At 41.5% G+C, this 48,215-nt stretch carries 59 protein-coding genes, 1 rRNA gene and 2 other annotated features; all 60 genes read right to left on the bottom strand.

Features of this window, described 5'->3' with window-relative positions:
• A partial coding sequence (locus ACFVS1_RS25860; RefSeq protein ID WP_387551953.1) for a DNA-directed RNA polymerase subunit alpha occupies positions 1-727 on the bottom strand: 727 nt, incomplete at its 3' end.
• Between the two features lie 177 nt (positions 728-904).
• Positions 905-1,294: a 30S ribosomal protein S11 gene (gene rpsK / locus ACFVS1_RS25855; protein WP_028390438.1), complete on the bottom strand. Its 390-nt coding sequence runs from the start codon at positions 1,292-1,294 to the stop codon at positions 905-907.
• A 22-nt stretch (positions 1,295-1,316) separates the two neighbouring features.
• Positions 1,317-1,682 carry a 30S ribosomal protein S13 gene (rpsM, locus tag ACFVS1_RS25850; RefSeq protein WP_034304978.1) on the bottom strand — a complete coding sequence of 122 codons (366 nt, stop codon included), beginning with the start codon at positions 1,680-1,682 and terminating at the stop codon, positions 1,317-1,319.
• 22 nt (positions 1,683-1,704) lie between these two features.
• Positions 1,705-1,818 carry a 50S ribosomal protein L36 gene (gene rpmJ, locus ACFVS1_RS25845; RefSeq protein ID WP_003156543.1) on the bottom strand — a complete coding sequence of 38 codons (114 nt, stop codon included), beginning with the start codon at positions 1,816-1,818 and terminating at the stop codon, positions 1,705-1,707.
• Positions 1,819-1,858: 40 nt separating this feature from the next.
• Positions 1,859-2,077 carry a translation initiation factor IF-1 gene (gene infA / locus ACFVS1_RS25840; RefSeq protein WP_028390440.1) on the bottom strand — a complete coding sequence of 73 codons (219 nt, stop codon included), beginning with the start codon at positions 2,075-2,077 and terminating at the stop codon, positions 1,859-1,861.
• Between the two features lie 565 nt (positions 2,078-2,642).
• Positions 2,643-3,296, bottom strand: a complete 654-nt coding sequence (locus ACFVS1_RS25835) for an adenylate kinase (protein ID WP_137016891.1) — start codon at positions 3,294-3,296, stop codon at positions 2,643-2,645.
• A 58-nt stretch (positions 3,297-3,354) separates the two neighbouring features.
• The gene (gene secY / locus ACFVS1_RS25830) at positions 3,355-4,650 is read right to left on the bottom strand and encodes a preprotein translocase subunit SecY (protein ID WP_352926891.1); all 1,296 of its coding nucleotides are present in this window, start codon (positions 4,648-4,650) and stop codon (positions 3,355-3,357) included.
• Positions 4,650-5,090, bottom strand: coding sequence for a 50S ribosomal protein L15 (gene rplO / locus ACFVS1_RS25825; protein WP_034304982.1), 441 nt, complete (start codon positions 5,088-5,090; stop codon positions 4,650-4,652). The genes secY and rplO overlap by 1 nt, the downstream gene beginning before the upstream one ends.
• Positions 5,091-5,122: 32 nt before the next feature.
• Entirely contained in the window at positions 5,123-5,305 is a 183-nt protein-coding gene (gene rpmD / locus ACFVS1_RS25820) for a 50S ribosomal protein L30 (protein ID WP_034304984.1), read from the bottom strand.
• A gap of 16 nt (positions 5,306-5,321) precedes the next feature.
• Positions 5,322-5,822, bottom strand: coding sequence for a 30S ribosomal protein S5 (gene rpsE / locus ACFVS1_RS25815; RefSeq protein ID WP_034304987.1), 501 nt, complete (start codon positions 5,820-5,822; stop codon positions 5,322-5,324).
• A gap of 22 nt (positions 5,823-5,844) precedes the next feature.
• Positions 5,845-6,207: a 50S ribosomal protein L18 gene (rplR, locus tag ACFVS1_RS25810; protein WP_101225873.1), complete on the bottom strand. Its 363-nt coding sequence runs from the start codon at positions 6,205-6,207 to the stop codon at positions 5,845-5,847.
• Positions 6,208-6,239: 32 nt separating this feature from the next.
• Positions 6,240-6,776: a 50S ribosomal protein L6 gene (rplF, locus tag ACFVS1_RS25805; RefSeq protein ID WP_192207445.1), complete on the bottom strand. Its 537-nt coding sequence runs from the start codon at positions 6,774-6,776 to the stop codon at positions 6,240-6,242.
• A gap of 30 nt (positions 6,777-6,806) precedes the next feature.
• Complete coding sequence (gene rpsH, locus ACFVS1_RS25800; protein WP_034304995.1) at positions 6,807-7,205, bottom strand: 30S ribosomal protein S8; 399 nt, start codon at positions 7,203-7,205, stop codon at positions 6,807-6,809.
• Positions 7,206-7,235: 30 nt separating this feature from the next.
• Entirely contained in the window at positions 7,236-7,421 is a 186-nt protein-coding gene (locus ACFVS1_RS25795; protein ID WP_034304998.1) for a type Z 30S ribosomal protein S14, read from the bottom strand.
• 25 nt (positions 7,422-7,446) lie between these two features.
• Positions 7,447-7,986 carry a 50S ribosomal protein L5 gene (gene rplE / locus ACFVS1_RS25790; RefSeq protein WP_063235797.1) on the bottom strand — a complete coding sequence of 180 codons (540 nt, stop codon included), beginning with the start codon at positions 7,984-7,986 and terminating at the stop codon, positions 7,447-7,449.
• Positions 7,987-8,015: 29 nt separating this feature from the next.
• Positions 8,016-8,327, bottom strand: a complete 312-nt coding sequence (gene rplX, locus ACFVS1_RS25785) for a 50S ribosomal protein L24 (protein WP_034305002.1) — start codon at positions 8,325-8,327, stop codon at positions 8,016-8,018.
• Positions 8,328-8,370: 43 nt separating this feature from the next.
• Positions 8,371-8,739 (bottom strand): 50S ribosomal protein L14, encoded by a 369-nt coding sequence (gene rplN / locus ACFVS1_RS25780; RefSeq protein ID WP_034305005.1) that lies wholly within the window; start codon positions 8,737-8,739, stop codon positions 8,371-8,373.
• A 41-nt stretch (positions 8,740-8,780) separates the two neighbouring features.
• Positions 8,781-9,044, bottom strand: a complete 264-nt coding sequence (gene rpsQ / locus ACFVS1_RS25775) for a 30S ribosomal protein S17 (protein WP_034305007.1) — start codon at positions 9,042-9,044, stop codon at positions 8,781-8,783.
• Positions 9,045-9,062: 18 nt separating this feature from the next.
• Positions 9,063-9,266 carry a 50S ribosomal protein L29 gene (gene rpmC / locus ACFVS1_RS25770; protein WP_034305010.1) on the bottom strand — a complete coding sequence of 68 codons (204 nt, stop codon included), beginning with the start codon at positions 9,264-9,266 and terminating at the stop codon, positions 9,063-9,065.
• Positions 9,256-9,690 carry a 50S ribosomal protein L16 gene (gene rplP, locus ACFVS1_RS25765; RefSeq protein WP_034305012.1) on the bottom strand — a complete coding sequence of 145 codons (435 nt, stop codon included), beginning with the start codon at positions 9,688-9,690 and terminating at the stop codon, positions 9,256-9,258. The genes rpmC and rplP overlap by 11 nt, the downstream gene beginning before the upstream one ends.
• Position 9,691: 1 nt before the next feature.
• Positions 9,692-10,348, bottom strand: a complete 657-nt coding sequence (gene rpsC, locus ACFVS1_RS25760) for a 30S ribosomal protein S3 (RefSeq protein ID WP_034305014.1) — start codon at positions 10,346-10,348, stop codon at positions 9,692-9,694.
• A 3-nt stretch (positions 10,349-10,351) separates the two neighbouring features.
• Positions 10,352-10,693 carry a 50S ribosomal protein L22 gene (rplV, locus tag ACFVS1_RS25755; protein WP_034305017.1) on the bottom strand — a complete coding sequence of 114 codons (342 nt, stop codon included), beginning with the start codon at positions 10,691-10,693 and terminating at the stop codon, positions 10,352-10,354.
• 17 nt (positions 10,694-10,710) lie between these two features.
• Complete coding sequence (rpsS, locus tag ACFVS1_RS25750) at positions 10,711-10,989, bottom strand: 30S ribosomal protein S19 (protein ID WP_034305018.1); 279 nt, start codon at positions 10,987-10,989, stop codon at positions 10,711-10,713.
• 60 nt (positions 10,990-11,049) lie between these two features.
• Complete coding sequence (gene rplB / locus ACFVS1_RS25745; RefSeq protein WP_034305021.1) at positions 11,050-11,880, bottom strand: 50S ribosomal protein L2; 831 nt, start codon at positions 11,878-11,880, stop codon at positions 11,050-11,052.
• 26 nt (positions 11,881-11,906) lie between these two features.
• Entirely contained in the window at positions 11,907-12,191 is a 285-nt protein-coding gene (gene rplW, locus ACFVS1_RS25740) for a 50S ribosomal protein L23 (RefSeq protein WP_034305023.1), read from the bottom strand.
• Positions 12,191-12,814 (bottom strand): 50S ribosomal protein L4, encoded by a 624-nt coding sequence (rplD, locus tag ACFVS1_RS25735; protein ID WP_034305025.1) that lies wholly within the window; start codon positions 12,812-12,814, stop codon positions 12,191-12,193. The genes rplW and rplD overlap by 1 nt, the downstream gene beginning before the upstream one ends.
• A 25-nt stretch (positions 12,815-12,839) precedes the next feature.
• Positions 12,840-13,469, bottom strand: a complete 630-nt coding sequence (gene rplC / locus ACFVS1_RS25730; protein WP_034305028.1) for a 50S ribosomal protein L3 — start codon at positions 13,467-13,469, stop codon at positions 12,840-12,842.
• Positions 13,470-13,509: 40 nt separating this feature from the next.
• Complete coding sequence (rpsJ, locus tag ACFVS1_RS25725) at positions 13,510-13,818, bottom strand: 30S ribosomal protein S10 (RefSeq protein ID WP_019244375.1); 309 nt, start codon at positions 13,816-13,818, stop codon at positions 13,510-13,512.
• Positions 13,819-14,237: 419 nt separating this feature from the next.
• Positions 14,238-15,425, bottom strand: coding sequence for an elongation factor Tu (gene tuf, locus ACFVS1_RS25720; protein WP_048677883.1), 1,188 nt, complete (start codon positions 15,423-15,425; stop codon positions 14,238-14,240).
• Positions 15,426-15,546: 121 nt separating this feature from the next.
• On the bottom strand, positions 15,547-17,625 hold the full coding sequence (fusA, locus tag ACFVS1_RS25715) for an elongation factor G (RefSeq protein WP_352926877.1): 2,079 nt from the start codon (positions 17,623-17,625) through the stop codon (positions 15,547-15,549).
• A 44-nt stretch (positions 17,626-17,669) separates the two neighbouring features.
• The gene (rpsG, locus tag ACFVS1_RS25710) at positions 17,670-18,140 is read right to left on the bottom strand and encodes a 30S ribosomal protein S7 (RefSeq protein ID WP_048677878.1); all 471 of its coding nucleotides are present in this window, start codon (positions 18,138-18,140) and stop codon (positions 17,670-17,672) included.
• A gap of 41 nt (positions 18,141-18,181) precedes the next feature.
• Positions 18,182-18,604, bottom strand: a complete 423-nt coding sequence (rpsL, locus tag ACFVS1_RS25705) for a 30S ribosomal protein S12 (protein ID WP_034305038.1) — start codon at positions 18,602-18,604, stop codon at positions 18,182-18,184.
• Between the two features lie 104 nt (positions 18,605-18,708).
• Positions 18,709-18,957 (bottom strand): 50S ribosomal protein L7ae-like protein, encoded by a 249-nt coding sequence (locus ACFVS1_RS25700; protein ID WP_034305040.1) that lies wholly within the window; start codon positions 18,955-18,957, stop codon positions 18,709-18,711.
• Positions 18,958-19,250: 293 nt separating this feature from the next.
• On the bottom strand, positions 19,251-22,850 hold the full coding sequence (gene rpoC / locus ACFVS1_RS25695; RefSeq protein ID WP_352926873.1) for a DNA-directed RNA polymerase subunit beta': 3,600 nt from the start codon (positions 22,848-22,850) through the stop codon (positions 19,251-19,253).
• A gap of 183 nt (positions 22,851-23,033) precedes the next feature.
• Complete coding sequence (gene rpoB, locus ACFVS1_RS25690) at positions 23,034-26,603, bottom strand: DNA-directed RNA polymerase subunit beta (RefSeq protein ID WP_241593943.1); 3,570 nt, start codon at positions 26,601-26,603, stop codon at positions 23,034-23,036.
• A gap of 238 nt (positions 26,604-26,841) precedes the next feature.
• Positions 26,842-27,447 carry a class I SAM-dependent methyltransferase gene (locus tag ACFVS1_RS25685; RefSeq protein ID WP_387551977.1) on the bottom strand — a complete coding sequence of 202 codons (606 nt, stop codon included), beginning with the start codon at positions 27,445-27,447 and terminating at the stop codon, positions 26,842-26,844.
• 193 nt (positions 27,448-27,640) lie between these two features.
• A complete protein-coding gene (gene rplL, locus ACFVS1_RS25680) occupies positions 27,641-28,000 on the bottom strand; it encodes a 50S ribosomal protein L7/L12 (RefSeq protein WP_053349071.1) in 360 nt (119 codons plus the stop codon).
• Between the two features lie 63 nt (positions 28,001-28,063).
• Entirely contained in the window at positions 28,064-28,564 is a 501-nt protein-coding gene (rplJ, locus tag ACFVS1_RS25675) for a 50S ribosomal protein L10 (protein ID WP_352926869.1), read from the bottom strand.
• Positions 28,565-28,603: 39 nt separating this feature from the next.
• Positions 28,604-28,754: a sequence feature (ribosomal protein L10 leader region), on the bottom strand.
• 46 nt (positions 28,755-28,800) lie between these two features.
• Positions 28,801-29,496 carry a 50S ribosomal protein L1 gene (gene rplA / locus ACFVS1_RS25670; protein WP_057276474.1) on the bottom strand — a complete coding sequence of 232 codons (696 nt, stop codon included), beginning with the start codon at positions 29,494-29,496 and terminating at the stop codon, positions 28,801-28,803.
• Positions 29,497-29,600: 104 nt separating this feature from the next.
• Positions 29,601-30,026 (bottom strand): 50S ribosomal protein L11, encoded by a 426-nt coding sequence (gene rplK, locus ACFVS1_RS25665; RefSeq protein ID WP_034305057.1) that lies wholly within the window; start codon positions 30,024-30,026, stop codon positions 29,601-29,603.
• A gap of 174 nt (positions 30,027-30,200) precedes the next feature.
• A complete protein-coding gene (nusG, locus tag ACFVS1_RS25660; RefSeq protein WP_048677866.1) occupies positions 30,201-30,734 on the bottom strand; it encodes a transcription termination/antitermination protein NusG in 534 nt (177 codons plus the stop codon).
• A gap of 255 nt (positions 30,735-30,989) precedes the next feature.
• A complete protein-coding gene (gene secE, locus ACFVS1_RS25655; protein ID WP_034305062.1) occupies positions 30,990-31,172 on the bottom strand; it encodes a preprotein translocase subunit SecE in 183 nt (60 codons plus the stop codon).
• A 50-nt stretch (positions 31,173-31,222) separates the two neighbouring features.
• The gene (gene rpmG, locus ACFVS1_RS25650; protein WP_101225867.1) at positions 31,223-31,372 is read right to left on the bottom strand and encodes a 50S ribosomal protein L33; all 150 of its coding nucleotides are present in this window, start codon (positions 31,370-31,372) and stop codon (positions 31,223-31,225) included.
• Between the two features lie 201 nt (positions 31,373-31,573).
• On the bottom strand, positions 31,574-32,206 hold the full coding sequence (sigH, locus tag ACFVS1_RS25645; protein WP_094246690.1) for an RNA polymerase sporulation sigma factor SigH: 633 nt from the start codon (positions 32,204-32,206) through the stop codon (positions 31,574-31,576).
• 85 nt (positions 32,207-32,291) lie between these two features.
• Complete coding sequence (locus ACFVS1_RS25640; RefSeq protein ID WP_034305067.1) at positions 32,292-32,801, bottom strand: NYN domain-containing protein; 510 nt, start codon at positions 32,799-32,801, stop codon at positions 32,292-32,294.
• 4 nt (positions 32,802-32,805) lie between these two features.
• Positions 32,806-33,549, bottom strand: a complete 744-nt coding sequence (gene rlmB / locus ACFVS1_RS25635) for a 23S rRNA (guanosine(2251)-2'-O)-methyltransferase RlmB (protein WP_352926862.1) — start codon at positions 33,547-33,549, stop codon at positions 32,806-32,808.
• Complete coding sequence (locus tag ACFVS1_RS25630; RefSeq protein WP_352926860.1) at positions 33,546-33,968, bottom strand: Mini-ribonuclease 3; 423 nt, start codon at positions 33,966-33,968, stop codon at positions 33,546-33,548. The genes rlmB and ACFVS1_RS25630 overlap by 4 nt, the downstream gene beginning before the upstream one ends.
• 3 nt (positions 33,969-33,971) lie before the next feature.
• On the bottom strand, positions 33,972-35,369 hold the full coding sequence (gene cysS / locus ACFVS1_RS25625; protein WP_352926857.1) for a cysteine--tRNA ligase: 1,398 nt from the start codon (positions 35,367-35,369) through the stop codon (positions 33,972-33,974).
• A 1-nt stretch (position 35,370) separates the two neighbouring features.
• Entirely contained in the window at positions 35,371-36,021 is a 651-nt protein-coding gene (gene cysE / locus ACFVS1_RS25620; RefSeq protein WP_101225864.1) for a serine O-acetyltransferase, read from the bottom strand.
• Between the two features lie 84 nt (positions 36,022-36,105).
• Positions 36,106-36,354 (bottom strand) — a binding site (T-box leader).
• 42 nt (positions 36,355-36,396) lie between these two features.
• Positions 36,397-37,854, bottom strand: coding sequence for a glutamate--tRNA ligase (gene gltX / locus ACFVS1_RS25615; RefSeq protein ID WP_387551929.1), 1,458 nt, complete (start codon positions 37,852-37,854; stop codon positions 36,397-36,399).
• Between the two features lie 90 nt (positions 37,855-37,944).
• A complete protein-coding gene (gene ispF / locus ACFVS1_RS25610) occupies positions 37,945-38,424 on the bottom strand; it encodes a 2-C-methyl-D-erythritol 2,4-cyclodiphosphate synthase (protein WP_134784433.1) in 480 nt (159 codons plus the stop codon).
• 20 nt (positions 38,425-38,444) lie between these two features.
• Positions 38,445-39,128, bottom strand: a complete 684-nt coding sequence (ispD, locus tag ACFVS1_RS25605; RefSeq protein WP_387551925.1) for a 2-C-methyl-D-erythritol 4-phosphate cytidylyltransferase — start codon at positions 39,126-39,128, stop codon at positions 38,445-38,447.
• A gap of 21 nt (positions 39,129-39,149) precedes the next feature.
• A complete protein-coding gene (locus tag ACFVS1_RS25600; RefSeq protein ID WP_352926848.1) occupies positions 39,150-40,229 on the bottom strand; it encodes a PIN/TRAM domain-containing protein in 1,080 nt (359 codons plus the stop codon).
• Positions 40,230-40,456: 227 nt separating this feature from the next.
• Positions 40,457-41,530, bottom strand: coding sequence for a DNA integrity scanning diadenylate cyclase DisA (gene disA, locus ACFVS1_RS25595; RefSeq protein ID WP_063595517.1), 1,074 nt, complete (start codon positions 41,528-41,530; stop codon positions 40,457-40,459).
• A 2-nt stretch (positions 41,531-41,532) separates the two neighbouring features.
• Positions 41,533-42,921 carry a DNA repair protein RadA gene (gene radA / locus ACFVS1_RS25590; protein WP_101225859.1) on the bottom strand — a complete coding sequence of 463 codons (1,389 nt, stop codon included), beginning with the start codon at positions 42,919-42,921 and terminating at the stop codon, positions 41,533-41,535.
• A gap of 196 nt (positions 42,922-43,117) precedes the next feature.
• Entirely contained in the window at positions 43,118-45,559 is a 2,442-nt protein-coding gene (gene clpC / locus ACFVS1_RS25585; protein ID WP_352926844.1) for an ATP-dependent protease ATP-binding subunit ClpC, read from the bottom strand.
• Positions 45,560-45,689: 130 nt separating this feature from the next.
• Entirely contained in the window at positions 45,690-46,766 is a 1,077-nt protein-coding gene (gene mcsB, locus ACFVS1_RS25580) for a protein-arginine kinase McsB (protein ID WP_352926841.1), read from the bottom strand.
• The gene (mcsA, locus tag ACFVS1_RS25575; protein WP_352926839.1) at positions 46,763-47,314 is read right to left on the bottom strand and encodes a protein-arginine kinase activator protein McsA; all 552 of its coding nucleotides are present in this window, start codon (positions 47,312-47,314) and stop codon (positions 46,763-46,765) included. Before mcsA ends, mcsB begins: the two co-directional genes overlap by 4 nt.
• Positions 47,315-47,335: 21 nt before the next feature.
• Positions 47,336-47,797, bottom strand: a complete 462-nt coding sequence (locus ACFVS1_RS25570; protein ID WP_048677843.1) for a CtsR family transcriptional regulator — start codon at positions 47,795-47,797, stop codon at positions 47,336-47,338.
• Positions 47,798-48,141: 344 nt separating this feature from the next.
• Positions 48,142-48,215, bottom strand: a 5S ribosomal RNA gene (gene rrf / locus ACFVS1_RS26930); the annotation flags it as partial.

Raw genomic sequence — 48,215 nt, 5'->3', positions numbered from 1 at the left:
CTTCTTCTTTTTCAACCATGATTTCAGCATTTTGAGCTTCATCGGTTAAACCAACAAAGATATTTAAATGCTCTGTTAAAATCTTAGCTCCAAGTGCTACCGCTTCTTGCGGACCAGTACTGCCATCAGTCCAAACATCGAACGTTAACTTGTCAAAGTTAGACAACTGTCCAACACGTGTATTTTCAACTTGGAAAGATACGCGTGAAACTGGAGTGTAAAGAGCATCAATTGGAATTACACCAATCGGCTGGTCTTCTCTCTTGTTTTGAACAGCAGGAGTGTAGCCGCGGCCGCGACGTGCAGATAAACGCATACGCATATGACCGTTTTTACCAATTGTAGCAATATATAAATCCGGATTAAGAATTTCTACATCACTATCATGAGTGATATCAGCAGCCGTGATGACTCCGTCACCTTGAACGTCAATTTCCAGCGTCTTCTCTTCATCAGAGTAAATCTTAAGAGCTAGTTTTTTCACATTAAGAATGATAGATGTTACATCTTCCACGACGCCTTCAATTGTTGAGAACTCATGTAGCACTCCATCAATTTGTATAGCTGTGACAGCAGCACCTGGGAGTGAGGATAAAAGGATACGACGTAAGGAGTTACCCAATGTAGTACCATACCCACGCTCTAGTGGCTCTACGACGAATTTACCGTATTTGGTATCGTCGTTGATTTCAACCGTTTCGATTTTTGGTTTTTCTATTTCGATCATCAATAAACCCTCCTTCAAAACGTCAAAACCCCGGCAAGTAAACGAATTCACTTAAACCGAAATTCCCCATGTATACGTTCCCGCTGTGCGCAACAACTGAAAATTAATCCTCTGTAAGAACGCAAACTCAGTATTATATCCCATTATTGACAGGAATACAAAATCTATACAGAAAAATTAAACACGGCGACGTTTTGGTGGACGGCATCCGTTATGTGGAACTGGAGTTACATCTTTAATTGCAGTTACTTCTAGGCCAGCAGCTTGAAGTGCACGAATAGCAGCCTCACGTCCAGCACCAGGTCCTTTAACTGTAACTTCAAGAGTTTTCATACCATGTTCAATTGATGTTTTAGCAGCTGTTTCAGCAGCCATTTGTGCAGCGAACGGAGTGGATTTACGAGATCCGCGGAATCCTAGAGCTCCAGCACTTGACCAAGAAATAGCATTACCATGAGAGTCAGTGATCGTAACGATAGTGTTATTGAATGTTGAACGAATATGTGCAATACCAGTTTCTATATTCTTTTTCACACGACGTTTACGTGTATTAGTTTTACGTGCCATGAAAAGTAACCTCCTTTACTAATTATTTTTTCTTGTTAGCTACAGTACGACGAGGTCCTTTACGCGTACGAGCATTGTTTTTTGTATTTTGACCGCGAACAGGAAGACCACGACGGTGACGTAAACCACGGTAAGAACCGATTTCCATTAAACGTTTGATGTTTAGGGAGATTTCACGACGAAGGTCGCCTTCTACTTTAAGCTTGTCAATGATATCACGAATTTTGTTCAATTCGTCTTCCGTTAAGTCACGAACGCGAGTTTCTTCAGAAACGCCTGCTTCTGCAAGAATCTTGATCGCTGTTTGTTTTCCAATACCATATATATATGTTAATGAGATAACAATACGTTTGTCACGGGGAATATCTACTCCAGCAATACGTGCCATGCTTGAGTGCACCTCCTTCTATTTAGCCTTGTTTTTGTTTATGTTTAGGGTTTTCGCAAATAACCATAACTTTACCTTTTCTGCGGATAACTTTACACTTTTCGCAGATTGGTTTGACTGATGGTCTGACTTTCATTGCTATCTAACCTCCTTATACAGATCGGAGCGAAACCGGATTATTTGAACCGGTATGTGATTCTGCCGCGAGTTAGATCATACGGGGAAAGCTCAACCGTAACTTTATCTCCAGGCAAAATGCGAATAAAGTGCATACGAATTTTACCGGATACATGAGCTAAAACAGTATGACCATTTTCTAATTCTACCTTAAACATTGCATTTGGCAAAGTCTCTTGTACTGTGCCTTCTACTTCAATTACATCATCTTTCGCCATTAAAGTGATTCTCCCTTCTCTATGCGTGAACCTATTAAAGGTACACATCTTTCCGTCAACATTACTACAGTCCAATCATCCTCATAAGTCTTACAATTCTGCATCAAGTATTCACCATTTTGTAGAACCAGGCTTTAACTGAGGACCTTTATCAGTTGGACCGAAATGAGGATTTTATGGGCCCTCATGTAAGTCTTGACCGATTCCGTGACCGACATACTCTCGAAATAGAGAAGCAATTAGTCTCGACATAGGTTTGAATAGCATGGGAGATGTTTGAAAGGCGCACGCCTGACATAGCTTCTTTCAACCCTCTATATCACGACTCTTTAGGAATCCCAATAGAGTCACTGCATTTCTTCATCAATTTTGCCGACCGGATATGTCCATGAAGATCACTTAAAAAGTAATCGCCCAATTCAGGGAATACCAAGTACAAGAACCTGATTAATAAATGTGCGAATGCTCTCGCGAAATCCATTATACCCTTTGTATTATAGGAATGCACCAAGTTTAACTAGTAAGTTATAAAAATGGTATGAATTTCATAAATCAATACGAATGATTAATTTTGTAAAGCACCAAGCAACACATCGATATCTTCAAATACCTTATTAATATCTTGCTGTCCGTTAATGTTGACCAAGTACCCTTTATCTCCGTAGAAATCAAGAAGTGGCTTGGTTTGTTTCAAATTCACATCTAAGCGATTTTGAACCGTTTCTGCATTGTCGTCGGCACGTTGATATAATTCTCCGCCGCAACGGTCGCATACATCATCTTTAGCAGGAGGATTGAAAACAAGATGGTATGTCGCACCACATGATTTGCAAATACGACGTCCTGTCAATCTTTCCATTAAGATGCTTTTATCAACATCGATATTAATGACAAAATTCATTTTGCGATCTAAATCAGTAAGAATGCCCTCAAGTGCTTCCGCCTGTGCCACAGTACGTGGAAATCCATCAAGCAAAAATCCTTTGAGGCAGTCTTCCTTGCTTAACCGTTCACGTACGATGCCAATGGTAACTTCATCAGGTACCAATTCGCCTTTGTCCATGAATGATTTTGCCTTTAGACCTAATTCTGTTCCATCTTTGATAGCTGTTCGGAACATATCTCCAGTAGAGATATGAGGGATATTATATTTTTCTACGATTTGTTCAGCTTGAGTGCCCTTACCAGCACCAGGCAGACCCATTAACACTAGATTCAATTTTCTTCCCCCTCAAACTCTATAATGGGTAAAGGGAACAAGCCGTTCCCAAAACTCATTACTTTATAAAGCCTTTATAGTGTCTCTTCACAAGTTGTGATTCCAGCTGCTTCATCGTATCAAGGGCAACCCCCACTATGATCAGCAAACTGGTTCCACCAATCTGTGCAGATTGAGGCAGATCAGCAAGCTTAATGAAAAATACCGGTAAAACGGCAATGATGGCTAAAAATATAGAGCCTACAAACGTCAGACGGTATAAAACACGTGTTAAATATTCTTGTGTACTCTTACCTGGACGAATCCCCGGCACATAGCCACCTTGCTTTTTCAAATTCTCAGCCATTTGTTCAGGGTTAACCTGAATGAATGCATAAAAATACGCAAAAGCAATGATAAGAGCAACATATATGATCATACCAATTGGCTTGGTGTAATCAAGATTTGTTGATATCCAACTAGTCACGCTATTCTTTCCAAAGAAAGAAGCGATTGTAGTGGGAGTAATGATAAATGCCATTGCAAAGATTACCGGAATAACCCCCGCAGCATTTACTTTCAATGGTAAATGAGTAGACTGGCCACCCATTTGTGTACGACCTACCGCAGCACGTTTCGCATACTGAATAGGAATTTTACGTAATGCCTGCTGAATGAAGATAACAGCAACCACGATTGCTAATACTGCTAAAACAATGAGGATAATCGTTATGATTCGTAAGAATAATTGATCACCGGCATTTTCAAATTGTTGGGCGTAAATCTGATTTGCCGTAGTTGGCAAACTAGCTACGATACCAGCAAAGATAATGATGGAAATCCCATTACCCACACCCTTAGCAGTGATCAGCTCCCCTAACCACAAAAGAAAAGCTGTTCCTGCCGTTAAGACAGTCGCAATAAGCAAGTATGTTGCAATCCCAGGATTTTCAATCAACTGTCCACCTGACATATTATTGAACCCATAAGACATACCAACTGCTTGGATAAATCCTAGGATAATAGTGAAGTAACGAGTGAATTGAGCTAATTTACGGCGCCCTGCTTCCCCTTGTTTAGACCATTCAGTGAACTTAGGAACAACATCCATCTGTAACAGCTGAACGATGATGGATGCCGTGATGTATGGCATGATACCCATCGCTAATATAGAGAAGTTTTGCAGTGCTCCGCCGCCAAAGGTATTTAAAAGACCGATGACGCTCAGCTGGTCCTGTTCAGCGAGAAAATCGGCATTCACATGCGGTACAGGTATAAATGTACCGATGCGATAGACGATTAACATTAGAAGGGTAAAAATAATCTTATTCCTTATTTCACCCACGCGCATAAAATTGGAGATCGTGCGAAACATTAGATCACCTCTGTATTACCGCCAGCAGCTTCGATAGCTTCTTTAGCAGTAGACGAGAATTTGTGAGCTTTAACAGTAAGCTTTTTCTCAATGCTTCCTTTGGCAAGAATTTTGATTCCTGCTTTTTCTTTACTTACAACCCCAGTCTCAAGTAAAAGAGCTGGTGTTACTTCAGTACCGTCTTCGAAAAGATTTAACGTATCAAGATTCACGATAGCATAGTCTTTACGGTTGATGTTGGTAAATCCACGTTTAGGTAAACGTCTGAATAGAGGAGTTTGACCCCCTTCAAATCCAAGACGCACACCGCCGCCGGAGCGAGCGTTTTGTCCTTTGTGTCCTTTACCTGCTGTTTTACCGTTACCAGATCCAATACCGCGACCTTTACGTTTACGTTCTTTACGAGAACCTTCTGCAGCTTTTAACTCATGAAGTTTCATGTTGGCACCTCCTTGTTAAGTTAAAAATTATTTTATTGTTCTTTTACAGTAACAAGATGAGCAACTTTGGTAATCATACCGCGAATCGCAGGGTTATCTTCTTGAACAACCGTTTGATGCATTTTGCGTAAACCCAAAGTGTTAACTGTAACACGTTGATCTTCAGGACGACCAATCAAGCTGCGAGTGAGGGTGATTTCTAATTTATTAGCCATAATTCGATTTCCCTCCTTATCCTAACAGTTCTTGTACTGATTTTCCACGTAACTTAGCTACGTCTTCAGCACGTTTCAATTGCTTCAATCCTTCAATTGTTGCGCGAACCATATTAATAGGTGTATTAGTACCTAGTGATTTAGACAAGATATCGCTAACTCCGCCTAATTCTAGTACCGCACGAACAGGACCACCAGCAATTACTCCTGTACCTTCAGAAGCTGGTTTCAATAGAATGTGACCTGCGCCATAGCGACCGTTCACAAGGTGAGGAATAGTAGTACCAACCATCGGTACAGTAATTAGATTTTTCTTAGCATCCTCAATAGCTTTACGGATAGCATCCGGAACTTCTTGAGCTTTACCAGTACCAAATCCAACATGACCATTTTTATCACCAACAACAACTAGTGCAGTGAAACGGAAACGACGTCCGCCTTTAACAACTTTAGCTACACGATTAACTGTAACTACGCGTTCTTCAAGTTCTAATTTATTAGGATCAATGCTACGCATCTGTTATGTCCCTCCTTATCCATTAAAATTCTAAGCCGTTTTCACGAGCAGCGTCAGCCAATGCTTTTACACGACCATGGAAGAGGTAACCACCGCGGTCAAAAACCACAGCTTTGAAACCTTTTTCAACAGCACGTTTCGCAATAAGTTCGCCAACTTTTTGAGCTGCTTCAGCATTGCTACCTGCTTCGATATTGATCTCTTTATCAAGAGTTGAAGCACTTGCCAATGTTACGCCTTTTGCATCGTCAATTAATTGTGCGTAAATGTGTTTGTTTGAACGAAACACATTTAAACGAGGACGAGCTTCTGTTCCAGAAAGCTTAGCACGTACACGCGCATGTCTTTTCTGACGAGTAGCATTTTTATCAAGCTTCGTAATCATTTACGTCACTCCTTTCGTTTACTTATGCGGCATTACTTACCAGTTTTACCTTCTTTACGACGAACGAATTCGCCTTCGTAACGGATTCCTTTACCTTTATACGGCTCAGGCGGGCGAACATCACGGATATTAGCTGCTAGAGCTCCTACACGTTCTTTGCTTGCACCTTTGATGATTACTTTTGTATTAGAAGGAACTTCGACTTCAACGCCAGCTTCTGGCTCTATTTCTACAGGGTGGGAATATCCTACGTTAAGGACAAGCTTGTTACCTTGCTTTTGTGCACGGTACCCAACCCCAATAAGTTCAAGTGATTTTACGAATCCTGTTGATACACCTTCAACCATGTTAGAGATAAGTGCGCGAGTAGTACCGTGTAAAGAACGGTGAGCCTTCTCGTCAGATGGACGTGTAACAGTTAACACGTTCTCTTCAACAACGATTGAAAGGTCAGGATTGAATGATCTAGTTAATTCACCTTTAGGTCCTTTAACAGTTACTTCACTTCCAGTAATAGTAACTGTCACGCCTGCAGGGATTTCAATAGGTTTTTTACCTATACGAGACATAATGTGCACCTCCATTCTTGTGAAAATGTATTACCAAACGTATGCTAAAACTTCTCCGCCAACTTGTTTAGAGCGAGCTTCCTTGTCTGTTAAAACTCCGTGAGAAGTAGAAACAATTGCGATACCTAAACCGTTAAGAACGCGTGGTACCTCTCCAGTTTTTGCATATACACGCAAACCAGGTTTGCTGATACGTTTTAGACCAGTGATAACACGTTCGTTGTTTGCACCGTATTTTAAGAAGATACGGATGATACCTTGTTTGTTGTCTTCGATTAATTCAAAGTCACGTACGAAGCCTTCACTTTTTAAGATCTCAGCAATTTCCTTTTTGATCTTTGAAGCAGGAACTTCCAGTTTTTCGTGACGAACCATATTCGCATTACGGATGCGAGTAAGCATATCTGCAATAGGATCTGTCATGACCATTATATTTTACCTCCTTCCCAAACTCGGGTTTTACCAGCTAGCTTTTTTAACGCCAGGAATTTGTCCTTTATATGCAAGTTCGCGGAAACAAATACGACAAAGTTTAAATTTACGTAATACTGAATGTGGACGTCCGCAACGTTCGCAACGTGTATATTCTTGTACTTTAAACTTCTGTTCGCGTTTTTGCTTTACGATCATAGACTTTTTAGCCACGATTTCGCCTCCCTTTATTTAGAGATTACTTTTGGAACGGCATTCCAACTTGAGTAAGTAGTTCACGAGCTTCTTCGTCAGTGTTGGCAGTCGTTACGATAACGATGTCCATACCACGAACTTTGCTCACTTTATCGTAATCAATCTCAGGGAAGATAAGTTGTTCTTTAACGCCTAATGTATAGTTCCCACGTCCGTCAAAGGATTTCTTTGAAACGCCGCGGAAATCACGTACACGCGGTAAAGATACAGATACTAGCTTATCAAGGAATTGATACATACGCTCTCCACGTAATGTAACTTTCGCTCCGATAGGCATACCTTCACGCAAACGGAAACCTGCGATTGATTTTTTTGCTTTTGTTATAACTGGTTTTTGACCAGTGATCAATGTAAGTTCTTCAACAGCTGTATCTAAAGCTTTCGAGTTAGATACTGCGTCACCCACACCCATGTTAATAACGATTTTCTCAATGTTTGGTACTTGCATTACTGATTGATAGTTGAATTTACCCATCAATGACGGTGTAATTTCACTTTTTAATTTTTCTTTAAGGCGGCTCATTGCTTAGTGTACCTCCCTTCATTTATGACTTATTTATCTAAAGATTCACCTGATATTTTAGCTACGCGTACTTTTTTACCATTTTCGATCTTATATCCAACACGAGTCGGTTTACCTGATTTAGGATCAAGTGGCATTACATTGGATACGTGAATAGCAGCTTCTTTACTTATAATTCCACCTTGTGGATTAAGTTGAGATGGCTTGGAATGCTTTTTCACGATGTTAATTCCTTCAACAAGCACACGATTTTGTTTCGGATATGCAGAAAGAATTGTTCCTTGTTTGCCTTTGTCCTTACCAGAGATGACTACGACTTTGTCACCTTTTTTAACATGCATTAGCTTGGCACCTCCTTGAAAGGCTTTATACAAATTTTACATATTATAGAACTTCTGGAGCAAGAGAAACGATCTTCATGAAACTATTGTCACGTAATTCACGAGCAACAGGTCCAAAAATACGTGTTCCACGTGGGCTCTTATCGTCACGGATAATTACACATGCGTTTTCATCAAAACGAATGTAAGAACCGTCAGGACGACGCATACCACGTTTTGTACGGACAACAACAGCCTTAACGACTTCACCTTTTTTAACAACGCCTCCTGGTGTTGCCTGTTTAACTGTACAAACGATGATATCACCGATGTTTGCAGTTTTACGGCCAGAACCACCTAGGACTTTAATTGTTAGCACTTCACGAGCACCTGAATTGTCAGCGACTTTTAAACGAGATTCTTGTTGAATCATGTACGGTACCTCCCTTCGGAATTAGCTTAATCCGAACTATATTAAATGATTACTGCTTTTTCTACTACTTCTACAAGACGGAAGCGTTTTGTAGCTGAAAGTGGACGAGTTTCCATGATACGTACTACGTCGCCTGCTTTAGCTTCGTTTAGCTCGTCATGAGCTTTTAACTTTTTAGAGTATTTCACGCGTTTACCGTATAAAGAATGCTTTTTATAGGTTTCTACAACTACTGTAACTGTTTTATCCATTTTGTCGGATACTACGCGTCCAGTGTAGATTTTGCGTTGGTTGCGTTCGCTCATTCTGCAAACCTCCATTCATTATCGATTAGTGACACCGATCTCTCTTTGACGAACAACTGTTTTCATACGAGCAATCGATTTGCGAACTTCACGGATGCGAGCTGTATTTTCAAGTTGTCCAGTAGCTAACTGGAAACGAAGATTAAATAGTTCTTCTTTAAGAGATTTTAGTTTTTGTTCAATTTCAGCAGTGGTTAGATCTTTGATTTCATTAGCTTTCATTTGTTTCACCACCAATTTCCTCTCTTTTTACAAACTTGCACTTGATTGGAAGTTTGTGTGCTGCAAGGCGCAATGCTTCTCTTGCCACCTCTTCAGATACACCAGAGATTTCAAACATAACTTTGCCCGGTTTAACTACTGCTACCCAACCTTCAGGAGCACCTTTACCGGAACCCATCCGTACTTCAAGCGGCTTAGCTGTGTAAGGTTTGCTTGGGAAGATTTTGATCCAAACTTTCCCTCCACGTTTCATATAACGAGTCATCGCAATACGAGCTGCTTCGATTTGACGGTTCGTGATCCAGGAAGCTTCTTGAGCTTGAAGTCCAAATTCTCCGAAATGAACTTCAGTGCCGCCTTTAGCCATCCCTCTCATCTTACCGCGGTGTTCACGACGGTATTTTACGCGTTTTGGCAATAACATATTATTTTCCTCCTTCCTCAGATTTCTTCTTAGTAGGAAGAACTTCTCCACGGTAGATCCAAACTTTCACGCCTAGCTTACCGTAAGTAGTATCTGCTTCAGCATGAGCATAGTCTATGTCTGCACGAAGTGTGTGAAGTGGAACTGTTCCTTCGCTGTAATGTTCAGCACGAGCAATATCAGCACCGCCAAGACGACCAGAAACTTGTGTTTTGATTCCTTTTGCTCCAGAACGCATAGTACGTTGGATAGCTTGCTTTTGAGCGCGACGGAATGAAACACGGTTTTCTAATTGACGAGCGATGTTTTCTGCAACCAATTTTGCATCAAGATCTGCTCTTTTAATTTCGATGATATTGATATGAACTCTTTTGCCAGTCAACTGGTTCAAAGCTTTACGAAGTGCTTCGACTTCAGTACCGCCTTTACCGATAACCATTCCTGGTTTAGCAGTGTGGACAGATACATTGATGCGGTTAGCTGCACGTTCGATTTCAACTTTTGAAACAGAAGCATCATTTAGACGTTTCGCGATATATTCACGAACTTTGATGTCTTCATGCAAAAGAACTGCGTAGTCTTTATCAGCGTACCATTTGGATTCCCAGTCACGGATTATCCCGATACGCATACCGATTGGATTTACCTTTTGACCCACAGATTACCCCTCCTTCTTTTCTGATACAACGATTGTAATATGACTAGTACGTTTGTTAATTGCACTCGCACGACCTTGAGCGCGAGGACGGAAACGTTTTAATGTTGGTCCTTCGTTTACGTATGCCTCTGAAACGACTAGGTTATTAATATCCATTTCGTAGTTGTGTTCTGCATTTGCGATAGCAGATTTCAGAATTTTTTCTACGACTGGAGAAGCAGATTTTGGTGTTAAGCGAAGAATCGCTACTGCTTCACCTACTTGTTTTCCTCGAATTAAATCTGCGACTAAACGCACTTTACGAGGAGCAATACGAACTGTTTTAGCGACAGCTTTAGCTTGCATGAGATGCCCTCCTCTCATTAACGTCTTGTTTTCTTGTCATCACTTGCGTGACCTTTATAAGTGCGTGTAGGCGCGAATTCGCCTAGTTTGTGACCTACCATATCTTCTGTTACATAAACCGGCACATGCTTACGACCGTCATAAACGGCGATTGTGTGTCCGATGAATTGCGGGAAGATTGTTGAGCGACGAGACCAAGTTTTTACTACCTGTTTCTTGTCAGCTTCATTTAATTTTTCAACTTTTACCAATAAATGATCATCAACAAAAGGCCCTTTTTTTAAGCTACGACCCATGCGAGTACCTCCCTTCGTGACTGTTCTACGGTTCTATATATGAACCGTAGGTCAATCCCGTTATTTTTTACGACGACGTACGATAAATTTATCGGATTTGTTTTTCTTCTTACGAGTTTTGAATCCAAGAGTAGGTTTACCCCATGGAGACATTGGTGATTTACGTCCGATTGGCGCTTTACCTTCACCACCACCGTGTGGGTGATCATTCGGGTTCATTACAGATCCACGAACTGTTGGGCGTTTACCTAACCAACGGTTACGGCCAGCTTTACCAATGTTGATTAGTTCATGTTGTTCATTACCAACTTGACCGATTGAAGCACGGCAAGTAGCAAGAATCATACGAACCTCACCTGAGTTTAAACGTACAAGTACATAACGACCTTCTTTACCAAGTACTTGAGCAGATGTTCCTGCTGAACGGACTAATTGTCCACCTTTTCCTGGTTTAAGTTCGATGTTATGAATGACTGTACCAACTGGGATGTTAATAAGAGGAAGTGCGTTACCCACTTTGATGTCAGCTTCTGGACCTGACATAACTTCCAAACCTACTTCTAGGTTTTTCGGAGCTAGGATATAACGTTTTTCTCCATCAACGTAATTAATTAATGCAATGTTTGCAGAACGATTTGGATCGTACTCAATAGTAGCAACGCGTCCTGGTATACCATCTTTATTCCGTTTGAAATCGATGATACGGTATTGACGCTTGTGGCCGCCACCTTGATGACGAACTGTTAACTTACCTTGGTTATTACGGCCGCCTTTGCTGTGTAAAGGAGCAAGTAATGATTTTTCCGGTTTGTCTGTAGTGATCTCAGCAAAATCGGAAGTTGTCATATTACGTCGACCGTTAGAGGTAGGTTTATACTTCTTAATCGCCATTTGTATTTCCCTCCTTCTCTAATGAATTAAGCCTCGAATAGCTCGATTTCTTTGCTGTCAGCAGTTAATTTAACAATAGCTTTACGGCGCTTGTTAGTATAGCCTGCATGTTTGCCCATGCGTTTGAATTTACCTTTGTAGTTCATGATGTTTACTTTCTCAACTTTAACGCCGAAAATTTCTTGAACAGCATCTTTAACTTGAGTTTTATTAGCTCTAACATCAACTTCAAAAGTATATTTCTTTTCAGCCATTATGTCTGAAGAGCGTTCAGTGATTACGGGGCGCTTAATGATATCGCGTGCATCCATTATGCAAGCACCTCCTCTACTTTTTCGACAGCTGATTTAGTCAAGATCAATTTGTTGTGTGAAACAACATCAAGAACATTAAGACCATCAGCTTCAACTACAGTAACACCAGGGATGTTACGTGCAGAAAGAGCAACTTTCTCATCTAAACCGTCAGTAACGACTAACGTTTTAGTATCAACAGAAAGGTTTTTAAGTACAGCTACAAACTCTTTTGTTTTTGGAGCTTCGAAAGACAAGCTTTCAAGTACCAAAATGTTCTCTTCCAATGCCTTTGCAGACAATGCAGATTTAATAGCTAAACGACGTACCTTTTTAGGTAGCTTGTAAGCGTAAGATCTTGGAGTTGGTCCAAAAACAACGCCACCGCCACGCCATTGTGGAGAACGGATAGAACCTTGACGCGCACGTCCAGTTCCTTTTTGTTTCCAAGGTTTACGTCCACCGCCTGCAACTTCAGAACGGTTTTTAACTTTATGAGTTCCTTGACGTAAGGAAGCTCGTTGCATGATGATTGCTTCAAATAATACGTGATTATTAGGTTCGATACCAAAGATGGATTCATTTAGTTCGATGTCGCCAACTTGTGAACCTGTTTGGTTGAACAATGTAACTTTTGGCATTCTATTGCTCCTCCTTTCTCAGAAATTACTTTGCTTTAACAGCAGTTTTAACTTTGATCAATGCTTTTCTAGCACCAGGTACATTACCTTTGATCAAAAGTAGGTTACGTTCAACATCAACTTTAACGATAGCTAAGTTTTGAACAGTGATTTGCTCTCCACCCATACGTCCTGGTAAAAGTTTACCTTTGAATACGCGGTTTGGAGCTACAGGACCCATTGAACCTGGGCGACGGTGGTAACGAGAACCATGAGACATAGGTCCGCGGGATTGTCCATGACGCTTGATAGAGCCTTGGAATCCTTTACCTTTTGAAATTCCTGATACATCTACTAAATCGCCTTCAGCGAAAATACTTACATTGACTTCTTGACCGATCTCATATTCAGTAAGATCCGTTCCGCGGAATTCGCGAATGAAGCGCTTAGGAGTAGTATTTGCTTTTTCAACATGGCCCTTTTCAGGTTTGTTAGAAAGCTTTTCACGTTTGTTTTCAAAACCAACTTGAACTGCTTCATAGCCATCAGTTTCAACAGTTTTCTTTTGAAGAACCACGTTATTAGCAGCTTCGATAACTGTTACCGGAATAAGTTCACCGTTTTCAGCAAAAACTTGAGTCATACCGATTTTTCTTCCTAAGATTCCTTTGGTCATAAGTCACACCTCCTAGAGTAATTGTTCATATTTATATGAATTATAATTTGATTTCAATGTCAACGCCTGATGGTAAATCTAAACGCATCAATGAATCAACTGTTTGTGGAGTTGGATTAACGATGTCGATTAGACGTTTATGCGTACGCATTTCGAATTGTTCACGAGAATCTTTGTATTTATGAACCGCACGTAGGATCGTATATACCGATCTTTCAGTAGGTAATGGAATTGGACCAGATACAGCCGCACCAGAACGTTTTGCAGTTTCAACAATTTTCTCAGCAGATTGATCAAGAATTCTGTGATCATATGCTTTTAAACGGATACGAATTTTTTGTTTTGCCATAATTTTCCCTCCTTTTCGCCTATTTTGAAATAGACCTTCTCAATGGAAATTTCCCACACACTCGCCATGGCAAAGCGGCCGGGTGTGTCAGCAACCTTCCATATCATCGCAGTCAAAGACCAACATTGTCTATTATACATAAAACACAATCAGAATGCAAGTTATACTTGAATTTTTCTTGTGCAGCACACTTTTATTATTATACATACTATCACAAGTATTTACAAGTACATTCTATATGGTCTTTCATATCCATTTTCTTCAATTCGGAAATCCTCATGATACCTATTAAATACACTTCATTTTTATATGTATTATAGAAGAAAGTTTCAATATTCTTTAGAAAAAGAAAAGAAGCAGATGGCGTCCCATCTGCTTCTCCCGGAAGGCGTCCCTTCCAATATTGTTTTATGAATCAATTACTCTTGGATTGTAGCAACTACGCCAGCGCCTACAGTACGTCCACCCTCACGGATAGAGAATTTAGTACCTTCTTCGATAGCGATTGGAGCGATAAGTTCTACAGTCATTTCGATGTTGTCTCCAGGCATAACCATTTCTACGCCTTCAGGAAGGTTACAAATACCAGTTACATCAGTTGTACGGAAGTAGAACTGAGGACGGTAGTTTGTAAAGAATGGAGTGTGACGTCCACCTTCTTCTTTAGAAAGAACATAAACTTCAGCTTTGAACTTTGTGTGTGGAGTGATAGTGCTTGGTTTAGCAAGAACTTGTCCACGTTGGATATCTTCACGGGATACACCACGAAGTAGTGCACCGATGTTGTCACCAGCTTCAGCATAGTCAAGAAGTTTACGGAACATTTCAACACCAGTTACTGTTGTTGGTTTAGACTCTTCGTTGAAACCGATGATGTCAACAACGTCACCGACTTTAACTTGTCCACGCTCAACACGACCAGTAGCAACTGTTCCACGACCAGTGATTGAGAAAACATCCTCAACTGGCATCATGAATGGTTTGTCAGTGTCACGAGTTGGTTCTGGGATATACTCATCAACAGCTGTCATTAATTCATGAATTTTTTCTTCCCAAGCAGCGTCTCCTTGAAGAGCTTTTAGTGCAGATCCTTTGATAACTGGAATGTCATCGCCAGGGAATTCGTATTCAGATAGAAGATCACGAATTTCCATTTCTACTAATTCAAGAAGTTCTTCGTCATCTACCATGTCGCATTTGTTCATGAATACTACTAGGTATGGTACACCTACTTGACGAGAAAGAAGGATGTGCTCACGAGTTTGTGGCATTGGGCCGTCAGCAGCAGATACTACTAAGATTCCGCCGTCCATTTGTGCAGCACCAGTGATCATGTTTTTAACATAGTCAGCATGTCCTGGGCAGTCAACGTGTGCATAGTGACGAGTAGCTGTTTCGTACTCAACGTGTGCAGTAGAGATTGTGATACCACGTTCTCTTTCTTCTGGAGCACCATCGATTTGGTCATAAGCGCGAGCTTCTGCGCCACCAGATTTAGCAAGTACAGTTGTGATTGCAGCAGTTAGAGTTGTTTTACCATGGTCAACGTGACCAATTGTTCCAACGTTAACGTGCGGTTTTGAACGATCAAATTTAGCTTTTCCCATTAGGAATTCCTCCTTAAAATTATAAATAAAAGATTAAGTATATAGGGGCTGCGAAAGAAGACTAATTCTTCCATCACAGCTTACATAAGATAGTTATACTTTAATAAGAGATGAAAATCAATTATTCACCTTTATTTTTTTTGATGATTTCTTCAGAAATGCTCTTAGGTACTTCTTCATAATGATCGAAGTGCATAGAGAATGTTCCGCGTCCTTGAGTGTTAGAACGTAAAGATGTAGCATATCCGAACATTTCAGATAGAGGAACCATCGCTTTAACCATTTGCGTGTTGCCGCGAGCTTCCATACCTTCTACACGACCACGACGAGATGTAATATCTCCCATGATGTCGCCTAGGTAATCTTCTGGAATAACTACTTCCACTTTCATGATTGGTTCAAGGATGACAGGACTACATTTAGATGCTGCATTTTTAAGTGCCATTGATGCTGCAATTTTAAATGCCATTTCATTGGAGTCAACGTCATGGTAAGATCCGTCAAATAATTTTGCTTTGATGTCGACTAGCGGGTAACCAGCAAGTACACCGCGGTCAAGTGAATCAACTAATCCAGCTTGTACAGCAGGGATGTATTCACGTGGTACTACACCACCAACGATAGCATTTTCAAATTCGAAACCTTTACCTTCTTCGTTTGGACCAAATTCGATCCATACGTGTCCGAATTGTCCACGACCACCAGATTGGCGAACGAATTTACCTTCGACTTTAGCAGAACCACGGAAAGTTTCACGGTATGCTACTTGAGGAGCACCAACGTTAGCTTCCACTTTAAATTCGCGACGCATACGGTCAACAAGGATGTCCAAGTGAAGTTCACCCATACCAGCGATAATCGTTTGACCAGTTTCTTGGTCAGTATGCGCACGGAATGTTGGATCTTCATCTTGTAGCTTTTGTAAAGCTTGACCCATTTTGTCTTGGTCTGCTTTGGATTTCGGTTCAACTGACAGTGAGATAACTGGCTCTGGGAATACCATGGATTCAAGAATTACTTGGTTCTTGTCGTCACATAGAGTATCACCAGTTGTAGTATCTTTCAAACCAACAGCAGCAGCGATATCCCCTGCGTATACAGTTGAGATTTCTTCACGGCTGTTTGCGTGCATTTGAAGGATACGTCCAATACGTTCACGTTTACCTTTTGTTGAGTTGATTACATAAGATCCTGATTCTAATGTACCTGAGTACACGCGGAAGAATGTAAGTTTACCAACGTAAGGGTCAGTCATAACTTTGAACGCTAAAGCGGAGAACGGTTCAGAATCATCTGAATGACGTTCCACTTCATCTTCTGTATCCGGTAGAGTACCTTTAATAGCCGGCACGTCTAATGGAGATGGAAGGAAGTCGATAACGTTATCAAGCATTAATTGAACACCTTTGTTTTTGAAAGCTGATCCACAGATAACTGGGAAGAATTCAACATTAACGGTTGCTGTACGAATAGCTGCTTTTAATTCAGCAATGCTGATTTCTTCGCCGCCAAGGTATTTTTCCATTAAGTCTTCATTAACTTCTGCAACTGCTTCAATTAACTTTTCTCGGTATTCTTCAGCTAATTCCCGATGTTCTTCAGGAATATCACCAACAGTGATATCAGTTCCTAGATCATTGGCATAGAAATGAGCTTTCATTTCAATAAGGTCGATGATTGCAGAGAATTGATCTTCAGCACCGATTGGTAACTGAACCGGGTGAGCGTTAGCTTGTAGACGATCGTGGATTGTTCCAACTGAATATAGGAAATCCGCACCGATTTTGTCCATTTTATTTACGAATACGACACGTGGTACACCGTAAGTTGTAGCTTGGCGCCAAACTGTTTCAGTTTGAGGCTCAACACCTGATTGGGCATCAAGTACAGCTACAGCTCCATCAAGTACACGCAATGAACGTTCAACTTCAACTGTGAAGTCTACGTGTCCTGGCGTATCGATGATGTTTACACGGTGACCTTTCCACTGTGCAGTTGTTGCAGCGGAAGTGATCGTGATTCCGCGTTCTTGTTCCTGTTCCATCCAGTCCATTTGTGATGCACCTTCGTGCGTTTCACCAATTTTGTGGATTTTACCAGTGTAATATAGAACACGTTCTGTTGTAGTCGTTTTACCGGCATCGATGTGAGCCATGATACCGATATTACGAGTGTTTGCTAAGGAGAACTCTCTTGCCATTTGTCTTTCTCCTTCCTTCTATAAGGATTTTATAGTGATTAATCTTACCAGCGATAATGAGCGAAAGCTTTGTTGGCTTCAGCCATTTTGTGTGTATCTTCACGTTTCTTAACTGCTGCTCCAGTATTGTTGGCAGCATCCATGATTTCATAAGCTAAACGCTCTTCCATCGTTTTTTCTCCACGAAGGCGAGAGTAGTTTACTAACCAACGAAGTCCTAGAGTCGATTTGCGGTCTGGACGCACCTCAACTGGTACTTGGTAGTTAGCTCCACCCACACGGCGTGCTTTTACTTCTAGTACAGGCATGATGTTTTTAAGTGCTTGATCGAAAACTTCGATCGGCTCATTGCCAGTACGTTCTTTGATTAAATCAAATGCAGAGTAAAGAATTTTTTGTGATTTACCTCTTTGTCCATCAACCATTAATTTGTTGATTAAGCGAGTCACAAGTTTTGAATTATATATTGGATCTGGTAATACGTCTCTTTTCGTTACAGGTCCTTTACGAGGCATTGTATTTCCTCCTTTCAAGAAAGTTCAATTTTTGTTTAAAATTATTTTTTTGCTGCTTTCGGACGCTTAGTACCGTATTTAGAACGGCCTTGCATACGATTGTTAACTCCAGCTGTATCAAGAGCACCACGTACGATATGGTAACGTACCCCTGGTAAATCTTTTACACGACCGCCACGGATAAGAACCACGCTGTGTTCTTGTAGGTTGTGACCGATACCTGGGATATAAGCTGTTACCTCGATACCGTTTGTTAAACGTACACGCGCATATTTACGTAACGCGGAGTTTGGTTTTTTCGGTGTCATAGTACCCACACGAGTGCAAACACCACGTTTTTGCGGAGATGATACGTTAGTTTGTGCTTTTTTAAAGCTGTTGTAGCCTTTGTTAAGTGCTGGAGATTTTGAATTAACCTCTTTAGACTCGCGTCCTTTACGCACTAATTGATTAATAGTAGGCATTACATTTTTCCTCCCTTCACGTTTTCATTTCTAGTACCACACATCCAGGTGGTTCATAAATGGGTAAAAACAAAGTCTTTGCAAATATTATTGCAAAAACATCTTTACTTTTTGATGGCAACAGTTGCTGCTCCGACATCAATACCACATGCTTTGCCAAGCATTCTCATCGAATCAACATATGTGATAGGAACATCCAATTCTTTGGCTGTCTCAACGACACGCCCAGTCAAGTATATATCTGCATCATCAGCGATGATAACTTCTTGAATTAAATTGTTTTTAAGAGCTCTAACTGCTTGCTTCGTCCCTATAATCACTGACTTTGCCTGTATTACTTTTTCATAAGACATGGTCCATATCCTCCAAAGTTACAGGGTAACATAGGAGCACCTTTGCTATAGTATCATTATAAGTCGGATACTGTCAACTTCTTTCAATAAAATAATTCAAGCAAAAGGTTTTCCTTACATAATTCTATCAAGATTATCAATGTGCCTAAACGTAATATATCAAATCCTCATAGGGCTTTTCAGCCGGCCATGAGTAATAAGAGAAACCAGCTCAATAAATTCTGATCCTTCAGCTCCAATTGGAAACAGGAGCGCGGTTTTCAGTTTAAATGATTGAGCTGGTCCTTTTTCCTTTAATCCACTGTTACTGTATCGGCACTTTCGTCACCAACGACGACAGGGTTTGCTTTTCTGTATCTAAGCATTCCCGTTCCTGCTGGGACAAGTTTACCGATGATGACATTTTCTTTAAGACCAAGCAATTCATCACGTTTTCCTTTTATTGCTGCATCAGTCAAGACTCTAGTCGTTTCTTGGAATGACGCTGCGGACAAGAAGGAATCCGTTTCTAGAGATGCTTTTGTGATACCTAGCAATACAGGGCGGCCTGTAGCTGGTAATTTGTTGGTCAGCAATGCATCAGTGTTTGCAGTAGTGAACTGGTTAACATCCAATAATGTTCCTGGAAGCACTTCAGTTTCACCTGCATCAAGCACACGGACTTTACGCATCATTTGTCTAACCATTACCTCGATATGTTTATCACCGATCTCAACACCTTGCATCCGGTATACTTTTTGAACTTCATGAAGCAGGTATTCCTGAACAGTAAGCACGTCTGTAACCTTCAGCAATTCTTTCGGATCGATGGAACCCTCTGTCAACTCTTCACCACGACGGACAGGTGTATCAACAGTTACTCTTAAACGAGCTGTGTACGGTGCAGTATACGTGCGTGATTCAACAGCACCCTGAACGACGATTTCCTGTTGTTTATCCCGAATTTCATTGATCGAAACAATCGTTCCTTCAATTTCGGAAATGACAGCTTGACCTTTAGGATTTCTCGCTTCAAATATTTCTTGGATACGAGGAAGACCTTGAGTGATATCGTCCCCGGCAACCCCACCTGTATGGAATGTACGCATCGTCAACTGTGTACCAGGTTCTCCGATTGATTGAGCGGCAATGATACCGACTGCTTCGCCCACTTCAACTTCTTGACCGGTAGCCAAGTTACGTCCATAACATTTTTTACATACACCATGGCTAGTGTTACATGTAAAGGCAGAACGGATCCATGCTGTTTCAATTCCAAGTGATTCAATATAATTTGCAAGATCTTCAGTAATAAGATCGTTTTCAGCCACGATTACTTCATTTGTTTCCGGATGTCTGATCGCTTTTCTTGCATAACGGCCAATTAGGCGCTCTTCAAGATGCTCGATTATTTCAGTACCCTCTCTTAAGGCTGAAATTTTCAAGCCGCGGTCCGTTCCACAATCGTCATCACGGATGATGACATCTTGGGCAACGTCAACAAGTCGACGGGTAAGGTAACCGGAATCGGCCGTTTTAAGGGCTGTATCGGCAAGACCTTTACGCGCACCATGTGTAGAGATGAAGTACTCCAACACGGTTAAACCTTCACGGAAACTTGATTTGATCGGTAATTCAATGATACGTCCAGCCGGGTTGGCCATCAAACCACGCATACCCGCAAGCTGCGTAAAGTTGGAAGCATTACCACGGGCACCGGAGTCACTCATCATGAAGATTGGGTTGCGTCGGTCCAGTGAGTCCATAAGTTTGGACTGGATGGTATCCTTGGCAGCACTCCAGATGGAAATGACGCGATCATAACGCTCATCCTCTGTAATTAGACCACGTCTGAACTGTTTCAAGACGTTATCCACTTTAGTTTGAGCCTCAGTAATGATTCCTTGTTTTTCTTTTAAAACGACAATATCAGCCACACCAACGGTAATACCGGCTTTTGTCGAATATTTGAATCCAAGATCTTTCATCCGGTCAAGCATTTTGGATGTTTCGGTAATTTTAAAGCGTTTAAAGACTTCCGCGATGATATTTCCAAGAATTTTTTTCTTGAAAGGATCGATAGCAGGTTGAGCTTTAATCAATTCAGGGATATTAGCGCCTTTTTCCACAAAATATTTCTCTGGAGTTTTGGTTTCCAAATTATATCGTGTCGGTTCGTTAATATACGGGAATGATTTTGGTAAAATTTCATTGAAGATCAATTTACCGACAGTGGTAATAAGCAGTTGGCGGTTTTGCTCTTCAGTGAATGTTTCATTATTCAGTGATGATGCATGTACGGCACAACGGGAATGTAAGTGTACATATCCGTTTTGGTATGCAAGCAATGCTTCACTTGTATCTTTAAAGATCATACCTTCGCCGATAGCGCCTTCTCTCTCCAACGTTAGGTAATAGTTACCTAATACCATATCTTGAGAAGGTGTAACGACCGGTTTACCATCTTTAGGGTTCAAAATGTTCTGTGCTGCAAGCATAAGCATGCGTGCTTCGGCTTGGGCTTCAGAAGATAGAGGAACGTGGACCGCCATTTGGTCACCGTCAAAGTCAGCGTTGTAAGCTGTACATACGAGCGGATGCAAACGAATGGCGCGACCTTCAACCAACGTTGGTTCAAACGCCTGAATACCAAGCCTATGAAGAGTCGGTGCACGGTTCAATAGTACTGGGTGTTCTCTAATAACTTCTTCAAGCACATCCCATATTTCAGGAGATAAACGTTCAATTTTACGCTTAGCGGATTTGATGTTATGCGCTAGACCTCTTTGAACTAGCTCCTTCATAACGAATGGTTTGAATAATTCAATTGCCATTTCTTTAGGAAGACCACATTGGTACATCTTTAAGTTTGGTCCGACTACGATAACGGAACGGCCAGAGTAATCAACACGTTTACCAAGAAGGTTTTGACGGAAACGACCTTGTTTACCTTTTAACATGTGAGATAAAGATTTTAACGGACGGTTACCAGGTCCAGTTACCGGACGGCCGCGACGGCCATTATCGATAAGAGCATCGACAGCTTCTTGCAGCATACGCTTCTCATTTTGCACGATAATGCTTGGTGCCCCAAGATCCAGTAATCTTTTCAAACGATTATTACGGTTGATAACACGGCGATATAAATCATTTAGATCAGATGTGGCAAAACGTCCTCCATCAAGTTGAACCATAGGACGAAGTTCCGGCGGAATGACCGGAAGCACGTCAAGGATCATCCATGAAGGCTCATTTCCTGAGTTACGGAATGCCTCAAGCACTTCCAAGCGTTTGATTGCACGGGTTCTGCGTTGTCCTTGAGCTGTTTTAAGCTCCTCTTTCAACGACTCTACTTCCTTTTCCGTATCAATATCTTGTAAAAGTTTTTTAATAGCTTCCGCACCCATGGCAGCTTGGAATTTCTTACCGTATTTTTCACGGTATGTACGATATTCTTTTTCAGAAAGAAGCTGTTTCTTTTCTAAAGTTGTATCGCCCGTTTCAGTTACGACGTAAGATGCAAAGTAAATAACTTCTTCCAAAGCCCGTGGAGACATGTCAAGTACAAGTCCCATACGGCTAGGAATCCCTTTAAAATACCATATGTGTGAAACTGGAGCTGCCAGCTCAATATGACCCATACGCTCACGACGCACCTTAGCACGAGTGACTTCAACGCCACAACGGTCACAGACCACGCCTTTATAACGAACACGTTTATACTTTCCGCAATGACATTCCCAGTCCTTTTGAGGTCCAAAAATTCTCTCACAGAATAAACCGTCTTTTTCTGGCTTTAGCGTACGATAGTTGATTGTTTCTGGTTTTTTAACTTCTCCATGGGACCAAGAACGAATCTTGTCTGGTGAAGCAAGACCAATTTTCATATACTCAAAATTATTAACGTCTAACAAGGGGCCTACCTCCCTTTTAATCTCCAGGTTTAACCCTTGATTGCCGTCAAATATCAGGCAATCTTACACCGGATGATGGTTGATTGAATCAATAAGGCTCTAACAAGGCAGCAGGATCTTCAAATGAACATCTCGCTGCCAGTCAGAGCGGATACTATATAACTAGATATGTTTTATTTAATTTTATTCTTTGACAGGTGCCCCTACTTCGGAAGCAACCATATCTTTAGTTTCTGAATCAAGGCTTAATTTGTCTGCTTGGTTGGCTTCATCTTCATCTTCCAAATCACGCATTTCAATTTCACGATCTTCGGCATTGAGGATTTTAACATCCAATCCTAAACTTTGAAGCTCCTTAATCAATACTTTGAAGGACTCAGGAACGCCTGGTTCAGGGACATTTTCACCTTTGACAATCGCTTCGTACGTTTTCACACGACCCACGACATCATCTGATTTAACGGTTAGGATTTCTTGTAATGTATAAGCAGCACCATAAGCTTCAAGTGCCCATACTTCCATCTCACCGAAACGCTGTCCACCAAATTGCGCTTTACCACCAAGTGGTTGCTGCGTAACAAGGGAGTAAGGACCAGTTGAACGTGCATGAAGTTTATCATCGACCATATGTGCCAGTTTGATCATATACATGACACCAACTGATACACGGTTATCGAATGCTTCACCTGAACGGCCATCATAAAGGACAGTTTTTGCATCACGGGACATCCCGGCTTCTTCAATCGTACCCCAAACATCTTCCTCTGTGGCACCATCGAATACAGGAGATGCTACATGGATGCCAAGTGCGCGTGCAGCCATACCTAAGTGAAGCTCCAGCACCTGACCGATGTTCATACGCGAAGGTACACCTAATGGGTTTAACATGATGTCGACTGGAGTGCCATCCGGTAAATAAGGCATATCTTCTTCAGGAAGAATCCTGGAGATTACCCCTTTGTTACCATGTCGTCCAGCCATTTTATCGCCTTCATGGATTTTACGTTTTTGAACGATATATACACGTGCGAGTTGGTTTACACCAGGAGGCAGTTCATCGCCGTCTTCTCTGTTGAATACTTTAACATCAAGAACGATTCCTCCGCCGCCGTGAGGTACACGAAGTGATGTATCCCTTACTTCACGTGCTTTTTCTCCGAAGATTGCATGTAATAGACGTTCCTCTGCAGTCAGTTCCGTTACACCTTTAGGCGTTACTTTACCAACGAGAAGGTCTCCGTCTTTCACTTCAGCACCCACACGGATAATTCCGCGCTCATCAAGATTACGAAGCGCATCTTCCCCTACGTTAGGGATATCACGGGTGATTTCTTCAGGCCCTAATTTTGTATCGCGTGATTCAGATTCATATTCTTCAATATGAATAGAAGTGTACACATCATCTTTAACCAATCGCTCACTCATGATGATGGCATCTTCATAGTTATATCCATCCCATGTCATGAAGGCTACCAATACGTTACGTCCAAGTGCCAACTCACCTTTTTCCATTGAAGGACCATCAGCAAGAATTTCACCTTTTACGACGTTGTCGCCAACACTGACGATAGGGCGTTGATTATAGCACGTTCCTTGGTTGGAACGAATGAATTTTAATAGACGATATTTATCAAGATTTCCTTTTACTTGCTGTCCGTCTACTTCACTTACCCTACGTACCCATACTTCACGTGATTCAACGTGCTCTACGATACCAGGGTGTTTACAGATTACAGCAGCACCGGAGTCTTTCGCTGAAACATACTCCATACCCGTTCCGACTCGAGGGGCTTCCGGTTGAAGCAAAGGAACTGCTTGACGTTGCATGTTCGCTCCCATAAGGGCACGGTTGGAGTCATCGTTTTCCAAGAAAGGAATACATGCAGTCGCAGCAGATACAACTTGTTTAGGAGATACATCCATGTAATCTACGCGGTCACGCGGAACAACGGTATTTTCACCGCGGAAACGTGCAACAACATCATTATCAAGGAATGAGCCGTCATCTGACAGTCGTACATTCGCTTGGGCAACTACATAATTATCTTCCTCATCAGCTGTTAAGTAATCGATTTGGCTTGTAATTCTACCTGTTTCAGGGTCCACACGACGATATGGTGTTTCAATGAAGCCATATGGGTTTACCTTTGCAAAACTGGATAACGAGTTTATCAAACCAATATTCGGTCCCTCAGGCGTTTCAATCGGACACATGCGGCCATAGTGGGAATAATGAACGTCACGTACTTCAAAGCCAGCACGCTCACGTGTCAGACCACCAGGTCCCAATGCAGAAAGACGACGTTTGTGCGTCAATTCAGCCAACGGGTTCGTTTGATCCATGAATTGGGAAAGCTGTGAGCTTCCAAAGAACTCTTTAATGGATGCAATGACCGGGCGAATGTTGATTAGTTGCTGCGGAGTGATTGTATTCGTATCCTGAATGGACATTCTTTCACGAACAACACGCTCCATACGTGATAAACCAATTCTAAATTGGTTTTGCAGCAATTCACCAACGGAACGCAGACGACGGTTACCTAAATGGTCAATGTCATCCGTGATTCCCACACCATGCAATAAGTTAAAGAAATAACTAATGGAAGAAATGATATCAGCCGGTGTAATGTTTTTGACCTGGTCGGTCACATAAGCATTACCGATGATATTGATCACTTTTTCGCCTTCAGCATCGTTTGGCGCAAACACTTTAATAGGTTGCAGAAGAGTTTCTTCTTCCACTACACCACCTGATGGATGGAATGTTTTGAATCCGATTCCGCCTTCGATATGAGGCAGGATCCTATCAAGAGTCCGACGATCAAGCATTGTACCTTTTTCAACGATGATTTCACCTGTTTCAGGATCAATCAAAGTCTCTGCAATACGTTGTCCGAATAAACGGTTCTTGATATGCAGTTTTTTATTAATTTTATAACGGCCTACATTAGCTAAATCATAACGTTTCGGATCAAAAAAGCGTGATACTAAAAGACTTTTCGCGTTTTCGACAGTAGGCGGTTCACCCGGGCGCAGACGCTCATAGATTTCCAGTAATGCTTTTTCCACACTCTCGGTGTTATCCTTTTCAAGAGTGTTACGAAGATATTCGTTGTCTCCGATCAAATCGATGATTTCTTGATCTGTTCCGAATCCAAGGGCACGCATCAATACCGTGATCGGTAATTTCCTGGTGCGGTCGATTCGAACATACACAACATCCTTGGCGTCTGTTTCATATTCGAGCCATGCGCCACGGTTAGGAATAACGGTCGCAGAGAATCCAAGCTTACCGTTTTTATCCATTTTCCCATTGTAGTAAACACTCGGTGAGCGCACTAATTGGGATACAATTACCCGTTCAGCACCATTGATGACAAATGTACCTGTTTCAGTCATCAGCGGGAAGTCGCCCATAAATACATCCTGGTCTTTCACTTCCCCTGTTTCTTTGTTAACAAGGCGCACTTTCACACGAAGTGGTGCAGAATACGTAACATCGCGTTCTTTTGTTTCTTCCACAGAATACTTCGGCTCAGCTAAGCTGTAATCGATGAATTCTAACGATAAATTACCTGTAAAATCCTCAATAGGAGAAATATCCTGGAACATTTCCTTTAAACCTACATCTAGAAACCATTGATAAGAAGCTGTTTGAATTTCAATCAGATTCGGAAGATCCAAAACCTCACTGATTCTTGCATAACTTCTACGTTGGCGGTGTCGTCCATACTGAACAAGTTGACCTGTCAACTGATTCACCCCTTAAATCAAGCGTTATAAGGATCCAATTGCCTCGGAAAAGGAATCATTTCCATAGACAAAAAGAAAATGGTTTTTATTTTAAAAACCACTATTTCTCATAAAACGAACTATTATTTATATATTTTTCCCATATTATCCATTGGTTATACACCAATGGTATAAAAATTGCATAGTTACGGAATTATATATATGCATTTTATAATACTAACATAGCGAAAATTTAGAGTCAAACCTTTTTGGATAATAGTATATAGTAACCCTTTTTCTTAACGGGCACCTCAATATTTCCAAATAATTGCTCCATTTTATCCATTGCGGATGGAGCACCCTGTTTTTTTTGAATGACAACCCATAATTCACCACCAGCTACCAAACTGCGATAGCTTTCTTCTAAAATTTCGTGGACTACACTTTTGCCTGCGCGAATGGGAGGGTTCGTAAGAATTGCCGCGAATTGATTGGAGCCAACTTTGTCAAAACGATCACTTTCGTAAATCTTCACATTTGCGATCCCATTAGTTGCAGCATTCTCTTTTGACAATTCAACTGCCCGGCTATTTATATCAATCATTTCTAGCGTTCTATCGGGATAAGCTGCCGCAATCGATATTCCGATTGGGCCATAACCGCAACCAACATCGAGAATATCTCCTTCCACAGCCTCATTAAGGTTAAAACTCTCAACCAAAAGACGCGATCCGAAATCAACTTCCTTTTTCGAAAAAACACCATTATCACTTTTGAAGCGAAATGTACGTCCCTTTAATGTGAAATCCCAAAATTTTGGATTACTTACGACATCCGGTTTATGTGAGTAGTAATGCTCTGTCAGAGTCATCTCCCCCTATCAGAAAGGAATATTGAAGATTTAATGAGAGAAGAGAATTGAAGAATGGATGCTTGCACGCCGGAATGTTTGAATAACTAAACCCTATTAATCAAACCATTAACAGCTTTTTTCGTCATTTCTTTAAAATGAAGAAAAAAAGCCCGCCAGTGATAGCGAGCTTTTTGTTTATGCAAGATTACTTAACTTCAACGCCAGCTCCAACTTCTTCAAGTTTAGCTTTAACTTCTTCAGCTTCTTCTTTAGAAGCGCCTTCTTTGATTGCTTTTGGAGTGTTGTCAACAAGTTCTTTTGCTTCTTTAAGTCCAAGACCTGTTACTTCACGTACAGCTTTGATAACTTTGATTTTTTGATCTCCAGCAGATGTAAGGATTACATCAAACTCAGTTTGCTCTTCAGCAGCAGCGCCACCAGCAGCAGCTACAGCTACAGGTGCAGCAGCAGTTACGCCAAATTCTTCTTCGATTGCTTTTACAAGGTCGTTTAATTCTAAAACAGTCATGTTTTTAACTGCTTCTAAGATTTGATCTTTAGTCATTTTTATTTCCTCCTCGAAATGGTTGGTTTTTTTTTGAATCAGCAGGCTAAATAAGCGGTCAGCTTACGCGCCTTGTTCTTCTTTTTGCTCTGCAACTGCTTTTGTAGCAAGAGCAAGTCCGCGCATAGGTGCTTGTAGCACGCTGAGTAGCATTGAAAGTAGGCCTTCGCGTGAAGGTAGTTCTGCAAGAGCTTTAACTTCTTCAGCAGTTGCAACATTTCCTTCGATAACTCCAGCTTTGATTTCTAAAGCTTCATGTTTTTTCGCAAAATCGTTAAGGATTTTTGCTGGCGCAATAACATCTTCAGTTGAGAATGCAATTGCGTTTGGTCCTGTTAATGATTCGTTCAAAGCGCTAAGTTCAGCACTTTCAGCAGCACGGCGAGTCATAGAGTTTTTGTAAACTTTAAACTCAACGCCAGCTTCACGAAGTTGCTTACGAAGTTCTGTTAATTCAGCAACAGTCAATCCACGGTAGTCAACAACTACTGTTGATTGGCTTGCAGTTAATTTATCAGTAATCTCAGCAACGATTTTTTGCTTTTGTTCAATAATTGCGTTCATCCTTACACCTCCTGTAGATTTGCTCGAAAACATTTATACCGTTTCAAAGAAAAAGCCTTCATCTCTATTGCAGACATGAAGGCAGTAATTTCAAAAGTCATAGTCAAGGACTATTATTATCGAATTACCTCGGCAGGGAATTAAGCTCGTAACGAGCACCTACTGTCTACGGTACAAATGATATTCATTTATTCACAACAAAACTTATTATAACAATAATAGTTTTGGAATGTCAATTATTTATTGAAAGTAGAAGGATCAACTTTCACGCCAGGGCCCATTGTAGTTGTTACAGAAACGTTTTTCATGTAAGTTCCTTTAGCAGCCGCAGGTTTAACTTTCATTAATGTATCATAGATAGTAGTGAAGTTTTCCACTAGTTTAGCATCCTCGAAAGATACTTTACCGATTGGAGCATGGATGTTTCCAGCTTTATCTACGCGGTATTCAACTTTACCAGCTTTGATTTCATTAACAGCTTTTGTTACGTCGAAAGTTACTGTGCCAGTTTTAGGGTTAGGCATTAAACCTTTAGGTCCTAATACACGTCCAAGTTTACCAACTTCACCCATCATGTCTGGAGTCGCAACGATTACATCGAACTCGAACCATCCTTGTTGGATTTTGTTGATGTAGTCAGATTCGCCAACGTAGTCAGCACCAGCAGCTTCCGCTTCTTTTGCTTTTTCGCCTTTTGCGAATACTAATACGCGTTGAGTTTTACCAGTACCATTCGGAAGAACAACAGCTCCACGAATTTGTTGGTCAGCTTTCTTAGGGTCTACGCCTAAACGGAAAGCAACTTCAACAGTCGCATCGAATTTTGCGAAGTTTGCTTTTTTAGCAACTTCGATTGCTTCAGTTACAGCATAAGCCTTAGATACTTCAACAAGCTTAGCTGCTTCAAGATACTTTTTACCTTTTTTAGCCATGATATAAATCCTCCTAAATTGTGGTTTTAACGGAATGACCTCCCACGAATAAAGGTTGCGAGTATCAATCGCAACCCCGTAGAAACAAATAGCAATTACATGGATTAGTCTTCGATGACAATACCCATGCTGCGAGCAGTACCTTCAACCATACGCATTGCAGCTTCAACGCTTGCAGCGTTTAGGTCAGGCATTTTAGTTTCAGCAATCTCGCGCACTTGATCACGCTTGACTGTAGCAACTTTATTACGGTTAGGTTCACCAGAACCAGACTCGATACCAGCTACTTTCTTAAGCAATACTGCAGCCGGTGGAGTTTTTGTAATGAATGTAAATGAACGGTCTTCAAATACCGTGATTTCAACAGGAATAATTAGACCAGCTTGATCTGCTGTACGAGCGTTGAACTCCTTACAGAATCCCATGATGTTTACACCAGCTTGACCTAATGCAGGACCGACTGGCGGTGCCGGATTCGCTTTACCAGCAGGAATTTGCAATTTAACCATTTTAATTACTTTTTTAGCCACGAGACACACCTCCTTATAAGTCCGTGATGTGGTAATAGGGTAATACCCTCCCACTCATCTTGAATTCTTTATCTATTAATAAAGAATGCTTGTATCGTTGAGGCCTAAAAATTGAAACATACTGACCTTTGAAATTTTACCACTTTCAAAAGGCAATTTCAAGTTTTTTTCCGTTTATAATTTTTCCACTTGATTAAAATCAAGTTCAACCGGTGTATCACGGCCGAACATATTGACTAGAACCCTTACTTTACCTTTATCTTTATCAAGTTCTTCAATAGGGCCTGCAAATGTTGCAAATGGTCCTTCCTTAACTTGAACCGTATCACCGATTTCAAAATCAACCTCGATTTTGCTTTCATCTACGCCCATTCGCTTAAGAACGACTTCAATTTCTTCCGGCAGCAACGCAGTCGGTTTTGAACCAGCTCCAGATGAACCTACGAAACCTGTTACTCCAGGTGTATTCCGGACAACATACCATGAATCATCAGTCATGATGATCTCAACCAGCACATATCCTGGAAATACTTTCTTTTTGGTCACTTTCTTTTTGCCATCTTTCACTTCTGTTTCTTCTTCTTCTGGAACTACAACGCGAAAGATCTTGTCTTCCATCCCCATAGTTTCAACACGTTTTTCCAAGTTAGCCTTAACTTTGTTCTCATAACCTGAATAGGTGTGAACTACATACCAATTCTTTTCCATGTGTTAGGACTTTAACGTCCTTCCCTCCCTGCAATCAATCATTTTCTTTATTAATCTTTATCTTTGAACGTTTTAGCCAAAAAACCATACGGCGTCATTCCGACTTAACTAGAATATATTGTGATTGACATATTACAGCAGTGCTCGATTTTGAACTTCTTCACTTATTAAAAAAGACAAATTAAAAAACCCGTTTCCGGGCTTTTCTGCTGACACATATTATTCTATCACTATTATACCTTATTTTCGAATCTCTTATTCAATAACTAAGCGAATTAATTCGGAAATGCCCAAATCCACCACTGTAAAGAATAAAGCCATAAATACTACAGTCGTTACCACCACGATTGTATATTTGGTAAGCTCCTTGCGTTTCGGCCAGCTTACTTTTTGCATTTCGCGAGCGACTCCGCTGAAAAATTCGGTAAAACGTTTCATGAATGTACCTCCAAGCATTAGAAGCTTCTGTCAATCTATTTATAGAACGGTTATTTCGTTTCTTTATGAATCGAGTGTGAGTTGCACGTACTGCAAAATTTCTTGATTTCCAGTCGTTCGCCGCTTGTCGATTGTTTGCTCTCATAACTATAATTCCTTGTACCGCAATCCGTGCAGGCAAGAACTATTTTTTTTCGCATTAGATACACCTATCCTATCTACTATATCCATAAAACCTTATCACGGCTGTTTTTTATTGTCAATATCAAAGCGGGTTTCGACGATTATGGACACCGGAAAGCAGAATATCGGTTTACTTAACATCCATTAAAAATCTTTGTGAATAATAAACTTCCATGTGGAGAAGGGACAGATGAAATTAAGCGGAAAAAGCGGAGGGATTATAAACTGATTTCCCTTACTTCCAGATAGCGCTCGAGCTTTCTTTTCACCCGCTGAAGGGCGTTGTCGATCGACTTAACATGCCGGTTCAGCTCTTCTGAAATTTCTTGGTAAGTTTGTCCATCCAGGTAAAGAGCTAACACTTTTCTCTCAAGATCACTCAGGAGCTCGGCCATCTTTAATTCGATATCGTCAAACTCTTCTTGGTTGATGATCAGTTCTTCTGGGTCCAAAACTTTCGTACCCGATATAATATCCATTAGAGTTCGATCCGATTCCTCATCGTAAATGGGCTTGTCCAGGGAAACATAGGAATTGAGCGGAATATGTTTTTGACGTGTTGCTGTTTTGATAGCTGTAATGATCTGCCTTGTAATGCATAGTTCTGCAAATGCTTTAAAAGAAGATAACTTATCCCCTTTAAAATCACGGACGGCCTTATATAAACCAATCATACCTTCTTGCACGATGTCTTCCTTATCGGCACCAATCAAGAAATAAGTCCTTGCCTTAGCTCTTACAAAATTACGATACTTTTGGATCAAATAATCCAGCGCTTCACTGTCTCCAGTGTGCACCAACCCTATCAATTCATCATCCTCAAACTGCAGATACTTTTCGTTCAGCTTCATTCCGAATTTGAGACCCACATTATATCCCCCTGACCTGACTCAGATAGAAATATTATACAGCAGGTAAAATTTACCCGTCAATGGTTCAAATTTTACCCCGGCGCCATTTTTCAAAAATTTCTGCCACTTCTTCACTTAAAGGAATTTTAGCCACGGGTCTTATCGTCGTTGTTTTTCTTACATCTTTCTTGATTTCGCCTTGAATTTCTTCCATTTCAATAAGCAGTTCACGAGCGGATTTCCTTAGGGCCCCTTGGCCAAAGATCACCCACTGTTCCGTGAAGTCAGAGGTTGCCACTTGAATTTGCGTTTTGACATTATTCAGTTCAATGGCCATCTTTTCAATTCTTTCATCCGCAGTTTCATTTTCTTTTGTAAAAATTACGTCAACTTTGTGATTTTTGAATATGCGGGCAATTCCCTGAACATATTGAGCGTCAAATACGACAATTACACGGTATCCGGTAAATGCTTGATATTCCGCCATCATTTCTATCAGCCGGTCCCTTGCAGCAGCAAGATCCCGTTCCTTTAATTCTCTCAGTTCCGGCCAAGCTCCAATAATGTTATAACCGTCCACCAACAGAATATTCATTTCATCATTGCCCTAGAGGATTTCTTTTTCTATAAACCTCATACATCAATAAACCGGCTGCTACCGATGCATTTAACGAAGTTACTTGACCTGCCATAGGGAGACGGATGAGAAAATCGCATTTTTCCTTCATTAACCGGGCCATTCCTTTTCCTTCGCTGCCTATAACAAGTCCGATAGGCATCTTTCCATCCATGTTACGGTAATCATCGCTGCCTTTCGCATCGGTACCGACTATCCATACCCCGCGCTCTTTCAACTCTTCCACCGCTCTTGCCAAATTTGTAACACGAGCTACCGGAATATATTCGATTGCACCCGTCGATGCTTTTGCCACAGTTGCCGTCAAGCCAACAGCTCTCCTTTTTGGAATGATGATTCCATGGGCACCGACTGCATCAGCCGTCCTCATGATCGACCCTAAATTATGCGGATCTTCAACTTCATCAAGAATCATGAAAAAAGGTGCTTCGTCCCGTTCAGCCGCTTTTGCGAATAAATCATCCAGCTCCACATATTCATATGCAGCCACTTGTGCGATAACGCCTTGATGGATGCCTTCTGCCATTTGGTCAATTTTTTTCTTCGGTACGATTTGCACGAATACCTTCTTTTCCTTCGCCAGACCGATGAGTGGTTGCATCGAGCCTTTTTGAGAGCCTTCGGCTATCCAAATTTTATTAATATCCCGTTCGGAGCGAAGTGCTTCCAATACGGGGTTTCTGCCAATGATATATTCTTCGCTCATGGGTTACTCCCCTTTTCTTCTTCAATGTATTCAATGGATTTTTTGATGAGTTCTTCCATTCTTTCTATTCGGCCGGATAAATACAAAAACCCCATAAGTGCCTCGAAGGCCGTACTGTAGCGATACGTTTGCACATCTGTATTCTTCGGGACCGTACCGGATTTTGCATTTCGGCCGCGCCTAACGACTGCGGATTCCTCTTCCGATAAACAATCTGACTCCAGGAAAAAGTGGATGACTTTATTTTGCGCTTTTGCCGCCACAAAAGATGTAGCCTTTTTGTGAAGTAGATTGGGCTTGACCGATCCTTTTTGAATGAGGTGATGCCGTATATATGTTTCGTATACGGCATCACCTATATATGCTAAAGCAAGACTGTTCAGCATTTTTGCATCTACCTTACTATCGTAATGAAGCATTACTTACCCTCTTTTCCATCTTGTACCTTGAGGGGTATCCTCTAATATGATATTCATGTTTTTCAAGCGATCACGAATTTCATCAGATAACCCAAAATTGCGGTCTTTCCGCGCTTGAATTCTCTGCTGTATCAACCCTTCAATTTCTTCATCCAAAAGCCCCTCTTCTTCAAGGGATAACCCCATAACAGAAAATAAGATGTTGAATTTCTCAAGGAAAGCATTAATTACTTCCTTGTCTGTGTTTTTCTCCATCAAGTAATAATTCGCTTGTTTAGAAAGTTCAAAGAGCATGGATATTGCATTAGCTGTGTTAAAATCATCGTCCATTTCCTTAATGAATTGTTCATGTAATTCATTAAGCTTCTCCAACCAAACATCATTATTCTCAGTCAATCCGTCACTTACTTGAAGGCGATGCTTTAAGTTTTGATAAGATGTCCTTAAGCGTTCAAGGGAAGCTTTTACATTTTCAAGCACTTCTTCGCTATAATTGATGGGATGACGGTAATGTACAGATAGCATGAAGAAGCGTAACACTTGTGGATCATGCTTCTGAATGATGTCATGCACAAGGACGAAATTGCCTAAGGACTTAGACATTTTTTCATTCTCAATATTTATATACCCGTTATGCATCCAATAATTCGCAAAGGTCTTACCCGTTAATGCTTCGGATTGTGCAATTTCATTTTCATGATGCGGGAAAGCCAAATCTTGCCCCCCTGCATGAATATCGATCGTATCGCCCAAATACTTTTTGACCATTGCAGAGCATTCGATATGCCAGCCAGGACGCCCCTTACCCCATGGGCTCTCCCAAGATATTTCATCATCCTTGGCCGTTTTCCAAAGGGCAAAATCAAGGGCATCTTGTTTTTTCTCCCCTATTTCAATACGGGCCCCCACTCGCAGCTCATCGATGGACTGATGTGAAAGCTTTCCATATCCCTCAAACTTACGTGTGCGGTAATACACATCCCCTTCAGATTCATAAGCAAATCCTTTCTCAATTAATGCCGAGATGAATTCAATGATTGCATCCATGTTCTCCATTACGGTTGGGTGAGCATCCGCTTTTTTGCAGCCCAATGCCGACACGTCTTCAAAATAAGCCTTAATGAAACGCTCTGAGATGGTCGGGACATCTTCACCCAATTCTTTTGCCGCGCGAATCAGCTTATCATCCACATCCGTAAAGTTCGAAACGAATTGCACATCATATCCACGGTAATCCAAATACCTACGAACGGTATCGAATACGATTGCCGGTCTTGCATTTCCTATATGAATGTAATTATAGACAGTGGGCCCGCATACATACATCTTCACCTTTCCCTCTTCAATCGGGACGAAGGTTTCCTTTTTTCTTGTTGCTGTGTTATATATTTTAATCGTCATATTATAGACTCCTTTCTTCCTGCTTCTGTTCAGCCAGCTTCTCTCTTAAGGCCCTGAGTTCACTATCCAATTCCTTAAAGCGATCAGCGATTGGATCAGGAAGATCACAATGATTTAGGTCTTTGTTAATTTTGATGCCATCTTGAATGACCACTTTACCTGGAATGCCAACCACTGTAGAATTAGGTGGCACCTCCTTTAAAACAACCGATCCTGCACCGATTTTTGAGTTTTCCCCAACAGTGATGGAACCCAGCACTTTTGCTCCTGTAGCAATCAGGACATTATCCTTTATCGTAGGATGACGTTTTCCCTTTTCCTTTCCCGTTCCCCCAAGGGTTACACCTTGAAAGACAGATACATTGTCGCCAATTTCACAAGTTTCGCCAATGACGATCCCCATTCCATGGTCAATGAAGAAACGACGGCCAATCGTAGCCCCTGGATGAATTTCAATTCCGGTAAAAAACCGACTGATTTGAGATATACTTCTTGCCAGGAAAAAGAATTTCTTCTTGAATAGTGCGTGAGCCATCCTATGACTCCAAATCGCATGTAAACCCGCGTACGTCAATATGACTTCCAAATAGCTGCGCGCAGCAGGATCTTGATCAAAAACCACTTCGATATCCTCTTTAAACATCTTTAACAAAATGATTCCCCCTATGTTCCGTCCTTTTTCAACATCCCCTTTTGAAGCTTTTAAAGCATATAAAAAAGCGTCTCTGTCCAAATAGACAGAGACGCTTGAAGCGCGGTTCCACTCTGTTTGGAATGTAAAAACCAGATAAAGCTTTTTCCTGTTTTTTCATCCCCAACTTTAATCCCTGTAACGGAGGAAATTCCGCCTGTGCCTACTATAAGTTAGTTCAGCAAAGGACTCAAGGGTGCATTTCAGAAAACGAGAGGCTTGAACCACTTTCAGCAGGTTATGGTTCTCTCTAAAAAGCTTCGTTTACTTACTTCTCCCCATCTACGCGTTCTTTTGTAAGATTATTAAATACTATATTACATTTTCGACAAATTGTTAATATAAAATACTCTGAATACGCTGTTTAATTTTTTCCTTGCCCAATAATGAAATCGCCTTAGGCAAGTCAGGACCATGTGTTTGACCCGTGACGGCAGCCCTTATCGGCATGAATAATTTTTTTCCTTTATGACCTGTGCCTTTTTGTACGGCTTTAATCGACTTCTTGATTTCATCCGCGTTAAATTCTTCAAGCCCTTCAATCTCCTGAAGGAAAGCTTTCATGACTTCCGGTACCTGCTCTTCAGCCAGCACTTCCTTAGCTTCTTCTTCGAACACGACCTCATCCTTGAAAAACAGTTCAGATAGCTCGACTATTTCTGCTCCATAGCTCATCTGCTCTTGAAAAAGGGAAACTAGCCCTTGTACCCACTCTTCTTCTTCGGCGGTCAGTGTCTCTGAAACCTTCCCGGCTTTAATTAAGTGGGGCATTGACAATTCCACTGCACGATTGACGTCCAATTGCTTCACATATTGGTTATTCATCCATGTAAGCTTTTGTTTATCGAAAAGTGCAGGTGATTTAGACAGCCGGTCCGCATCAAAAATATTAATGAATTCTTCCTTCGTGAAAATCTCTTCTTCCCCGACCGGAGACCATCCTAGTAATGTAATGAAATTGAATAACGCTTCAGGTACATAACCAAGCTCTTCATACTGCTCAATGAATTGAATGATCGACTCATCACGTTTACTCAGTTTCTTCCTGCTTTCGTTTACAATCAGCGTCATATGTCCGAATACCGGCGGTTCCCAGCCGAAAGCTTCATAAATCATCAATTGTTTTGGAGTATTGGAGATATGATCATCACCGCGAAGGACATGGGAAATCTTCATCAAATGATCATCTACGGCCACTGCAAAGTTATAGGTTGGAATGCCATCCTTTTTAACGATAACAAAATCACCAAAGCCATCTGTTTCAAACGAAACCTCATCCTTGACCAAATCTTTGAAAGTAAGGACCTTACCAGCCGGAACGGCAAAGCGAATGCTCGGTTTTCTTCCTTGAGCCAATAGTTCCGCTTGCTCTTGCTCAGTTAAATGCTTGCACTTCCCTGAATATTTTGGCGTTTCATTGCGTTCGACCTGTCCTTCACGCTCTGCTTCAAGCTCTTCTTCCGTACAATAGCATTTATATGCCAAACCCTTATCTAAAAGCTCTTGATACAATTCCTGATAAAGGTCGTTCCTTTCGGATTGACGATATGGCCCGTATTCACCGCCAACATCAACACCTTCATCCCAATCCATACCAAGCCATTTCAAATATTTAAGCTGACTATCCTCTCCGCCTTCAATATTTCTCTTTTGGTCGGTATCTTCAATACGGATGATGAATTTCCCGCCTTTATTACGTGCGTATAAATAATTAAATAAAGCAGTCCGTGCATTACCAATATGTAAATGTCCAGTCGGACTCGGTGCATAGCGAACTCGAATATCACTGCTCATGATATATATAGACCTCCCAGTCGTTCTATTCTATTGTATATATTATCATTTAAATACATTGGGATAAAGGCATCCACCCTAAAAACGAATTTAGTTTGATTTAACCAATAAGACTACAGCCTGTGCAGCGATTCCTTCGCTCCTGCCTGTAAATCCAAGTTTCTCGGTAGTGGTCGCCTTTACATTAATTCTGTCTATCGAGGCATCTAAAAGTTCAGCAATCCTGCCTCGCATCTCCTCAATATACGGTGCCATTTTCGGGCTTTGTGCAATGATTGTACAGTCCGCATTGCCTAGGGAATATCCTTCTTTTTTTACAATTGCCCAAATATACTGCAGCAGTTTTGCCGAATCGGCATCTTTAAATTCAGGATCGGTATCCGGAAAATGCTTACCGATATCCCCTGCACCAATTGCACCCAAGCAGGCATCAGCAACAGTATGCAGAAGGACATCCGCATCAGAATGCCCTAGCAAGCCTTTCTCATACGGAATCGTAATCCCTCCAATAATCAAAGGTCTGCCTTCTACAAGCTGATGAACGTCATATCCTTGTCCTATTCTAAACATATCATTCTCCCCAATCATCTTTATCCATGTTGTTGTTTATGTAAAATCGCTTCTGCAAAATAAAGGTCTTCCTGAGTCGTAATTTTAATATTATCATAATTGCCCTCAATAATAACTACCTGTTCATTGATCCGCTCTAGCAAACTTGCATCATCCGTCCCTAAAAATGCTTCAGCTTCTGCCTGTTCATACGCACTTTTTAATATGGATACACGAAAAGCTTGTGGAGTTTGCACCGCCCACAAGCTTGATCGTTCCACTGTTTCCACTACCTCTTTGTTTGCCGCTTTTTTAATGGTATCCTTAACGGGCACTGCAATTACAGCACCTCCATGCAGGGAGGCTGCAGTAGTCAATTCACTGATTTGCCCAAGATTGATAAAAGGGCGGGCACCGTCATGAACCAGGATGATTTCTTCTTCTGCATGTTGCAGTCCATTATACACGCTTTGTTGGCGCTCCTTGCCGCCCATGACCAGTTTCTTGACCTTTTTAAGCCCATACTCCGCTATCAATTGATTGAAATAATCCTTTTCTGCCGGGTTTATCGAAAGGATAATCCCCCGACAGTCAGGATCTTCTTCGAAGACACGCAGTGTATAAACAATGATCGGGATACCCGATAGTTCAATAAAAAGTTTATTCTTGCCCGCCTTCATTCTTTTGCCTTGTCCAGCTGCAGGTATCACTACTTCATAAAACATAACGGTTTCTCCTACTCTTCTTTATAATGCTTTTTCTAATAGTTTCGGTTTAGCGAATATCATCCGGCCTGCAGAGGTTTGCAATACACTTGTGACAAGTACATCGATCCGTTTCCCGATATGGTCGCGGCCACCCTCGACTACGATCATCGTGCCATCGTCCAAATAAGCGATGCCCTGGTTCTGCTCTTTCCCGTCCTTGATGACTTGAACATTCATCTCTTCCCCAGGAAGTACAACTGGTTTAACGGCATTGGCCAGGTCATTGATATTAAGGACCGCTACATTTTGAAACTCACATACTTTGTTTAAGTTGAAATCATTGGTAACGACCATTCCGCCCGATATTTTGGCAAGCTTCACCAGTTTACTGTCCACTTCCTGAATGTCTTCAAAGTCCCCCTCGTACATCTCCACTTTAATCGGTAGGTCTTTTTGAATCCGATTCAAGATATCCAAACCGCGTCTTCCGCGATTCCTTTTCAATGCATCAGATGAATCGGCAATGTGCTGCAGTTCGTTTAATACGAATTGAGGTATGACGATGGTACCCTCCAGAAAGCCCGTCTGACAGATATCCGCAATTCTGCCATCAATGATGACGCTAGTATCGAGAATCTTCAGCCGCTTGCTATACCCCTCTTCATCCTCTTCGCTTGCTTCACCATCCGCATTCTTTTTCTTATTGCTTTTCATGAATAAACTCAACAGCTCATCACGTTTTTTAAAGCCCACCTGAAAACCAAGATAACCAAATAAAAGCGTAAGGATGATAGGTACCACCTTGATGGCACTGAAGGCGGAGCCAACCAAGAACGCCGCAAGCAGTCCCACTAAAAGGCCGACGCTGCCAAAAATTATATCCGTAATCGGTATCTTAACAAGCTGTTCCTCCAGCCACTTCATAAAATAGATCACATGATCTACTGCCCAAAAAGTTATAAGATAAAAGATAATGGCACCCAACAGTACACTTACATAAGGATTGTTTAATAAAGCAATATCGTCTGCATGTAAAACAATTAATAATTCAGGAATTAGTAACATACCAAGTGTTCCGCCGACTATTAAGAAGCATGCTTGTATAATGCGTTTTAACATCCCTTTCACCTCCCTCTACTCATTATTGACCAATAAAATAAAATGAAACCTTCGAAAATTCGTTTTCATTATATACGTTAAATTCACTTAAGGAATTAGTGGATTTACAAATACGACTTCTTCTCTTTTTCGTAATATTAGCCTAGCACCCTGAGTTTTGAGTGTCAAAAATAAACACCAATCAATTTCAAGCTGGTTCAGGTGAATGTTAAAAGGGCAGCTGCTCCTTACATCCTTCTATTTGTGACCAGCTGATTTTTTAAAATGCGGAGTCCTTCTTTGATTTTATTGGCGCGGACTTCGCCTATACCCTCCACATCGTCAAGGTTTTCAACCGTAGCTTTATTGACTTCACTAAAGCTTCCGAACTGTTTCACTAAATTTTCGATGATCAAACCCGGCAGGCGTGGGATTTTATGAAGAATACGGTAACCACGGGGATGCACTGACTCATCAAGATGTATGTATCCATGATAACCCAGCACCTTCAGAAGAATGCTTTCATCCAGTTTTTCCTGCATGGCCAACTCTTGAAGCCTAAAAATGATTTCCTCGGGATTTTCATCATTACTGGAGGTATAATCCTTGATAAGCCATTTTCCCTCCGTTTCAATATCTGCCAGGATTTCATTCATTTGCAAACGGATCAATCTTCCTTCCGTTCCAAGCTCATTAAGGTACGTTAGTAGCTCAGCCTTGATTCTGAGCACCATTACATAACGGTGAAATACCTGCAAAAGGTCGGCATAGGTCACGATTTCCTCGAACTCGAGCGCTCCTAAAACCGATATGCTCTGCTGCAGGACCACCTTGTATTTTTCAAGGGTCTGGATGGCCAAATTAGCCTTAGCGAGTATGACACCTATATCTTTAAGGGCATACCGGAAATTGCCTTGATATAAAGTGATGACATTCCGACGTTGTGAGATTGCGATGACCAACGACTTGGTCTCCCTTGCCACACGTTCCGCTGTCCTATGCCGCATTCCCGTTTCAGTGGAAGGTGTGCTATTATCCGGCACTAATTGGGCATTTGCAAAAATGATTTTATCGGCCGTTTCATTTAAAATGATGGCCCCGTCCATCTTCGCCAACTCATATAATGTGCTCGGGGTACAGCTACAGTTGATTTCGAAGCCGCCATCCACGATCGTTCGCACCTTCTCGTTATATCCGACCACTATCAAACCACCCGTATTTGCCCTCAGGACATTTTCAATGCCCTCCCGAAGCGGGGTACCTGGTGCTACAATTTGCAGAATTTCCAATTTTGTTTTCTCATACCCTTTTTTATCTGTCATACTTAACCCCCTAACGATTGTTTAAGAGCCTCCGAAACCGATGACACACCAACGATCTTAATACCTTTCGGCGCAGTCCATCCCCCTATATTATTAGCCGGTATGATAACCCGCTCAAACCCTAATTTCGCCGCTTCCTGTACCCTTTGTTCTATCCGTGACACCCTTCTGACTTCCCCAGTCAGCCCCACTTCACCAATGATGCAATCGGCAGGGTTTGTTGGTTTATCACGGAAGCTTGATGCAATGCTTATTGCGACAGCGAGGTCAATTGCCGGTTCATCAAGCTTGACCCCACCAGCAACCTTTAAATACGCATCTTGGTTTTGGAGCAGCAGCCCCACTCTCTTTTCCAGAACAGCCATTAAAAGCGAAACTCGATTGTGGTCAATTCCCGTGGCCATTCGCCTTGGGTTTCCAAAACTCGTAGGTGAAATCAATGCTTGAATTTCGACAAGCACCGGCCTTGTGCCCTCCATCGATGCCACGACTGTGGAACCCGAAGCTCCTTGCGACCGTTCTTCAAGGAAAATTTCCGAAGGATTCGCAACCTCTTCCAATCCATGTTCTTTCATTTCAAAAATACCCATCTCATTCGTCGAACCAAAGCGATTTTTAACCGCACGTATAATTCGATATGTATGGTGTCTTTCTCCTTCAAAATATAAAACGGTGTCAACCATGTGCTCAAGCAGCCGCGGCCCTGCAATGGCCCCTTCCTTTGTAACGTGACCGACGATAAAAATCGCGATCCCGTTCGTTTTAGCTATGCGCATGAGTGAAGCTGTGCATTCCCTCACTTGTGAAACACTTCCCGGGGCAGATGTAACCTCCGAATGATATACCGTTTGAATGGAGTCAATGATGACCAAATCCGGTTTTACCTCTGTAATGGCCTGTTGGATATAGTCCATATCGGTTTCAGCATAAACGAATAGATGTTCCGACATGGTCCCAAGCCGGTCCGCTCTCAATTTGGTCTGCTTGACTGATTCTTCACCTGATATATATAGCACTTTTTTCTGTTTATGCGCCAATTGTGATGATACCTGTAAAAGCAGGGTGGACTTACCGATACCCGGGTCCCCTCCGATCAATACAAGTGACCCCTGTACGATCCCGCCCCCAAGAGCACGATTCAATTCCATTAAATCCGTCTTAATCCGTGGTTCTTTTTCTGATTGAATGGTCGTTATGGGTGCTGCCTTCTCCCGTTCCCCGGAACCTCTAACCTCTGAATGGGTAAAAGCGCCCTTTCTAGCAGGTTTAACGATTTCGGTTTCCTCGACCATTTTGTTCCATTCACCGCAGCCTGGGCATTTCCCCATCCATTTCGCGGACTCATATCCACAAGACTGACACATAAATTTTGTTTTCTTCTTTACAGCCATAAATTACCTCTTCCTTTGGAAAAAATATCTATATTAAGGATATTATATCTCTGTTTTATTTAAACCTTCTTAAGGCTAAGTTTTTTTAAAAAAATATTCACTCTGCTTGTCCCGTTTATGCTCATATCTACCTATAGATAAAAAACAGAGGTACACTGCAAAAGAATCTGCGTGTACCTCGAAGTCTAGGATCAGGTTATTCACTTACATTAACAGGCTCGCCTTGCCGGATTGCAAACTCATTATTCACGACATCCATTACGACCGTTTGCCCTTTTTTCACGTTGCCTTTAAGCAACTCTTCGGAAAGATAATCTTCTACATGCTTCTGAAGCGCCCTGCGGATTGGCCTTGCCCCATATTCCGGATCAAAACCTTCCGTAGCAATTTTTTCTCTAGCCGCATCTGTCAGCTCCAAGTATATCTCCTGTTCTTTCAAACGGGTAGTAAGCTGATTTGACATTAATGTAACGATTTGTTTCAAATGATCCTTCTCTAATGAGTGGAACACGATGGTTTCATCGATACGATTCAGGAATTCCGGACGGAATGCACGTTTGAGTTCTTCCATCACTTTCCCTTTCATATTTTTATAGTCCTGGCCAGTATCCTGGATATTAAAGCCGACATACTTATCAATTTTCAAGGCCGACGCACCTACATTCGATGTCATGATTAGAATGGTATTCCTGAAATCGACTGTACGCCCCTTGGAATCTGTCAGTCTTCCGTCTTCCAATACTTGAAGAAGGATATTGAAGACATCCGGATGCGCCTTTTCTATTTCATCAAGCAGAACGACGGAGTATGGTTTCCTCCGCACTTTTTCCGTTAACTGACCGCCTTCTTCATATCCAACATATCCTGGAGGGGATCCAACAAGACGTGAAGTCGAATGTTTCTCCATATATTCGGACATATCGATGCGGATCATGGCATCTTCATCACCAAAAATGGATTCAGCCAAAGCACGGGCAAGCTCGGTTTTACCGACCCCTGTAGGTCCCAAGAAGATGAATGAACCAATTGGACGTTTAGGATCTTTCAAACCAGCCCTGGCACGTCGTACTGCTTTAGAAACCGCAATGACGGCCTCTTCCTGCCCAATTACGCGATCATGGAGGATTGACTCCATATTAAGCAGTTTATCTGACTCTGTTTGCGCCAGTTTAGTGACTGGCACTCCTGTCCAGCTGGATACGACGTGTGCAATGTCATCCACAGTCACTTCACTGTTCTCCTGCCCTTGTTTTTCTTTCCAAGTTTTTTTCGTTTCTTCCAATTGCTCTCTTAAGCGTTGTTCCGTATCGCGAAGCGAAGCAGCTTTTTCAAATTCCTGACTCTGAACGGAAGCATCCTTTTCCTTGCGAACATCGTCTAGCTTCACTTCAAGTTCCTTTAAGTTAGGTGGCGTTGTGTATGAGCGCAGCCTGACCTTGGAGCCAGCTTCATCAATCAAGTCAATCGCTTTATCCGGTAAAAAGCGATCGGAAATATAACGGTCGGATAATTTGACTGCGGCATCAATCGCTTCGTCAGTAATCGATACGCGGTGATGTGCTTCATAACGGTCACGCAGCCCCTTGAGAATTTGGATGGATTCCAAAATAGTCGGCTCATCGACTTGGATTGGCTGGAAACGACGTTCAAGCGCAGCATCCTTTTCAATATACTTACGGTATTCATCCAATGTTGTAGCACCGATACATTGTAATTCACCACGGGCTAATGATGGTTTAAGGATATTGGAGGCATCAATGGCACCTTCTGCACCACCTGCACCAATCAATGTATGCAATTCATCGATGAATAAGATGATATTGCCCGCCTGACGTATTTCATCCATTACTTTCTTCAACCGGTCCTCAAATTCACCACGGTATTTAGTACCAGCCACAACAGTACCCATATCAAGTGTCATTACGCGTTTATCACGTAAAATTTCAGGTACCTCATTATTAATGATCTGTTGGGCAAGCCCTTCAGCAATGGCTGTTTTACCTACCCCAGGTTCACCGATCAATACTGGGTTATTTTTTGTACGACGGCTTAATACCTCGATGACACGCTGTATTTCCTTACTTCTTCCGATAACGGGATCCAGGCTTCCTTCCCTGGCAATTGCCGTTAAATCACGGGCTAGGCCATCCAGTGTCGGTGTGCTCGCATTTGAAGCGGCCGAACCTTGATGTCCACCTGACTCATTGCTGCCCAAAAGCTGTAATACTTGTTGTCTGGCTTTATTTAAACTTACTCCAAGATTATTCAATACGCGGGCAGCTACACCTTCACCTTCTCGAATAAGACCTAGAAGCACATGCTCTGTCCCAACATATGAGTGACCTAGTTTTCTTGCCTCATCCATGGAAAGTTCAATGACTTTCTTGGCTCTTGGGGTATAATGTATCGTTTGAGCCGTATCCTGCCCACGGCCAATTAAATTTTCCACTTCTTTCTGAATCTTATCCGGACCCAATCCAAGAGCAAATAACGCTTTGGCTGCAATACCATCACCTTCTCGGACAAGACCCAGTAAAATATGTTCCGTGCCAATATTATTATGACCTAAACGGATTGCCTCTTCTTGGGCTAATGCTAATACTTTCTGGGCTCTTTCAGTAAAACGACCAAACATCATAGGGAATTCCTCCTTAAGAATTTTCGTTTTGAATAAAGTTGCTGGCAATTCTCTAAGTAATGGCAGAAGCTTATTCTTTCTCCATATCTATTACATGAAATTTGATACTCCCTAAAGAGGTCAATGACCTCTATGAGGAGGAAGATTCCGTGAAATTCAAGCGTTCCCGGATGAGTGCTGCTCTGCGAATATCCCTTTCATGGGGTCTTAAAGGGCCGCCTGCGTACTTTTGTAAAAATCCCGACTGCGTCAAAATCATCAACTCATTTAGAATGCTTTTGGAAATATTTTTTATATACCCAAGATCTATCCCTAACCTAACATCGGAAATACAGGTAGCTGCTTCCTTGGTCTCGATGATCCGAGCATTGGACAAAATCCCATATGAACGGAAAATTCTATCTTCTAATTGTATGTGGGAAGTCCTCGCTAGTGCATCCCTCGCTGACCGTTCCTGGGCTATGATTTGTTGCACTACACTTGTTAGATCTTCAACGATATCCCTTTCCGACTTTCCAAGAGTAATTTGGTTGGAGATTTGAAAAATATTCCCTAACGCTTGACTGCCCTCTCCATAAATCCCACGAACCACCAACCCCAATTGGTTGATAGCCGGTATGATATTATTCATCTGCTGAGTAAGAACCAGGCCGGGAAGATGCATCATGACTGAAGCCCTTAATCCTGTTCCCACATTAGTCGGACAACTAGTTAGGTATCCTCTTTCTTCATCATATGCATAGTCTATGGATTCTTCAATCCAATCGTCAAGAACATTTGCAGTCTTTAAAGTTTCCTTCAGCTGCAATCCCGACATTAAACATTGAATCCGGAGATGATCTTCTTCATTTATCATGATACTTATTTCTTCATTTTCCGAAAGGAGACATGCGCTTTTCGCTGAATCTTCAACTAAATGAGGACTGATTAAATGTTTTTCAACGAGAACGCGCTTTTCCAGTGGCTGCAATTGGTCAATCTCTAAAAGTTCGAGTTTCCCAATTTCGGGAGTCACTTCCTCTTCAATTCTTTTTTTGACCAATTCAATGATTTTTTTTGCTTCTTCGTTAGAAAAGGAGGTTGGGAAGGTAAAGTCTTTGAAATTCCTGGCCAGCCGAATCCGCGAACTCAATACAATATCGATTTCCGGCCCTTCGGCACTCATCCAGGAACTCAAAGCGTTTTCTACAAACTTTTCCAAGCTCATAATTCCTCGCCTCCCTCTTGGGCTTCATACCTTTTTTCAAGGGAACGTACCTTATCTCTTACCTCTGCCGCTTTCTCGAATTCCTCTTGATCAATGTGGGCCTTTAAAACTTCTTTCAAATCTGAAATTTGCTTTCTAATATAGATGGTGCCACCGATCCTTTTTGGAATTTTCCCTATATGTGCTGTATTTCCGCTATGAACCCTCTTTAAAATGGGATTTAACTGTTCATTGAACGTTTTATAACATTCGGCACAGCCAAACTTTCCAATATGGACAAATTCTTTATAAGATCGATGACAATGCGGGCAACGCCTCTCTTCCGTTTTCGGAAATGCATTTGCCTTCGTCTGTTGAATATTCGACTCCATATTCAACAATCCTGCTAATAAATTATTTATTGAAAAACCAGGTCCACCTGCATCCATGAATATTTCACCTTTTTCCTGAGCACATTTCTCACAAATCATGACTTCAGTCTTTTTTCCATTGATGATTTTGGTGAAGTGCAGGGTAGCAGGTTTTTGATGACATTCTTGGCAAATCAACTTACATCACCTCTGCCAGTTTCATTTATATTTTAAAGTCGTAAGCATCGCAGTTAAAATTCTTGCCCTAAGTTCATCGCGGTCAGGTAGGTCGATATAAATCACCGATCTATCTATGACGCTCATCATAATCTTTGCTTCTCTTTCATTAATGACGTCTTCGTTCATCAGCCGTGAAATTACTCCTTCAGCCATCGATTGAGTTACCCTGGAACCAATAAGCGATAATAATTGGTTGATAAGTTGCACGGAATCCTGTGATTCCACCTTCATGATGCGTATATAACCGCCGCCTCCACGCTTACTCTCAACAACATAACCTCTCTCGATAGTAAACCTGGTATTGATTACGTAATTGATTTGAGAAGGAACACACTGAAATTTATCTGCTATTTCACTTCTTTTAATCTCCAAGATATCTTTTTGACTTATTTCAAGTACTTGCTTCAAATAAGTTTCGATAACATCAGATATGTTTCTCACTCAGCCTCCTCCATCCTGACTTTGACTATATTTGACTATTATTATACAACGAATGATGCATTTTGCAACTTAAACGCACTTTCTTTCTGTAATATCCATTTTCTCCAAATTATATGTAGTTACATACCCCATTGAACATTAAAGTTGAAATATCTTACATAATACCCTAAAAAGATAAAGGCAAAACCTGGATTTTTTCTTCTCCTTAAGGTTTTACAACTTAAAATTCCGCCCAAACCCCAGCTCACCAAAAACAAGGCCAGCCCATGCTGTCCCTGAAATAAAAAACTTTTTTAATTACGAAAACCAAAAAAGACCAGCCGGATGGCTGATCTTTTGAAATGGCTTGGCGGCGTCCTACTCTCACAGGGGGAAACCCCCAACTACCATCGGCGCTGAAGAGCTTAACTGCCGTGTT

It is taken from the genome of Peribacillus sp. NPDC058075 (assembly GCF_042885195.1).
Lineage (GTDB): Bacteria > Bacillota > Bacilli > Bacillales > DSM-1321 > Peribacillus.
This window is presented reverse-complemented; position numbering and strand designations above follow the sequence as displayed.

What these genes read in the sequence shown, in the direction of transcription:
- rpsK (WP_028390438.1), bottom strand. Translation starts at nt 1,294, where the DNA reads ATGGCACGTAAAACTAATACACGTAAACGTCGTGTGAAAAAGAATATA.
- rpsM (WP_034304978.1), bottom strand. Translation starts at nt 1,682, where the DNA reads ATGGCACGTATTGCTGGAGTAGATATTCCCCGTGACAAACGTATTGTT.
- rpmJ (WP_003156543.1), bottom strand. Translation starts at nt 1,818, where the DNA reads ATGAAAGTCAGACCATCAGTCAAACCAATCTGCGAAAAGTGTAAAGTT.
- infA (WP_028390440.1), bottom strand. Translation starts at nt 2,077, where the DNA reads ATGGCGAAAGATGATGTAATTGAAGTAGAAGGCACAGTACAAGAGACT.
- secY (WP_352926891.1), bottom strand. Translation starts at nt 4,650, where the DNA reads ATGTTTCGCACGATCTCCAATTTTATGCGCGTGGGTGAAATAAGGAAT.
- rplO (WP_034304982.1), bottom strand. Translation starts at nt 5,090, where the DNA reads ATGAAACTTCATGAGTTAAAAGCTGCAGAAGGTTCTCGTAAAGAACGT.
- rpmD (WP_034304984.1), bottom strand. Translation starts at nt 5,305, where the DNA reads ATGGCTAATAAATTAGAAATCACCCTCACTCGCAGCTTGATTGGTCGT.
- rpsE (WP_034304987.1), bottom strand. Translation starts at nt 5,822, where the DNA reads ATGCGTAGCATTGATCCTAATAAATTAGAACTTGAAGAACGCGTAGTT.
- rplR (WP_101225873.1), bottom strand. Translation starts at nt 6,207, where the DNA reads ATGATTACGAAGCTTGATAAAAATGCTACTCGTCAGAAAAGACATGCG.
- rplF (WP_192207445.1), bottom strand. Translation starts at nt 6,776, where the DNA reads ATGTCTCGTATAGGTAAAAAACCTATTGAAATCCCTGCAGGCGTGACA.
- rpsH (WP_034304995.1), bottom strand. Translation starts at nt 7,205, where the DNA reads ATGGTCATGACAGATCCTATTGCAGATATGCTTACTCGCATCCGTAAT.
- rplE (WP_063235797.1), bottom strand. Translation starts at nt 7,986, where the DNA reads ATGAGCCGCCTTAAAGAAAAATTAAAAAGTGAAATTACACCGTCATTG.
- rplX (WP_034305002.1), bottom strand. Translation starts at nt 8,327, where the DNA reads ATGCATGTTAAAAAAGGTGACAAAGTCGTAGTCATCTCTGGTAAGGAC.
- rplN (WP_034305005.1), bottom strand. Translation starts at nt 8,739, where the DNA reads ATGATTCAACAAGAATCTCGTTTAAAAGTCGCTGACAATTCAGGTGCT.
- rpsQ (WP_034305007.1), bottom strand. Translation starts at nt 9,044, where the DNA reads ATGAGCGAACGCAACCAACGCAAAATCTACACTGGACGCGTAGTATCC.
- rpmC (WP_034305010.1), bottom strand. Translation starts at nt 9,266, where the DNA reads ATGAAAGCTAATGAAATCAAAGATCTAACCACTGCTGAAATTGAACAA.
- rplP (WP_034305012.1), bottom strand. Translation starts at nt 9,690, where the DNA reads ATGTTATTGCCAAAACGCGTAAAATACCGTCGTGAACACCGCGGTAAG.
- rplV (WP_034305017.1), bottom strand. Translation starts at nt 10,693, where the DNA reads ATGCAAGCTAAAGCTGTCGCTAAAACAGTTCGTATTGCTCCTCGTAAA.
- rpsS (WP_034305018.1), bottom strand. Translation starts at nt 10,989, where the DNA reads ATGGGTCGTAGCTTAAAAAAAGGGCCTTTTGTTGATGATCATTTATTG.
- rplB (WP_034305021.1), bottom strand. Translation starts at nt 11,880, where the DNA reads ATGGCGATTAAGAAGTATAAACCTACCTCTAACGGTCGACGTAATATG.
- rplW (WP_034305023.1), bottom strand. Translation starts at nt 12,191, where the DNA reads ATGGATGCACGCGATATCATTAAGCGCCCCGTAATCACTGAACGCTCT.
- rplD (WP_034305025.1), bottom strand. Translation starts at nt 12,814, where the DNA reads ATGCCAAAAGTTACATTGTTCAACCAAACAGGTTCACAAGTTGGCGAC.
- rplC (WP_034305028.1), bottom strand. Translation starts at nt 13,469, where the DNA reads ATGACCAAAGGAATCTTAGGAAGAAAAATCGGTATGACTCAAGTTTTT.
- rpsJ (WP_019244375.1), bottom strand. Translation starts at nt 13,818, where the DNA reads ATGGCAAAACAAAAAATTCGTATCCGTTTAAAAGCATATGATCACAGA.
- tuf (WP_048677883.1), bottom strand. Translation starts at nt 15,425, where the DNA reads ATGGGAAAAGCTAAATTTGATCGTTCAAAACCGCACGTTAACGTTGGA.
- fusA (WP_352926877.1), bottom strand. Translation starts at nt 17,625, where the DNA reads ATGGCAAGAGAGTTCTCCTTAGCAAACACTCGTAATATCGGTATCATG.
- rpsG (WP_048677878.1), bottom strand. Translation starts at nt 18,140, where the DNA reads ATGCCTCGTAAAGGACCTGTAACGAAAAGAGACGTATTACCAGATCCA.
- rpsL (WP_034305038.1), bottom strand. Translation starts at nt 18,604, where the DNA reads ATGCCTACTATTAATCAATTAGTGCGTAAAGGACGCGAGTCTAAAGAG.
- ACFVS1_RS25700 (WP_034305040.1), bottom strand. Translation starts at nt 18,957, where the DNA reads ATGTCTTATGAAAAAGTAATACAGGCAAAGTCAGTGATTATAGGGACG.
- rplL (WP_053349071.1), bottom strand. Translation starts at nt 28,000, where the DNA reads ATGACTAAAGATCAAATCTTAGAAGCAGTTAAAAACATGACTGTTTTA.
- rplJ (WP_352926869.1), bottom strand. Translation starts at nt 28,564, where the DNA reads ATGAACGCAATTATTGAACAAAAGCAAAAAATCGTTGCTGAGATTACT.
- rplA (WP_057276474.1), bottom strand. Translation starts at nt 29,496, where the DNA reads ATGGCTAAAAAAGGTAAAAAGTATCTTGAAGCAGCTAAGCTTGTTGAA.
- nusG (WP_048677866.1), bottom strand. Translation starts at nt 30,734, where the DNA reads ATGGAAAAGAATTGGTATGTAGTTCACACCTATTCAGGTTATGAGAAC.
- secE (WP_034305062.1), bottom strand. Translation starts at nt 31,172, where the DNA reads ATGAAACGTTTTACCGAATTTTTCAGCGGAGTCGCTCGCGAAATGCAA.
- rpmG (WP_101225867.1), bottom strand. Translation starts at nt 31,372, where the DNA reads ATGCGAAAAAAAATAGTTCTTGCCTGCACGGATTGCGGTACAAGGAAT.
- sigH (WP_094246690.1), bottom strand. Translation starts at nt 32,206, where the DNA reads ATGAAGCTGAACGAAAAGTATCTGCAGTTTGAGGATGATGAATTGATA.
- ACFVS1_RS25640 (WP_034305067.1), bottom strand. Translation starts at nt 32,801, where the DNA reads ATGAATATTCTGTTGGTGGACGGTTATAACATTATTGGAGCTTGGCCG.
- rlmB (WP_352926862.1), bottom strand. Translation starts at nt 33,549, where the DNA reads ATGAGCGAAGAATATATCATTGGCAGAAACCCCGTATTGGAAGCACTT.
- ACFVS1_RS25630 (WP_352926860.1), bottom strand. Translation starts at nt 33,968, where the DNA reads ATGCTTCATTACGATAGTAAGGTAGATGCAAAAATGCTGAACAGTCTT.
- cysS (WP_352926857.1), bottom strand. Translation starts at nt 35,369, where the DNA reads ATGACGATTAAAATATATAACACAGCAACAAGAAAAAAGGAAACCTTC.
- gltX (WP_387551929.1), bottom strand. Translation starts at nt 37,854, where the DNA reads ATGAGCAGTGATATTCGAGTTCGCTATGCACCGAGTCCGACTGGACAT.
- ispF (WP_134784433.1), bottom strand. Translation starts at nt 38,424, where the DNA reads ATGTTTAGAATAGGACAAGGATATGACGTTCATCAGCTTGTAGAAGGC.
- ispD (WP_387551925.1), bottom strand. Translation starts at nt 39,128, where the DNA reads ATGTTTTATGAAGTAGTGATACCTGCAGCTGGACAAGGCAAAAGAATG.
- ACFVS1_RS25600 (WP_352926848.1), bottom strand. Translation starts at nt 40,229, where the DNA reads ATGTTAAAACGCATTATACAAGCATGCTTCTTAATAGTCGGCGGAACA.
- disA (WP_063595517.1), bottom strand. Translation starts at nt 41,530, where the DNA reads ATGACAGATAAAAAAGGGTATGAGAAAACAAAATTGGAAATTCTGCAA.
- radA (WP_101225859.1), bottom strand. Translation starts at nt 42,921, where the DNA reads ATGGCTGTAAAGAAGAAAACAAAATTTATGTGTCAGTCTTGTGGATAT.
- clpC (WP_352926844.1), bottom strand. Translation starts at nt 45,559, where the DNA reads ATGATGTTTGGTCGTTTTACTGAAAGAGCCCAGAAAGTATTAGCATTA.
- mcsB (WP_352926841.1), bottom strand. Translation starts at nt 46,766, where the DNA reads ATGAGCTTGGAAAAGTTTGTAGAAAACGCTTTGAGTTCCTGGATGAGT.